This is a genomic window from Rhizobium herbae (assembly GCF_017873135.1).
In the GTDB taxonomy this organism is placed as follows: Bacteria; Pseudomonadota; Alphaproteobacteria; order Rhizobiales; family Rhizobiaceae; genus Pararhizobium; species Pararhizobium herbae.
Map to the genome: position 1 here is coordinate 56,130 of NZ_JAGGJV010000010.1, position 56,868 is coordinate 112,997.

The following is a 56,868-nucleotide window of genomic DNA, read 5'->3' on the forward strand; positions in this document are numbered from 1 at the left end:
CGGCCGATCGACAGCATCTGCTGCTCGCCGCCCGAAAGCGTGCCGCCGCGCTGCGCCTGTCGCTCCTTCAGGCGCGGAAACAGCGTGAAGATCTTTTCGACGTCCTCGTTGAAATATTTCAGATTGTCTAGGCTGGCACCCATCTGAAGGTTTTCATAGACGGTCATGCGCGGGAAGATGCGTCGGCCTTCCGGAGACTGGGCGATGCGCAGCCGGGCAATCTCGTGCGTCGGCATATGCGTGATATCCTGGCCATCAAAGGTCACCGAACCGGTGCGCGCCTGCGGGCTGCCGCAGATGGTCATCATCAAGGTCGACTTGCCGGCGCCGTTGGCACCGATCATGCAGACGATTTCGCCCTTGTTGACCTCGACGTCGACGCCGCCAAGCGCCCGGATGTTGCCGTAATATGTTTCAACGGCCTTTACCTGGAGAAGCATGTCGCTCATCAGTGCGCTCCCCCCGTTTCGCCTTCGACTTCGGCAATCACGTCTTCGACCTCATCATCCTCGACACCGAGATAGGCAGCAATCACCTTCGGATCATTCTTCACATGGTCGGGATTACCGTCCGAGATCTTCTGGCCATATTCCAGCACGACGACATGGTCGGAGATTTCCATGACGACGGACATGTCGTGCTCGATCAGCAGGATCGAGGTGCCAGTATCGCTGCGGATGCCACGCAGCAACTCGTTGAGCGCCAGAGATTCGCGCGGGTTGAGACCGGCGGCGGGCTCGTCGAGGCAAAGGAATTCCGGGCCGGTGCACATGGCGCGGGCGATCTCCAGACGGCGCTGGGCGCCATAGGGAAGATCGCCGGCCGGATCGTCGGCGCGGTCGGTGAGGTTTGCCTTGTCGAGCCAGTATTTCGCCTGCTCGATCGACTGCGCCGCAGCCTTCTTGTAGGTCGGAAAGCCGAGAAGACCGAGCACGGTATAACCCGAAGCCATCATCAGCTTGTTGTGCTGGGCGACAAGCAGGTTTTCCAGCACCGTCAAGCCGGAAAAGAGCCGGATGTTCTGGAAGGTACGGGCAACCTTGGCGTCGCGGTTGACCTCGAAATCCGACATGCGCTCAAGGAGAAACTCCTTGCCCGCCTTCTGCCGCATCGTGATCATGCCCATCGTCGGCTTGTAGAAGCCGGTGATGCAGTTGAAGACCGTGGTCTTGCCAGCGCCGTTCGGACCGATGAGCGCGGTGATGTCACCACGATACGCTTCGAACGACAGGTCGTTGATGGCCATCAGTCCGCCGAATCGCATCGACAGGTGATCGACTTTGAGAATGGGATCTTTCGTCATCATATTCGTTCCGGCCATGATCAACCGTGACCTTCCTTGGTGAAGCTGCCGGAGACACTCTTGCGTTCGCGCAGGAATGCCGTTGGTTCGCGCGAGCCGACGAAGCCACGTGGCTTCCAGACCATCACGACGATCATGGCGATACCAAAGAGAAGCATGCGGTAGAGTTCCGGCGTGAAATCCTCCCCGAAGATTTGCTTCAGAAGGCTCATTTCGCGCAGCAACTCCGTTCCACCGATCATCACGGCGGCAGCCACGGCGATGCCGACGAGCGAGCCCATGCCGCCGAGAACGACGATGGCAAGGATGATGGCCGATTCCAGGAAGACGAAGGATTCAGGCGAGACGAACCCTTGGCGAACAGCGAAGAATGAGCCCGCGAACCCGCCGAACATGGCACCGATGGAAAAGGCGGTCAGCTTCGTCGTCACCGTGTTGATGCCGAGCGAGCGGCAGGCAATCTCGTCCTCGCGCAAGGCTTCCCAGGCGCGGCCGATCGGCATGCGGCGCAGGCGGATGCTGACGAACGCCGTCAGCAGCGCCAGGGCCAGGATAAGATAGAACAGGAAAATCTTGTAATAGGCCGACGACATCGGCAGGCCCATCAGGGCTGCGAAACCATCCTTCGACGCATCGAACTTGATGCCGAACAGGGTGGCCTTGGGAATGCCGGAAACCCCGAACGTACCTTTGGTGACTTCAGTCCAGTTTATCAGAACCAGACGGATGATTTCGCCGAAGGCCAGCGTCACGATGGCAAGATAGTCGCCTTTGAGCCTCAGCACCGGGAAACCGAGGATCATGCCCCAGAAAGCGGCCAGAATGCCCGCGAGCGGCAGCAGGATCCAGAAGGACAGCCCGAAATAGCTCGACAGCAACGCGTAGGAATAGGCCCCGACGGCGTAGAAGGCAACGTAACCAAGATCGAGCAGGCCGGCGAGACCGACGACGATGTTCAAGCCCCAGGCCAGCATCACATAGATGAGAATCTGGACACCGAAATTATCGACCCACTTCAGTGAACCCTGCACCCCCGTCAGCGCCAGGATGACCGGCGGATAGAGGATCAGCGCAATGATCGCCAGCATGCTGAAATTCGCAACGATATAGGCGCGAAAGTAGAAGAATACCGATGCCAGCGTATAGACGACGGCAGCGCCGCGGATCAGCGAGAGATAAGCACCGGCCGTCGGCGAAATAGACGCCGAGATCGTACCCCCGAAGATCATCAGCCCCAGCCCGATAACGGCCGCGGCGATAAATACGGGCAGCTTGAAGAATCGGGTCGCTACGCTGTCAGGCAGAAGCCCAGTGACGAGGTTGGTGACTTTCTGGCGCTCCATGAACGGCCGAATATAGGCCACCATGGCAAACCGGCCGACCGCGGCAACGGCGACGAAAATCGCAAGAAGTCCCCAGCGCTGAACTAGAATGAGTTCGTTCAGGATGTTCTGGTCGGTTTTAAGCCCTACGAACAGAACGAAGAGACCGAGGGAGATGAGGCCGGCGTAAAAACCTTCACGCAAGGCCCGCGCCGTCAGGTTGCTGTCGGCGCTTACGGGTGTGGACGTGGTGTTTGCCATGAAATTATACCTTCTCGACTTCCGGCCGACCCAGGATACCGGACGGCTTGAAGATCAGCACGACGGCGAGGATCGAGAATGTCGCGACATCCTTGTAGTCGATGGTGAAGTAGGCAGACCAAAGCGATTCGATGAGACCGATCATGATGCCACCCAGAACAGCGCCCGGCAGCGAGCCGATACCGCCGAGAACAGCAGCCGTGAACGCCTTGACGCCCGGGGTGAAGCCGTCGGTAAAGACGATGACACCATAATACATCAGGTACATGGTACCGGCGACGGCAGCGAGCGCCGCGCCCATGACAAAGGTGATCGAAATCGTCTTGTCGACGTCAATACCGAGAAGCGCCGCCATCTTGCGGTCCTGCTCGGTGGCGCGCTGGGCGCGGCCGAGCGGCGTGTGATTGACGATATACCAGAAGATCGTCAACAGCACCGCCGTAACCAACACGATGATGATCTGCTTCAGCGAGATCGAGATACCAAAAACTTCGTAGACCGACGACACCATGGATGGGATCGGCTTGTTGCGCGGGCCTTGCGTTACCTGAATGAAGTTCGAAAGCGCAATCGACATACCGATCGCAGTGATCAGTGGCGCCAGACGGAACGAACCGCGCAGCGGCCGGTACGCCATTTTTTCGATCACCCAGTTCCACAATCCGGTCATCAGCATTGCCACGATGATCATCACGAACAGCGCGAGAGCAATGGGTATGCCGCCAAATACGGACAGCAGCAACAGATAGACGATCAGAGCTGAAAAACCGCCAAGCATGAAAATATCGCCGTGGGCGAAGTTCACCATGCCGATAATGCCGTAAACCATTGTGTAACCAATGGCGATCAAACCGTAAATCGAGCCAAGAGTCAGCCCGTTGACGAGCTGCTGGACAAAATACTCCATCTATATCCCCCGGGTCTGATCCTATTAGGTCAGACCTCTTGTTTTAGAAGCTCTTTCCGAGCCTTTTCGATAGGGGATTCCATAATGCTTTCGAAACAAAAGTGAAGCGTAAAATGATGGTTTCCTGAAATTCTTTGCCAATTTGGTGATATTGACGCTTTAACAGCCAGAAAATCAAAAAAATGGCGGTTTGCAGCACTATTTTAGGCACAAAACCGTGAATCCTACGGCTGGCGGCCGGCATAGCGCTTGCTGAAGCATATTCGCCACCAGCCAGCGCTATGCGATGGTCACCAAACCTGTCAGGATCGCATGCGCGACCCGTTGGCGTCGAAAAGCGGCTGGACCTGCAGGCGAGCGGTCAGCATTTCGCCGAGCAGTTCGACCTGCCATCCTTCCGTCTCGTCGGCAATCTCCTTTGGCACGTAACCGATGGCAACCGAGACGCCCGACGCATGAGCATAACCGCCCGAGGTGACCCAGCCGCGCACTTCGCCGTTGAGATAGATCGGCTCATCGCCGATGACATCCGCGTCCCTGGCGTCGATGATAAAGGTGCGCAGGCGCAACGTTCCGCCCTCTGCCTTCTCCTTCGTGGCAGCCGCCTTGCCGATAAACTCGGCGTCCTTCTTCAGGGCGACAAAACGCCCGAGCCCGGCTTCGAACGGACCATAGAGCGGCCGGTACTCGCGCGACCAGCTGCCGAAGGATTTTTCGACGCGCAGGGCGTTGAGCGCCCGCAGGCCGAACGGTTTGATGGAAAATTCGGCGCCGACCTCCATGATCAGGTCGTAGAGATAACGCTGATATTCCGGTTTCATCCAGATTTCGTAGCCGAGGTCGCCGGTATAGCTGACGCGACCGACGATGGCCGGGGCCATACCGAGATCCATACGGCGGATATCCATAAATGGGAAGGCAGCATCCGACATGTCGAGATGGGTAAGCCTGGAGATCAGCGCGCGGGAATTCGGACCCGCAATCGACAGGCCGACCAGCTGCAGGTTCAGCGCCTTCAACGTCACGGAACCATCCTTCGGCAGATGGCTCTCGAACCAGCGCATGTGATAGTCCTCGGCAATACCGGAGCCGATCAGCAGGAAATCGCCTTCGCCGAGCTTCGCCAGCGTGAAGTCGCCGATCAGCTTGCCGTCGTCCTTGAGCATCGGGGCCAGAGACATGCGCCCGGTCGCGGGGATGCGGCAGGTCAGCATCCGGTCGAGCCAGGCTTCCGCGCCTTTGCCGGTGATCGTGTATTTGGCAAAGCCGGAGGTTTCCATCAGGCCGACACTGTCGCGCACGGCCTTTGCCTCGGCACCGACGACATCGAAATCGTTGGAGCGGCGCCAGGAGAATTTATCCTCCTCGCCCTGTGGCGCAAACCAGAGTGGCGCTTCGAGACCGTAGGAGGCACCGAAGACGGCGCCGGCCTCCTTCAGCTTGTCGTAGATTGGAGTGGTCAGGAAAGGCCGTGCGCCCGGCAGTTCTTCGTTCGGATAGCGGATCGAGAAGCGGCGGGAATAGTTTTCGCGCACCTTGGCGTTGGTGAAGCCGAGAGTCGCAAAGTCGCCGTAACGCGAGACGTCCATGGCAAAGACGTCAAAGCCCGGATCGCCGTAGATGATCCAGTTGGCGAGTGCCAGCCCGACGCCGCCGCCCTGGCTGAAACCGGCCATGACGGCGCAGGCCGACCAGTAGTTGGTGAGGCCGCGCACCGGCCCGACCAGCGGATTGCCATCCGGCGAGAAGGTGAAGGGGCCGTTGATGATCTTCTTGATACCGGCATTGTTGAAGGCCGGGAAATGGCGGAAGCCAACCTCGAGCTCGGGCGTGATGCGCTCGATGTCCTCGGCCAGCAGTTCATGGCCGAAATCCCAGGGCGTGGTGACCGGCGACCATGGACGGCAGGCCTTTTCATAGGTGCCCATCAGCATGCCGTTGCGTTCCTGGCGCAGATAGATCTCGCCGTCGAAATCGACGCAGTGCATCAGCTCCTTGCCGCGCGTCTGGTTGAACTCGATGACTTCAGGCATGTCCTCGGTGATAAGGTACATATGCTCCATGGCAAGAACGGGAAGTTCCAGCCCGGTCATGCGGCCGACTTCGCGCGCCCAGAGACCGGCGGCATTGACGATATGCTCGGCGATGATCTCGCCCTTGTTGGTGATGACGCGCCAGGAGCCGTTTTCCAGCTGCACGAGGTCCTCGACCTTGGTGTGCAGATAGATGTCTGCGCCGTTCTTCTTGGCGGACTTGGCATAGGCATGCGTGGTGCCATAGGGATCGAGATGGCCTTCCACCGGATCGAACACCGCACCGACGAACTGGGTCGGATCGAGCAGCGGCATCAGTTCATGCGCTTCCTTGGGGCTGAGCAGTTCGGCTTCCAGCCCCATGTAGCGGCCCTTGGCGAGGATCGACTTCATCCAGTCGAACCTTTCCTTGGTCGCGGCCAGCATCATGCCCGAGGTCATGTGCATGCCGATATCCTGGCCGGAATAGTCCTGGATTTCCTTGTAGAGTTCGACCGTGTATTTCTGCAGCTTGGCGACGTTCGGGTCGCCGTTGATCGTGTGCATGCCGCCGGCGGCGTGCCAGGTCGAGCCGGAGGTGAGTTCCGAGCGTTCGAGGAGAACGACATCGGTCCAGCCGAATTTCGTCAGGTGATAGAGGATCGAACAACCGACGACGCCGCCGCCGATGACGACGACCCTGGTGTGGCTTTTCATGGATATTCTCCGGTTTCCGGCGGGCTCACGGAAAAGCGTCCCCGGTCAGTTGAGCGAAATCTTGGCTGTCGAAACCGTAGTGGGAAAGTCGACGCGGATAAAGACATCCCTGCGAACAGGTCTTGCCCATTCCCGTCATCCGCTGCTTCAGCCGCGCCGTAAAAGCGGCATGCAATGACGCTTTTACCCTTGCGCCGAAAAATCGGCCGAAAGGTCGAACTCCCGTCCCATCAGGCGCAGGTCGTCAAACAGCGACTCGGCGAAGCTGCGCATGACGATCAGCTCGAATTCGTTCTCGCCGGTGCGGGCGAGATTGATGCTGATATGTCCACAGAGAACGTTCGACGACGTGCCTATTTCGAAAACTGCGGGATGCAGATCGATACCAATACCCTTTGCGAGGATTCGCCGGACATTGGGACCGGAAAGCCTGAGAACAACCCGGCCATCGCTCTGGTCGAAAACAGAGGCGGTCTCGGCAAGCAGCAGCGAAAGATTGCGGCAAAGACCCTCCGGCGTGTCCGATTGCGAGACCGCCAGCCATTCGCCAGGGGCGACGAACCGCAACGACATATCGCCCGCCACCGCAAGGCCCGCGGCCACGGCAGCGTCCTCGCCATCCATCGCCATCACGGTGGCAATCGCAGTTCCGCGCGGAACGTCCATATGATCGACGGCGCGGATGCCTGGCTCAAGCGGGAGGCGGTTTTCAAGAGGGTGGCGGGAAATGTACGGCATTGTCATGTCTCGGCCTCAGACGTTCAGTTTGGCATTGCCGGGATCGACGAAGACCGGGTTGCAGACCTCCGCCACGACATCGGCACCGGCGAGCTTGTCCCAGACGACGATACGCTCGCCGTACCGCTCGCGGCCGGACTTGAGGAAGGCAAGCGCGATATCGTGACCAAGTGTCGGCGAAAAGCAGGCGGAGCTGACATAACCCTGGTCATTGAGCGTCGAAGGTTTGGCACCCTCGCGCAACAAATGCGCACCAGCGCGGATATGCTGGTCGGCCTCCACCGGTTTCAGTCCCACCATCTGCATGCGATCGGCGGCGGTCAGGCCGTAGCGGGTGGACAACCGCTTGCCGATAAAGTCGGGTTTCTGCGCCGATACCATGCGTCCGAAACCGGCGTCGTCCGGCGTCACGCGGCCGTCGAATTCGGCATGGGTGACATGCCCTTTTTCCATGCGCAGCACGTTCAGCGCTTCCAGGCCATAGGCGCAAATCCCGTGCGCCCTGCCCTCCTCCATGATCGCATCCGCGACCGCCTCGCCGGAGCCTGCGGGAACCGCCAACTCGTAAGCCAGTTCGCCGGAAAAGGAGATCCGGAACAGCCGCGCCTTCAGGCCGCCTTTCAGCGCGACGATACCAGCAGCAAGAAAGGGAAATGCCGCATCCGAAATGTCGTCTTCCACCAACGCCTGGACGACAAGGCGGGCTTTCGGCCCGGCGATCGCCATCTGCGCCCATTGATCGGTCGAGGAACAGAAGCGAACCCTGAGGTCCGGCCAGAGCACCTGCGCGCAATATTCCATATGGGACATCACGCCGCCGGCCAGCGCCGTGGTGGTGGTCATGAAGAAATGCTCGCTCGACAGCCGGCTGGTGGTGCCGTCGTCATAGACCATGCCGTCCTCGCGCAGCATCAACCCATAACGCGCCTTGCCGACCGGCAATTTCAGAAAAGCATTGCAGTAGATGCGATTAAGGAACTCGGCCGCGTCCGGTCCGAAAATCTCGATCTTGCCGAGCGTCGAGACATCGCAGAGACCGACATTTTCGCGAACATTGCGAACTTCGCGGTCCGTGCTTTCACGCCATGTCTTTTCGCCGCTCCGGGCGAAATAGGCAGGACGATACCAGAGCCCGGAATCGACGAAGACGGCGCCGTTCTTTTGCGCCCAGCCGTGGAGAGGCGATTTGCGCACCGGAGCCGCATGCTCATCGCGGGACGTGCCGGCGAGAGCGCCGAGCGTGACCGGCGTATAGAACGGCCGGAAGGTCGTCGTTCCCACATCGGCGGGGCTGATACCCTGCATGGCGGCCAGAAGGCCCGTCGCGTTGATGCCGGAAAGCTTGCCCTGGTCCGTTGCCATGCCGTTTGTCGTATAGCGCTTGGCATGCTCGACATGGCCGAAGCCTTCGCGCAGCGCGAGCCCGATATCCCTGACGTGAACGTCATTCTGGAAATCGATGAAGGCCTTGGCCTTGGCGCCCGGGGAATACCAAAGCGCGGTGAACGAGGGGTCGATGTCCTCCTCCACGACCGGCATCGCCTCAGCAGGCGCCGAAAAACCGAGATCGGCAGCGATGGCGGCAGCCTTTTGCGCACCATCCGCCAGACAGCCAACCAGAGTGTATCGTCCGGCCGCCGAGCCCGCAACGACCAGCCCGTTGCCGACGTCGGGCGCGAGGAAGGTCTGCAACTCCGGTGACCACACCGCCTTTGCACCGCGCTGGCAGGCGAGATGAATGACCGGATTCCAGCCGCCGGACATGCCGATCGCATCGCAGGCGATGGTCTCTTCGAAGCCCGAGCGTTCGACGACGATGCCGGAAACGCGTTGACGACCCTGCGTATCAATGACCGAACCCGATTGGATGAGACGAACACCGGCAGGAGCGACATCCGCAACGTCGGAGCGGCTATCAATGATGGCGGCGATCTCTACGCCCTGAGCAGCAAGATCGTGTGCGGCCTGATAACCGGCACTGCCATTGGAAAAGATCGCAACAGACCTGCCCGCCGCCACACCAAATCGGTTGGCATAGGTGCGCATGGCGCCGGCCATCATCACGCCGGGCTTGTCGTTGCCGCCGAATACCAGAGGCCGCTCTTCGGCTCCGGTTGCCAGCAGCGCCCGCTTGGCAGCGATACGCCAGAGCCGTTCCACCGGAAGCTTCGCCTGCGGCATGGCCACATGCTTCTGCACCCGTTCGACCGCGCCAAAAACATTGTCGTCATACCAGCCGAAAACGGTGGTGCGCGGCATGATGGTGACGTTCGGCAGCGACCGGAGCTCGGCGAGCGATGCCTCGGCGAAAGCTTGAGCGGATACGCCATCGATGCGCGTAGTTTCAGCCAGCAGCGAACCGCCAAGCCTGAAATCCTCGTCAGCGAGGATGACGCGAAGTCCGGCCCGTCCGGCAACGAGCGCCGCCATCAAGCCCGTCGGACCGGAGCCAACAACCAGCAGATCGCAATGCGCCCAGCATTTCTCGTAAGCTTCCGGATCACGCTCCAGTACCACGCGCCCGAGCCCGGCCGCCCTGCGGATGATCGGCTCGTAGACCTTTTCCCAGAAGGCAGCCGGCCACATGAAGGTCTTGTAGTAGAAACCGGCACCGAGGAAGGGCGACAACAGGCCGTTCACCGCGCCAAAATCGTATTTCAGCGACGGCCAGCGGTTCTGGCTGCGGGCATCGAGCCCGGCATAAAGTTCGGCAACCGTCGCCTTGGTGTTCGGGTCTGTGCTTGCACCCTTGCCGATCGTGACCAGCGCATTCGGCTCGGAGGCACCGGCGGTGACAATACCGCGCGGCCGGTGATACTTGAAGCTGCGGCCGACCAGAAGCCTATCATTGGCAAGAAGGGCTGAGGCCAGCGTATCGCCGGAAAGGCCCGTCAATGTCTTCCCGTCGAACTTGAAATCGAGGTTGGCGCCGCGATCGACAAGACCACCCGATGTGAGACGATAGGCGGTCATCGGCCAGCCTCCCGCGCCGTGGCCGCACCATCCGTTACAGAGAAGACTTCATGAGTGAATGTGTCGCGCTCGACGACCAGCCAGCGCCGACAGCCCGCCACATGCTGCCAATGCTCGCGGTAGCGCCCGCGCGGGTTGGAGCGAATGTGGACATAGTCGTGCCAGGCCTCGTCAGACGCCTCCGGATCAGGACGCACCAGCGACGCATCGCCCCTGATCGAAAACTCTTCCTTTGGCCGGACGCCGCAATGCGGGCAGTGAATGAGGCTCGCCATTCTAAGGTCTCAATGCAGGTTGGGCTGTGGACCAGCGCCATGTTCGTCGATTGGATAGCCGCGTTCGAAACGGTCGAGGCGCAGGAAACGGGCAACGGGATGGGTCTCGTTCTTGGCGATCAGATGCGCGAAGCACCAGCCCGACGCCGGCGTCGCCTTGAAGCCGCCGTAGCACCAGCCACAGTTGAGATAAAGATTGTCGATCGGCGTCTGGCTGATGATCGGCGAGCCATCCATGCTCATGTCCATGACGCCGCCCCAGGAGCGCAGGACCCGTACGCGTGACAGGCCGGGGATCATCGTCACCCCCTCCTCCATCACATGCTCGACCGTCGCCAGATTGCCGCGCTGGGCGTAGGAATTGTAGCCGTCGATCTCGGCGCCAAAGACAAGGCCGCCCTTGTCCGACTGCGAGATGTAGAAGTGCCCGGCACCATAGGTGATGACGTGGTCGATGGCTGGCTTCAGCCCCTCGGTGACGAAAGCCTGCAGCACATGGCTCTCGATCGGCAGCTTCAGGCCGGCCATCTCGCCGACGCGCGAGGTATTGCCGGCCGCAGCCAGGCCCAGTTTGCCGCAGCCAATGAAACCCTTCGATGTCTCGACACCAGTCACCACGCCGTGCTCGCGGCGGATGCCTGTCACTTCGCAATTCTGGATGAGATCGACGCCAAGCCGGTCGGCGGCACGGGCATAGCCCCAGGCAACCGCATCGTGACGCGCCGTGCCGCCGCGCTTCTGCAAGAGGCCGCCCATGATCGGGAAGCGGGCATGGGCGAAATTGAGGAATGGCAGCATCTTCTTTAATGCCGCGCGATCCAGCAGTTCGGCCGGAACGCCCTCCATCCACATGGCATTGCCGCGGCGGATATAGGCGTCGCGCTGGCCGTCATTGTGGTAGAGATTGATGACGCCGCGCTGCGACAGCATGGCATTGTAGTTGAGATCCTGCTCCATGCCTTCCCAGAGCTTCATCGAAAACTCGTAGAACGGCTCGTTGCCGGGCAGCATGTAGTTGGAACGCACGATCGTCGTGTTGCGCCCGACATTGCCAGAGCCGAGATAGTTTTTCTCCAGCACCGCGATGTTCTTGAGGCCGAATTCCCTGGCGAGATAGTAGGCCGTCGCCAAACCATGCCCGCCGCCGCCGACGATGATCACATCGTAGAAGGGCTTGGGCTCCGGCTGCCGCCAGGCCGGCTTCCAGTTGACGTTGCCCGAAAGCGCGTTCTTGACGATCGAGAATGCCGAATAGCGCATGCCAGTCCCAATTCACCCTACCAATAGTGCAACGCACATTTGCATATGCTGTGATCGGCGCAAAGACCACCGTGGCAAAGACGGATCGAATGCGTCGTGCCGCACTGTCGCAGATTTATCCGAACGGAACGCGGGACACAGTGCCAAATGCGGCACAGTCGGAAAAATTTGACGCGCAAATATTGAAAAGACCGGTAAGGAATGTGGATGTATAGTCATTGTACCGGATGATCGCGTTCAACGTCTCCGGGAAAAATTTGAACGCCATGGCCGAAGACGGCAGGAAGGCGCAGGAAGCAAGATGCTGGACGTTCTGGAAGCGGCGGCCGTGGCTGCGGGGAAAGCGATCCTCGACGTCTATCATGCCGGACCGGAGGTCAGCTACAAGGCCGACTGTTCCCCTGTGACCGATGCAGACGAGAGCGCCGAAAAAATCATTCTCGATCGACTGGCAGCAGCGTTTCCCGATATCCCCGTGGTCGCCGAGGAAGCCGTCGCCGCCGGCCACATCCCCGATATAGAAGGTAAGTCGTTCTTCCTTGTCGATCCGCTCGACGGCACCAAGGAATTTGTCGGCCGCAATGATGACTTTACGGTCAACATCGCGCTGATCGAAAACGGAGAACCGATCGTCGGCGTCGTCTACGCGCCGGCAATCGGCATTCTCTATGCCGCCACGCGTAGCAAGGCGAAGAAGTCCGTGGTTTCAGGTCAGCGCGATATCGGCCCGCCGACCATCATCGGCTGCCGCAGCCGCGGCGACCGGCTGGTGGCACTGGCCAGCCGGTCCCACAACAGCCAGGAAACCATCGCCTATCTCGCCGAACACGGCATTACCGACTACGAATCCATCGGTTCTTCGCTGAAATTCTGTCTTCTCGCCGAAGGGCTCGCCGATATCTATCCACGCCTCAGTCGGACGATGGAATGGGATACCGCCGCCGGAGATGCCATCCTGCGGGCAGCCGGTGGCGAGACCCTCACCATGAATGGCGATCCGCTCGCCTATGGCAAGCGCAACCAGACGTCCGATGTCGACTTTGCCAATCCCTATTTCGTGTCGCGCGGCAAGGATTAGCAAATCCGGACCATCGTGCAGGTCGGGGAGTGACGGGCAAGCTCAGCCGGAATTTCTCTTTGCCGACAAGACCAAAGCCAGTTCGTAATCCCCTGCTCCGACCATACGGGTAACCTTCTCCTCACCACAAGGGAGAACTGCCGATGAGCGAGACGACCGTCAACCTGGAACTGCCCTATATCCTGCCCTCGCAGGCGCAGAAGCACGTCACTCACAATGAAGCGCTGCAACGCCTCGACGCACTGACACAACTGACGATCACCGCATCGCTGTCAACGCCGCCATCCGACCCGCAGGAAGGGACCTGCTACGACGTCGCGGCATCTCCCACGGGCGCATGGGCGGGAAAGAGTGGCAAGCTCGCCTTCAGGCAGGATGGCGACTGGATTTTCATTGCCCCGAAGGAAGGCTGGCGCGGGTGGTTTCTCGCCGAGGACAGGATGAAGATTCACGACGGCAGTGCCTGGGTTTTCTATGACGCGGTCGGTACGCCAGCACATCTCGGTATCAACATCGCCGCCGACAACACCAACCGGCTCGCCGTTGCAGCAGTCGCCACGTTGCTGACGCATGACGGGCACGGGCATCAGGTCAAGGTCAACAAGGCAACGATGGGCGATACGGCGAGCCTCCTGTTCCAGACGGGATGGTCCGGCCGGGCGGAAATGGGGCTCACCAGCTCGGATGATTTCACCGTCAAGGTCAGTCCGGACGGAACAGCCTGGACATCGGCGCTGAGCATCACCGGCCAGGGTCAGGTGCGCATGCCGCAACGGCCTCTTGTGCGCGCCACCCGCGGCGGCGGGGTGCTGACACCGGCATCCGGCTCGCAGACCGGTTTTTCCACATTGAGTATCAACCAGGGCGGTTTCAGTCTCGGCCCCGCCGTCGCAGGCGGCGGCAACCGGCTGGTGGTGCCGGTCGCGGCTCCCTACCTCGTCTGCCTCGGCGTCGAAGCCAATCCCTCCGGTGCATTTTCCGTCGCCGTCAAGGTCAACGGCACGACGACCATCGCCAGCGTCAACGATAACGACGCGGCTTCCGCGTCCTATGGAAATTGCGCCATAGGCATGGCACTTCTGAACGCCGGAGATTGGCTGGTGCTGGAACATACCGGCACCGCGCCGCTCGATTTCGGTTATGACAAGACGGAGCTGACGGTGGTGATGCTGTGAAAAACAGCCCCCTTAAAACGCCCGTCTTCCTAAACCGGCACGGCATCTTCCGTGGTCGTAGCCGGCGATCCCTCCAGTTCGGCACCTTCTGTCTTTTCCGGCGGCTTGATACGGAACCAGGCGAGATAGAGCGCCGGCAGGAAGAGCAGCGTCAGCACCGTGCCGACGATGATGCCGCCCATCATGGCGTAGGCCATCGGCCCCCAGAAGATTTCCCGCGCAATCGGGATCAGTGCCAGACTTGCGGCCGCAGCCGTCAGCATGATGGGTCGCATACGATGCTCGGTCGCCTCCCTGACCGCATCCCAGGGGTGGACGCCCTCCTTGCGCAGGTCCTCGATCTGCACGACGAGAATGACCGAGTTTCGGATCAGGATGCCGATCAGCGCCAGGATGCCGAGAATGGCGACGAACCCCATCGGCGCATTGCTGGAGAGAAGCGCAATCACCACGCCGATCAGAGCCAGCGGAGCGACCGCAAAGACCAGGAAAAGCCGCGAAAAGCTCTGAAGCTGGATCATCAGGATCGTCGCCATGACAAACAGCATGAGCGGTATGACGGCGGCGATCGGCGCCTGGCTCTTGGCGCTCTCCTCGACGCTGCCGCCGACGACGACCTTGTAGCCGACGGGCAGCTTGGACGAATAGGCCGACACATCCTTTTCAAGCTGGGCGACGATCGTCGCCGGCTGGGTTGCATCGCGAATGCCGGCCTTGACGATCAGCGTCGGCATGCGCTCGCGGCGCCAGACGACCGGCTGCTCCATCTCGTAGCGGAAATTGGCGACTGCGGCGAGCGGCACCGAATTGCCGTTGGTTCCGGGAAGCTGCAGGTCGCGCAGGGTCTCGATCGACTGCCGCTCGGATGCCTTGGCGCGGGCGACCACGTTGATGAGGTAGATATCGTCGCGAACCTGCGTGACCGTGGTACCGCCGACGATGCCGTTCAGCGCCGAGGCGATATCCTGCGAGGTCACCCCGAGCTGGCGTGCCTTGTCCTGCAGCACGTCCACCTTGATGACACGGGCGGGCTCGTTCCAGTCATAGACGATATCGCCGAGCAGCGGATTCTTGCCGACGATGTTGCCGAGGCCGAGGGCAAGCTTGCGGACCTCGCCAATATCCGGTCCGCTGACGCGATACTGCACGGGGCGGCCGACCGGCGGGCCGATGTCGAGCAGCTTCACATAGGCATCCGTGCCGACGAAGGTCTTCTTCAGATAGGCTTGCAGATCGACCTTCAGCGCATCGCGCACCGCAAGGCTCTTCGTCACGATCACCATCTGGCCGAAGGCCGTATTCGGCGGCTGCACGTCGAAGGACAGGACGAAACGCTGCGCACCTTGGCCGACATAGGTCGACCAGCGTTCGATATCCGGATTGCCCGCAAGCTTCTCCTTCTCGAACTTCGCCATCTGGGCATTGGTTTCGGTGATCGACGCATTCTGCGGCAACGACCAGTCTACGATCAGCTCGAGACGGTCGGACGAGGGGAAGAACTGCTGCTGCACGAACTGCATGCTGTAGACAGAACCTGCGAACACCAGCACGGTGACGATGATCGTCAGCCATTTCCAGCGCATGCAAAGGCCGAGCAAGCCGCCGAAGGCGCGACCGATACGGCCTTTTTCGCCATGGTGCTGCTTCATCGTCTTGGGGAGAATCGTCACGCCCAGCAAGGGCGCGAAGATCACGGCCACGACCCAGGACACCAGCAGCGAAACGGCGATGACCACGAACAGCGTGAACGTGAACTCGCCGGCAGCACTGTTGTTGAGGCCAACGGGAATGAAGCTTGCAACAGTCACGAGCGTGCCGGTCAGCATCGGAAAGGCCGTGTGCGTATAGACATACGTCGCCGATTTTCGCAACGAATCGCCCATTTCGAGCCGGGCGACCATCATTTCCACCGCGATCATGGCATCATCGACCAAAAGGCCAAGCGCGATGATCAGCGCGCCGAGCGATATGCGCTGCAACGATATGCCGTAGTAGGACATGAACACGAAAGTAATGGCCAACGTCAGCGGGATGGACAGGGCCACCACCAGACCGGCGCGCATGCCAAGGCTGATGAAGCTGACGACGAGAACGATGATAACCGCCTCGGCCAAAGCCTTGGTGAAGCCGGAAACGGCCTCTTCGACGATCAGCGGCTGATCGGACACCAGATGAATATCGACACCGACCGGCAGTTCCGACTGGACGACCTTGATTTCCTCTTCCAGCGCTTTGCCGAATTCCAGCAGGTTGGCGCCCTGTTTCATTCCGATCGCAAGGCCAATGGCCGCCTGCCCATTATAGCGGAAGAGCGCCGTCGGCGGATCGGTGTAACCGCGGGTGATGGTGGCAATGTCGCTCAATCGGAAGAACCGGTTGTTGACCTGTAGATTGACCGCACGCAAGCTGTCTTCGGAGGTGAACTGGCCGTTGACCCGAATACTCACACGTTCGCCGTCGGCCTGTATTACGCCGGATGGTTCGATGGCATTCTGCGCCTGCAATGTCGCCACCACGTCATTCTGGTTCACGCCCAGAGCCGCAAGCTGGCGGGTGGAGAATTCCAGGTAGATGACTTCATCCTGGGCGCCGACGAGATCCACCTTGCCGACATTGGGAACAGTGAGAACATCGCGGCGGGCGTTCTCGACATAGTCGCGCAATTGGCGCTGATTGAAGCCATCCGCGGTAAACGCATAGATATTGCCGAATACGTCGCCGAACCGATCGTTGAAGGCCGGATCTTGCACGCCGGCAGGAAATTGGCCCCTGATATCGCCGATATAGTTGCGGACGGTCAGCCAGATCGAAGCGACATCGCGCGCCTTGGTGGTGTCCTTCAGGTTGACGAAAACGATCGTCTGCCCGGGTGTCGTGATACTGCGCGTATAGTCGAGCGATTCCAGTTCCTCGAGCTTGCGCTCGATACGCTCCGTCACCTGGCGCGTGGTCTCCTCGACGGAGGCGCCTGGCCACTGGGCCGAGATGGTCATCGTCTTGATGGTGAAGTTCGGATCCTCTTCTCGCCCCAAGCTGAGATAGGAGAAGAAACCAAGCAGGCCGAAGACGATCATGAAATACCAGACCATGGACGCGTGATTGAGCGCCCAGTCTGAAAGGTTGAATTTTTTCATGACCGTTCCCCGTCTTCGAATTTCACTTTCTCGCCGTCCTTGAGGCTATGTACGCCGGCGGTGACGACACGCATGCCCGGATCGACACCCGACGAGATAAGAATATTTCCGCCTGCTTCGGCGCCGGTGACCACTTCGCGGGCCTTGACGGTTCCGTCACCCTCGTCCACCACCCAGACGAAGGACTTGCCGTCGCGCGAAAGGATGGCCGTTGCTGGCAGAACCATCTGCTCGACGGCGGCTTCTTTCAGCAAGGCGGTGATCGTGGTTCCCAGCCGGAAGCTTTCCGGCGGGTTTTCAAGAGCAATCTTGACGCGGCGCGTCCGCGTCGCCGCATCCGCGGCCGGCGCGATCTCGCGCACCTTGCCGACCACCGTCATCGCAGGATTGATCTGGAGGGAAACCAGAAACGGCGTTCCCACCGGCAGAAGCGCGTTGCCGTCCGGAATGTCCACCACGGCGTCCCTGTCGTCCGGTCGGGCGACGGTCACGACGGAAGCACCGGCTGCAACAACCTGGCCAACCTCGGCTCCGGTTTCCGTGACGATGCCATCGAACGCCGCCGTGATCTGCGTATAGGAGAGCTGCTCCGTCGCCTTGGATAGCGTCGCGCGGGACTGCACGACCGAAGCCTGCGCGGCCGCCGTCGATTGCTCGGCGCTTTCCACCGCTGCCTGTGTTTCAGTACCAGCCTTGAGCAAGGCCCTGGTCCGCTGCTCGACGGAAACGGCATTGGCCAGCGTCGCTTCCTTATTGGCAAGATCGGCACGGGCAGAGCCAACGGCCAGTTCAAGAGCGGTGGGGTCGAGGGCCGCCAGCAATTGCCCTCGGCTCACGGTGTCCCCGGTATCGACATCCCGGGCTACGAGGAGACCGGTCACGCGCGGGCCGAATACGGTCTGAACCTTTGGCTGTACTGTACCTGCAAAGCTGGATCCGGGAAGCGGCCGAAGGACAGCAATTTGCGAAAGCACTGGGCGAATAACCGGAGCAGCCTGTTCTTCTTTCTCTTGGCAGCCTGCGAGCATCAGAAGCGTAAACGGTGCGAAAAGCAACGCGAGGGATACCCTGTTCATTCAGCCTGCTCCTTGGCGATATCGACCACCTGGCCGGGGCGCAGCATCTTTGACCCGTCAATCACCACGGTGTCACCCTTGGAGATGCCGTCGGAAATCAGCACGCGACCCGTCTCGTAGTATGCCACGGTCACGGGTTTCAGATTGACCGTGCTGTCGTTGCGATCGACTACCCACACTGCGGGCTTGCCGCCGACTGCGGAAAGCGAGGTCCATGGCAGCATCACCAGCTTCGTCGGCTGCGAACTCGCAAATCCGGTTACCGACGCACCGAGCGTCATGCGGTCTGGGGTCTTGTCCATGGCGATCTTGACCCGTACGGTTCCGGTCGTCGTATCGATCGTCGGCGACACCTCGCTGATTGACCCCTCGGTTTTGACAGAGGGATCGCTGACAAGCGCGAGCCCAATTTTCGGCTCCGAAGGCTTTTCGAAAAGCAGCGATTCGTAGACGTCGAAGATCGCGTCGCGCGGGCCGTCCCTGGCAACCGTGAACATGGTCTGCGCCGCCTGGACCACTTGGCCGGCTTCCGCATTGCGCACGGTGACGATGCCGTCGGCATCGGCGCGAAGCTCGGTATAGGACAGCGAATCACGCGACGTGCCGAGTTCTGCTTTGGCGGAATCGAGCGATGCCGTGGCGGTCCGCAGCGAGGTCTCGGCCAGATCGAAGGTCTCCTGCGTGGTCGAGTTCTTCGCCAAAAGCGCTTTCTGACGTTCGAATGCCGAGGTGGCCTGCCTGACCTGCGCTTCCGCTGCGCGAACAGCGGCCTCGGACGCCTCTACATCCGCCTTTTGCTCACTGGGATCGATGCGGGCCAGAACCTCACCAACCGTCACATGCGACCCGACGTCGGCATACCATTCCGTTATCTGACCGCTGACACGAAACGAAAGATTGGTCTGGACATGCGCGACGACCTCGCCGGTCAGCGTCACCGTCTGACGATAATCGACAAAGTCTGCGCTCTGCGTGCGAACGGCTGTTTTCGGCTTTTCCGGTGGCTTCGTCTCGCCCTGACACGATGACAGAAACAATATTGCGATTGATGCTGCGCACCACCCGCCAACACGATATTTTCGTTTTCCGTTCATACGAGGCCGCTCGCTCCGATACTCATAGCAAACCATTTATTGTGGCCCCTCAATATACACAGCCCACACCAATTACAAGCCGGTTGAGCAGGCGAAAAACATCCGTTCTGAGAATGGGCGCGCGCCCCTGTCCCTTCCTGCCCAAACAGGAATATATCAGAAACTATGCAGATTTATTGTGCACGCAAAGGGAAAGGCACCGGTTGAGCGGTTCACCAGACGGCAAGGATCACAGGGCTCCGAAGGGAAGGTTTGTTGACGGTGAACTATGGCCGAACAGCACCCGCGGTGGCGAGCAGACCGGCCATCGCGCTTTCATTGAAAGGTTTGGTGATGCGCGGAATTCCGCGCAGCGCGACGGGAAAGATCGAGTTGTCGCCATATCCGGTCACGAAGCCGAAGGGTATCTGACGCATAGCGAGACTGCTCGCGAAATCGAAACTCGTCTGATTGCCCAGATTGACGTCCAGAACAGCGAAATCGAAAGACTGCGCTTCGGTCAAGGCACCGGCCTCCGCCAGGTTGCCGGCAATCTCGACATGTTCGATGCCAAGGGAGCGCAGAATATCCTCTGCTTCCATGGCAATGATGAAATTGTCTTCCAGCACTAGCACGCGCCTGATCGAAGCTGGGATTTCCGTGAGCGCCACCAGTATGGGTCCTGTCTGCAAGTCGGCCGGCGGTATTTGAATCGCGCCCCGTCAATCCGATTAGTATGACAAGAAAAGGACGGCAGCATTTAAAAAAGACATATCCCGGGCCGATATTGAGCCGGCGATATCAGGTCCCGGCGGTTAGATGAACGGGCGGTTCTTGTCATGATACCCCTCCCAGCCCGATATCTTCATCAGACCTTCATCGTCCAGAATGTCGCAACCCCGATCGGCCCAGCGGATCAGCTTGCGCTCCCCCAGTTTTTTCAAGGTCTTGTTGGTGTGAACGATCGAAAGCCCGAGCGTATCAGCCACATGCTGCTGGGTGATCGGAATGGAGACCCGCGCGCCCTTGAACAGGTTGCTTGCCTTGGCCCGCTGATAGAGGAAAGCCAGGAGATAGGCCGCCCGTTCGAGTGCCGAACGGCGCCCTATGCTCAAGAGGTTTTCATCAAGGATGCGCTCCTCCTGCGCGGCGATCCAGGTCAGATCATACGCAAGGTCGGGATAGTTGCGATAGAGCGTACCGAGCTTGTCGCGCTCGAAGACACACAGCGTCACGGGAGAAAGCGCCTCGACCGAATGCTGCATCTCGCCCATCAGGCTGCCCTGCAGCCCGATAAGATCGCCCGGCATCATGTAGTTCAGGATCTGCCGGCGGCCGTCGTCCAGCATCTTGTAGCGAAAACCCCAGCCGGAAAGCACCGTGAAGAGGTGCGCGCTGTGCGACCCTTCCACCAGTATCGTGGTTCCCGCATCGACCGCCAGCTCGCCCGTCTTGAAGTTTGAAACGAAATCCAGTTCATCCGGCTTGAACTCGCGGAAATGGGGAAGCGCACGCAGGGGACATTGTTCGCAGGGCGTCTGTCGGTTGTTCCGGGTCTTTGGCGCGGCCATTTTGTTCCTCGATGGGGTGGATGCCTGGACGGGAAAGCAGGTCTTTGATTTTTCTGAAAAATTAGAGCCCGTTGTTCTTCCGGCAAGGGGCTGTGCAAAGCACCGGTGGACTTCTCCGCGCAGCACGCCTAGTTTTCCGTTCCAGATCATGCCCTTGAGATTGAGACGGAACAGCAATGAATCATCCAGCCTTTGCCAGTAACCATGTCGCCGTCGTGACCGGAGCCGCGTCCGGCATCGGCCTTGCCGCAGCCAAGCGGTTCGTCGGCCTCGGCATGAACGTCGTTCTCGCCGATCTGCCGGGCGAGCGGCTGGACAAGGCTGCACGCGAAACGGCGGCAATATCTCCGCACGGCCCCGACAGCGTTGCTGCCGTCCCCACGGATGTTTCGAGCATCGATTCGCTCACCGCGCTTGAAAAGGCGGCGGTCGAACGTTTCGGCCGGGTGCACGTGCTGATGAACAATGCCGGCATCCCCGGCAGTTCGATGTTCGGTTCGCAGGATGCGTGGGAAAAGGTCTTCGCGGTCAACCTCTGGGGCGTCATCAACGGGTCGCGCATCTTTGCGCCAGCCATGATCGCCCACGGTCAGACCGGCCTCATCATCAACACCGGCTCCAAGCAGGGCATCACCACGCCGCCGGGCGATTCCGCCTACAATGTCACGAAGGCCGGCGTCAAAGCCTTTACCGAAGCCCTGCAGCACGAACTGCGCAACACGCCTGACTGCGCCATATCCGCGCATCTGCTGATCCCCGGCTTCGTCTATACGGGACTGACAGCCAACGGCAGCACGGAAAAGCCGGAGGCTGCCTGGACGTCGCAGGAGACTGTCGATTTCATGATGCAGAGCCTCGAAGGCGGAGATTTCTACATTCTCTGCCCGGATAACGACGTTGCACGTCCGACCGATGAGAAACGTATCCTCTGGGCCGCCGGCGATATCGTCGAGAACCGCCCGCCGCTGTCGCGCTGGCATCCCGACTACGCCGATACCTTCAAGGCGTTCCTCGCAAAAGAGCGCCCGAGAATCAGCTGACGCGGCTGCGGCGGGTGTCTGCTGGAGCGTTCAGGCGGTGGACGATGTGTTCACGCAGAAGCGCTGGCGCAGCACTCTGTTTGCTGCTTCTCTGTGGCCAAATCAACGGGTTTCATCATATGACGAGCGGCATTCACCACATCACCCTGATCACCCGCAAGGTGCAGGCCAATATCGATTTTTATGCCGGCTTCCTGGGGCTCCGCCTTGTCAAGCGCACCGCAGGCTTCGAGGATGCGGCGCAGCTTCACCTGCTCTACGGCGATGAGACCGGATCGCCGGGGTCGCTGGTGACGTTTCTCGTCTGGGAGGACGGCGCTCCGGGCCGTGTCGGCCATGGCCAGCCGAGCGAAATCGCCTTTGCCATCGCGCCGGACAGCATCGGCTTCTGGCTGACCCGCGCCCTTCGGTACAATGTGGCTGCAACCGGACCCACGCACGAATTCGGCGAGCCGGTGATCCGCCTGAAGGATCCGGATGGCGTCATCGTCAAGCTTGTGGGCACGCAGGCCGTTGCCGCTCCTGCCGTTCATGTCACGCCCGACATCCCGCAGGCAGACGCGATCCGGCGGTTGCGCGGTGCGACGATCCTGACAGCCAAGCCCGATGGCACCGCTGCATTCGTGACCCGGCATTTCGGTTATGCGGAAACGGACAGGACGGAGGCGATCCGTCGCCTGACCTCAGCCTCCGGCGATGTCGTCGACGTGCGCGATGCCGCCGGTTTCTGGACCGCAGCGCCTGGCACCGGCACCATCGATCACATCGCGTTTCGCGCAACCGGCACCTCGGCCGTAAACGACGTCCGCATGCAACTGGAGGCGGAAGACGTAGGTGAAATCTCCGCCCACGACCGCAAATATTTCTACTCGCTCTATGTCCGCGAACCGGGCGGCACGCTGTTCGAACTGGCCACCGATGGGCCGGGCATGACGGTGGACGAGAGCCTCGAAACCCTCGGGACGAAACTCTTCGTCCCCGAGCATTTCGGCGGCGATCTGGAAGCCAATCTCGTCATGCTGCCGCAATTTTCGCTTCCCGGCGAGGAGCGTTTTACCGAGCGCGACCTGCCCTTCGTTCATCGCCTGAACCAGCCGAAAAACCCGGACGGCCGCACCATCGTCCTCTTGCACGGCAGCGGCGCCAACGAGACCAGTCTTTTGCCGCTCGGCCGCCAGATCGCTCCGAATTCATTGCTCCTCAGTCTGCGCGGCCGCAGCACCGAGGAAGGTTTCCCGCGTTTCTTCCGCCGGATCACGCCGTTTACCTTCGACCAGAAGGATATCGCCTCCGAAGTCGAAGCCTTCGTCGCGATGATCGAAGGCGCCATTCCCGCCTATGGCATCGACCGCGAAAAGATGGTTTTCGTCGGTTACTCGAACGGTGCCAACATGCTGATCGCCACCATGCTGCTCCATCCGGGATTGATCAGGAATGCCGCGCTGCTGCGCATGATGAATCCGCTGGACACAATACCGGAAACGGATCTTTCCGGCACCAATATCCTGATGGTGACGGGAAAGACGGATGCCTACTCCCGCTACGCATCGCCGCTCGATTCCATTTTCCGCAAGGCAGGCGCGACGCTCGAAACCGTAACGCTGGATGCAGGGCACGAGATCGGCGGCATGGATGCCCAAGCCATCCGGGAATGGTTGAAGGCGACGGCTCCCTGAAAAATACTAAGCCGTGAACCCATAAACGCGAACGGCTATCTGATTTTTGCGATGACGTGCCGTCGATTCCAGATCGTCACCGACAGGCTAGCCGTTTAGGGCGACTTCCAGGGGAAAACGGATGGTCTATTTCTTTTGATTGCCAGCAAAAGCGGCCGTCAAGCCAAGGCCGATATACACGAAACCACTGACCCAGCGTTCAGCCTTCAGATACACGGGACTGCGCTTCAGCCACTTGCCGGCGGTGCCGGCGGCAAGTGCGTAGGAGCTGTCCGTCAGAACGCCAATCGCTGTGTAGACAAGCCCGAGAAAAGCGATCTGCATTGCCACATGGCCACGGTTGACCTCAACGAACTGCGGCAAGAAAGCCAGAAAGAACAGCGCTGTCTTCGGATTGAGGAGGTTAACGATAAAGCCCTCCCGAAAGAGACGCATGCGGCTTCGCGTCGGTAAACCGCCCTCGACGTTGGGAATGTCCGAGGGGCCGAAAAGCTTCTTGAGGCCGAGCCAGATCAGGTAGGCCGCGCCCGCATACTTCACTGCGCTGAAGGCGAGCGCGGACGATGCCAGGAGCGCCGACAATCCCACAGCGGCGGCGACAACATGAACAAGCGTGGCCGTATGGATGCCAAGGATCGAGACGAGCCCGGCAGAGCGACCCTGCTCGACCGAGCGCGCGAAGATGTAAAGAACTGCCGGTCCCGGCACGAGAAGCAGCACCAGTGTGGCGCTGACGAACAGGCTGAGATTCGTTGCGCTGGGAATTACCAAATCCATGATTGTCTTGCTCCCTTTTCTATTGCACGAACAATAGCATTGGGCTGCCTCCAATGCGAGATCGTCTTCTGCTTTTATGCTTTCACAGCGCGCCGATTTCTGGTTCAGGGCTCACCATGAGGATCGTTATGGCCCACGCACCACCTGCTATAATCGCTTCGCGCGATGGCGGAAGGCAGGCGTGTGGGTCGGATGATAGATGCTATTGCCGCCGCCCATGATGGCGACATCCAGATGATCGACAGCACCTCCGCTCGCGCGCACCAGCAGGCTGCGACGGCAAAAAGGGGGATCGAGATCATTGTCTCGGCCGCTCCCGAGGCGGGCTCACGACCAAAATTCATGCGGTCGTGGACGGGCAAGCAGCCGACGATCTGCTCGACCATGTTGGAGCTGGAACAATCGTGCTGGTGGACAAGGTCTACGATGCTGATCGCATCCGGGCATCTCTCCGCGGGAAGGGCGCGTTTGCCAATATCCCGCCCAAGGCCAACCGACGGTCGAAATCATATTTCAGCACATGGCTGTACCGTGAGCGAAACCTCATCGAACGTTTCTTCTAAGCTGAAGCACTTCCGCAGGGTTGCCACCCGATACGACAAGATAGCCGAGAACTTTCTCGCGATGGTCCAACTTGCCTCGATCCGCCTGTGGCTCCAAGTTTATGAGGCTACGGCCTAAGCCGTTTTTGCGGCAACATAGACCGCGAAAGCTTCGACGAAGGCCTTCAACCGCGCTTTGGCTTCCTCGTCGATCAGATTGCCGTCCTTGTCGAACAGCGAGCCTGCCTTCGGCAGCATCAGCCGCTTGCCCGACCAGAGGTCGGCGCCGAGCGTGCGCAGGACGGAGAGCCAGGCATTCTGGCTGAGCAAGGTGCCGAACGGCCCCGGCGACGTGCCGGCGATGGCAAACGCCCGGCCGGCAAAGACATTCGGCGCGCCGGTCATCGACGAACTCACCCAATCGATAGCGTTCTTGAAAACGCCGGGCATGGAATTGTTGTATTCCGGCGTGAACAGGATGACGCCATCGGCAGTGGCGATCTGGTCTTTCAACACCTGCACCGCCTCCGGCACACCTTCCTTTTCCACGTCCGCGTTGTAGAGCGGAATGCCCTCTATGGTGCCGATCGTGAAGGCCACGCCTTGTGGCGCCATTGGAATCGCCGCGTGCAGCAGGGCCTTGTTGAACGAGGCCTTTCTCAGACTTCCGGAGATGCCGATCAATTTTGTCATGCAGGAGATTCCTTTTTTGCTTTGCCCGAAGCATGCTGCGAAACGCGGAAAAGTACAGACAAAAAAGCCGGAAGTTTTGCTCCCGGCCTTTTGTTTCTGCGCTTAGACCAGCGGCTTTAGCCGGGCCTCGATCTGGACGCGCTTATGCTCAAGGAACGGCGGCAGCGACAGGCCTTCGCCGAGCGTTTCCATCGGCTCGTCGACGGCAAAGCCAGGGCCGTCGGTGGCGATCTCGAACAGGATGCCGTTCGGCTCGCGGAAATAGAGCGAGCGGAAATAGAAACGCTCGACCTCGCCGCTCGACGGCAGGCGGAACCCTTCCAGACGTTCGGTCCATGCGTGCAGCGCGGCTTCGTCCGGCGCGCGGAAGGCGATATGGTGCACGGCGCCGGCACCTTGCCGTGCGGCTGGAAGACCGGGCTGAACCGCGACGTGCAGTTCGGCAGCCGGACCGCCCTCGCCCATCGCAAAGACGTGTACCTCGCCATTGCCATCGGGCGACGGATACTGGCGCTGCTTCGTCATGTTCATCACCTGCTCCAGCACCAATTGCGTATTGGTGATATCCGGAACGCTCATGGTGATGGGTCCAAGACCCTTGATCTGGTGTTCGGCCGGAACAGGGCTGCGATCCCACGGATGTGACGGCACAAGCCCGCCATCATCGATCAGCTGGAAACGCTGGCCCTCGCCGTCCTCGAAATCAAGCGACAGGCGGCCGTCGATCTCGATAACATCGCCCGACGCAATGCTCAATTCGCCAAACCGGGCCTTCCACCATTCGACGCTTTCCGGACTGCCGACGCGAAGGCCGGTGCGCGAAACACTGTGCGTGCCGCGCGCTTCCCGGTTGACGGGCCAGTCGAAGAAGGTCAGGTCCGTGCCGGGCGTTGCCTCGCCGTCGGCATAGAACAGGTGATAGGCGGTGGTGTCGTCCTGGTTCACGGTTTTCTTGACCAGCCGCATGCCGAGCGTCTGCGTGTAGAAACGCAGGTTTTCCCTGGCGTTCGCGGTAATCGCGGTCAGGTGATGAATCCCTGTCAGTTGCAAGCTCATAGCTGCCTCCATTGGTGAATGTGAGGCGAATATCGGTTGAATGGCTTGTTTAATAAAGAGGCGCGTTACGGACAGAATGTTCACTAAAGATGAACGACGATCCCTATCGCCTGAAATCCACCGTTACCCGCGCCACCGGAAAGATGTATTTCCACACACTCGCCGTATTCGCGATAGTCCTGCCATCGTCGGCGAGAACCATCTTGTCGAAGAAACGCACAATGTTCTTCCCCGGACCGGGGTCGAGATCGACCAGGTAGTTGAACCGCGCCGTGTTGCCGTCCACACGCAGCGTTGTCGTGCCGACGACATCCTCCCGCGTTCCTGAATATGTTGCCGGACCGGTGCGCACGAACCGCCACGTCTTGCGGTCCCTTTCCCCGCCGGAATAGACAAAGTCCTCACGCACCGTCAGCGTGTCTCCGCGCACCCTCCCGGTCAGGACTACATCGAATTGCCGTTTCACCCCGTTGATCGCGGAAAACGATCCCGTCGCAGTGGTTTTTCCGCGGAAGAACGTCTCCATCATGGTATCCGCTGCCGAAGCAGGTGGTGCCGGAGACAGCAGGCCCAGAACGGCCAGCGAAAACAGGATGCGTGTCATGTGTCTCTCCTACGTTGCAAAGGAGAGTACGGGGAGAGCGGCTGGATGGTTTTTGCGAGCCAGCGGCAAAAGCAGGCTTTCACCGGATCGTGATGACGATCAGGACGGGCGCCGAAGGTCGCTCAAATAGGTGTTTTCGCTTTTCGAGACATTGAAAGCGACGGGATCGATCGCCGCGATCATCAGCGCATCACCGTGAGTAGGCGCACTTGCCAGAAGACTGCCGTCGGGCGCGGCGATGCGCGACGATCCGGCAAAGGTGAAGCGCTCGTCGGCGCCGCAATGATTGATATAGGCGACAAAGACCTGATTCTCGAAGGCCCGCGTCTGGATCATGTGGTCGGCGATGAACGTGCCGGAATAGCCAGCCGGAAGCGCGGTCGGCACCAGCACGGCATCGGCGCTGGCCAAAGCCAGGCGCCGGACGTTTTCCGGGAATTCGACATCGTAGCAGATCAGCATGCCGCATCTGACGCCGCGATGCGTAAACAGAACTGTGCCTGGCTCGGCAGGGGCAAACAGCCCCCGCTCGTAATCGCCGTAAAGGTTGGACTTGCGATAGACGACAGGGGTGGTGGAACCATCGACATAGGCGGCGCTGTTGAAGATCATGCTTTCCGCCCTTTCGGCAAAGCCGGCAATGATCGCGACGCCCGTCTCCTCCGAGATAGCCTGCAGCCGCTGCAACAGAGGCCCGTTCGCCGGCTCGGCAAGATCGCGGATGATATCGCCGGCACCGTAGCCGGTGAGGCCGAGTTCCGGGGTAATCAAGAGGCTTGCGCCCCTGGCTGCCGCGTCCTTCGCCGCCTGCCCGATGCGTGCGAGATTGGCGGCGACGTCGCCGCTTTCCGATTTCATCTGCAGGGCGGCGAGCGTGATCATGTGTCGTCCGATGACATGGCGCCGAGCAGTTTCGGCAGATCGCCGAACCGCGCGACAAGGGAGAAGATGACCGCAGCTGTCGCCACGAACAGGATCGTCACCGAGGCCATGGTCGGCGTGTAGCCGTAGCGAAGCGCATTGAAGATCTTGATCGGCAGCGTTTCCATGGTGAAGCCGACGGTCATGTAGGCGACGATATACTCGTTGAGCGACAGGACGAAGGCAAAAGCATAGCCCGAAACGATATAGGGCAGGATCAGCGGCAACACGACGGTGCGGAAAATCGTCTTGTCATCGGCGCCCATCGTTGCCGCGGCTTCCACCAGCGAACGGTCGATCGCCGTGAAGCCGAGCGACAAGGTCACCAGCGGCAGCGTCACGAAGAAGATCGCGTGGCTGACGACTGCGGTCCATGGCTGGCCGTAAAAACCGGTGGTCGCCCAGAAAGTGAGCAGCCCGAGCGCGGTGATAACAGGCGGCAGCGTGAATGGCGCAATGCCGAGAAGCTGGAAGATGTTTGCCCAGGGCGCGATCCGCCGCCACAGGAACCAGGCGAGCGGAAGGGCGATGGCGACGGCCAGCGCTGCCGACAGGATCGCCAGCGTCAGCGAGGCAAGCAGCGCGTTTCGCCATTCCGGATTGAGGAAGATTTCGCCGTACCAGGACAGCGAAAAACCCTTGGGCGGAAAGGCGAGCGTCTGCTTGGCGTTGACCGACACGCCGGCAACGACGATCATCGGAAGCGCCAGAAACAGGCCGATCAGGAAGAAATAGACTTTGCTCAGCGCGCCGGTCATGCGGCTTCTCCCTTGCGTCCGGCAATCACGGTCAACGCCACAAGTCCGAGTGTCACCAGCACGAGGAACACCGCCATGGCAGCCGCAAACGGCATGTTGGACTGATAGATCGCCTGGTCGGTGATCAGCACCGACAGCGTCCAGTGCTGCGGCCTGCCGAGAAGCTGCGGCAGGAGATAGGAGCCGAGCGCGAAGATGAACACCATGATCAGCGTCGCGGTGATGGTATTCCGCAGTGCTGGAACGACGACGGTGAAAAATGCCTTGATCGGCGAGGCGCCCAGCGTGCGCGCAGCTTCCGTCAGTGTCGGATCGAGCCGCACCAGCGCCGGATAAAGCACCAGCACCGTATAGGGAAACGCCTGGTAGACCATGCCCGTCAGCACCGCGCCAAAGCTCGGCAGCAGCGCCTTGGCCTCGCTCATGATACCCGCCATGACCAGAAGATTGGTGATCCCGGCCGTGCGCGAAAACAGTGTCGACCAGGCAAAACCGATGATAACCTCAGACAGCGACAGCACCGACAAAAGCGCCACCAGCCAAGCGATCTGCACTTTTCGCGCCATGCGGGTCAGAAGATAGGTGAAGGGGACTGCCAGCACGATGCAGCAGATGGCGACAGTGACCGCCAGCATCAGCGAGAAGCCGAGTACATTGGCGAAGAACAGGCTGAGGAAGCGCTGGTAATTCGACAATTCGAAGGCCGGCACATAGAAGCCGCCCTGCTGACGCTGGAAGAACGAGACGGCGATCATCGTCGCGAAAGGAACCACAAAGAAGACGATCAGCATCATCGCGGGAAAGAACAACGGCGCATAGTCGCCGATTTTTTGCGGGGCTTCGCGTCTCATTTGGCCAGCACCACGCAAACATCGGGCAGAAGTACCACGCCGACCGGCTGACCGACGGTGACTTCCGGCCGGGCGCGCGGCGTCGAGACAGCGACGATCTGGCGGCCGGCAATATCGACAAAGGTTTCGATCGTGCCGCCGAGATCGCGCACGAAGGTCACGGTGCCGGACAGCGCGCCATCGCCGGGCGCCGTCAGATGGATGTCCTCCGGCCGGATCGACAATGTTGCCTTCCTGGTATCCGCACCAAGCGAAACGCCGGAGACTGGCTGACCGAGCACAGTGACATGACCGGTGCTGTCGGCTTCGGCCTCCAGCAGGTTGGTCGAACCGATGAAATCGGCAACGAACGTATCGGCCGGACGCCGATAGATTTCGATCGGCGACGCGGCCTGACGGATTTCGCCGCCCTTCATGACAACGACGGTATCGGCCATGGTCATCGCCTCGCGCTGGTCATGGGTCACCACGATCGTGGTGATGCCGAGCTGCTGCTGCAACTGGCGCAATTCCACCTGCATCGCCTCGCGCAGCTTGGCGTCGAGCGCCGAAAGCGGCTCGTCGAGCAGGAAAAGCTTGGGCGAAATCGCCAGCGCGCGGGCAATCGCGACGCGCTGGCGCTGGCCGCCCGACAATTTCGACACCGGCCGGTCGGAATAACCGCTGAGATGGATCATCGCCAGAAGCTCGTCGACACGCTTCTTCTGGTCTTCCTTCGGCGCACCGCGAATGCGCAAGGGGTAGGCGATGTTCTCTCCGACCGTCAGATGCGGAAACAGCGCCAGCGACTGGAACACCATGCCGAGGTTGCGTTTGTGGGTGGGAACATGGGTGATGTCCTCGCCATCAAGGTTGATCGCACCGCCGGTCGGCAGATCGAGGCCGGCGATCATGCGCAACAGCGTGGTCTTGCCGCAACCGGACGGTCCGAGCATGCAGACGAACGTGCCATGCGGCACCGTCAGCTCGACATTGTTGACCGCGGTGAAAGTCCCGAATTCCTTCGTGACGTTGTTGAGGGCGAGGCCTGACATCGTGTTCCTGTCTTTTCGCATCATGCGGAAATCTATCTTCAGTTACCGCGCAGGACACAAGACGGTCGTGGCGGTCTTTACCTCCCCCTTGAGGGGGGAGGTCGCAGCGTAGCTGCGGGTGGGTGATCCATTGTTTGGGACAAAAGGTCACCCCACCCCGGCACTGCGTACCGACCCTCCCCCTCAAGGGGAGGGTAAATATCAACCGACGATCAGCTCGGTCCACTTCTGGTTCAGCCAATCCGACTTCGTCTGGTAGAGATCGTAGCGTGGAATGATCGGGTCGATATCGGACGAAACCGCGGCGAATTCCGCATCCGTCAGGTCGGTCAGCTCGCGCTTGACGGTCGGCGAGGTGCCGACCTTGCGCGACAGGATCGCCTGGATCGACGGCTGGCTCATATAGTCGATGAACACATGGGCTTCCTCGACCTTGGTCGAGGCGCGCGACAGGGCCCAGCAACCCGAATCCTGGATGCCGCCTTCCTTAGGGAAAGTCGAGCGGACGGGGTTGCCGTCGGCAGCGGCAAGGCCGGTGACGTCGTGGTAATATTGGCCCATCGGGATTTCGCCCGACTTCAGCGCCTGTTCGAACTGCGCCTCGTCACGATACCAGAGACGGACGTTCGGCTTGACTTCGGCCAGCTTGTCGAACGCTTTCTGGATGCCCTCTTCCGTATCCAGTGCATTGGTGCCGCCGAGATAGGTCTTCGCCGTCACTTCCAGAAGGAATGAGTTGGAGACCAGCGCCAGCAAGCCAAGCTTGTCGGTATTTGCCGGATCCCACAGCGCTTCCCAGGAGGTCGGCGCTTCCTTGAAGACGTCCGTATTGGTCACCAGCGTGATGTACCAGGAAACGGCACCGATACCGGCAACACGACCGTCGGGGTACTTGTTGACGAAACGGTCGATGAGGTTGGACGCGTTCGGGATCTTCGCGACATCGAGCGGTGCCCAGAGATCGGTCGCCTGGCCCTTCAGCATCGACACCTGCGACATCATCGAGACGTCGGCCGGCGCCTGGCCTGCCTTGGCGGCCTGGTCGAGCTGAACAAGCCACGCTTCGCCGGTCGGCTCGGCAACCGCTTCGATCGCGATACCCGTCGCTTTGGTGAAGTCCGGGAAGATGTTCTTGTCGAACGAATCCTTGAAGTAGCCGCCATAGACGCCGACCTTCAGCGACTTGTCCTGCGCGCGCAGGATCGACGGCATGGCCAGCATCGATACACCGGCAAGGCCAGCGCCCAGCACGGCGCGGCGGCCGACACCCTTGTTCAGAAGTTCAGTCATCGTCGTTCTCCTTTTTCTACGCCGGAGGCTTTTGCAACTCCCGGTCTGTTCTCAATTTTTCTCCCGGACTGCAAGCCCGGATTGTATTTTGATCAGTGTTTCAGAGCGCGAAGCTCCAGCATTTTGGCGTATCGCGTCAGCGGAAAACACAGCGCGAAATAGATAAGGGCAACAAAGCCATAGACCTTGAACGGCTCGAAGGTGGCATTGTTGATGGCATTAGAAGTCCTGACCAGTTCCTCGAAGCCGATGATCGACGTGAGCGCCGTACTCTTGATCAATTGCACCAGAAAACCGACTGTCGGCGCCCGCGTCATCGCAAAGGCCTGCGGCAGGATGATCAGCCGCAATTGCTTGAGATAATGCAGCCCGAGACTGCTACCCGCATCCCATTGTCCTAATGGCACCGCCTGCACGCCACCGCGCCAGATTTCCGCCAGAAACGCGCTCGCGCACAGCGTAAGCCCCAGCACGGCAGCCGTCCAGGGTTCGATGCGCAGGCCCAGCAAAGGCAGGCCGAAGAACAACAGGAACAGCTGCATCAGCAGCGGCGTTCCCTGGAACAGGCCGATGTAATATTCGGCAAACCGCCGAACCCAGCGGCGCTTGGAAATACGCATGAACAGGATGAGCAGGCCGACAATGGTGCCGCCGGCAAAGGCGACAGCCGAGAGCAGGATGGTCCACCGCGCAGCCATCAGCAGGTTTCGGACAATATCCCAGAGGGTGAATTCGATCATGACACGCCTCCGGACAGCAGGCGGTTGCCGCCGGCAACCAGCAGCCGGCGCAGGCCGATGCTCATGGCAAGATAGACCAGCGTCACGATGAAATAGGTCTCGAAGGCGCGGAAGGTGCGCGCCTGCAGCATGTCGGCCTCATAGGTCAGTTCGCGCACGGCGATCTGCGAAACGACGGCCGATTCCAGCATCATGATGACGATCTGGCTGGTGAGCGCCGGATAGATAACCTTCAGCGCCTGCGGCAGCACGATCTTGATGAAGACCTGTCGCGGCCGCAAGCCGAGAGCGAGTGCTGCCTCCTTCTGGCCCTTCGGTACAGCATCAAGGCCGGCGCCGACGATCTCGGTGGTATAGGCGGTCATGTTCAAGGTCATTGCCAGAATGGCGGCAACGACCGGATCGAGACGGATGCCGAGGCTGGGCAGGCCGAAATAGATGAAGAACAGCTGCACCAGAAACGGCGTATTGCGGACGAACTCGACATAGGCGGCGATCGCCTGCCGGATCACGGCATGGCGGCTGCGCCGTCCGGCGGCACCGAGAATGCTGAGTACGGTGCCGGCAACAGCCGACACCGCGATCAGGAACATCGTCATGGCTGCGCCGTTTGCGATCAGGAGGATCGCATCGTCCAGCCAGCCGAAGTCGAGCGCATAGCCCAAAGGATCAATCCTTCAGGTTTTCAGGGTTGAGCGGAACCTTCAGCCAGGCTTCCGAACTGGCGTTCAGCTTGCCATCGGCCAGCATCTTGGCAACGGCGTCGTTGATCGCCGTCTTCAGCCGGTCTTCGCCCTTGTTGAGCGCCAGATGCGACGGCGAGGTCATCAGCTGGAACTTCTGCTCCGGCTTCAAGGCTTCCTGACGGGCCAGAACCTGGGCACCGACGTCGTTGCCGACGACCATCAGTTCGGTCTGGCCGGAGATGAAGGCCTGAATCACCGAATTGTAGTTGTCGAAACGCTTGATGTCGGCATCCTTGGGGGCAGCTTCCGTCAGCGATGTGTCTTCGAGCGTACCACGGTTGACGGCAATGCTCTTGCCGGCGAGGTCTTCCTTGCCCTTGACCTCGAGAGCGGCCGGACCGATCACGGCGATGTAGTACGGTGCATAGGCCGCGGCGAAATCGATGACTTCGGCACGCTCCTTGCTGTAGCCGACGCTGACCAGCATATCGACGCGCTTTTCGGTGAGATAGGGAATGCGGTTCTGGCCGGTGATCGGCACCGGAACCAGCTTCACCTTCAGCGCATCGGCGATGTATTGCGCGACGTCGATATCGTAGCCCTTCAGGCTCATGTCGGCGCTGGCCGAGGAGAAGGGCGGGAAATCGGCGAACACGCCGACGTTCAGAACGCCTGCCTTGGTGATGTCGTCGATGGCATCGGCGTTGGCAGCGGATGCGAAGCCGAGAACGGCGCCGCTGAGCATCAGTGCGGCGGTGAAGGCCGTTTTCAGGTTTGAGAGCTTGGTCATTTTATTCCCCTTATGAGTTTTGTTTGTAGGCAGGCACGGCATGGGGTGTGGCGATAGCCCCTCACCCTAACCCTCTCCCCGCAAGCAGGGAGAGGGAACGATCGAATTCGACGCAACATCCTCGAAACATCGAGAAGCGCGAGATGTGTCTACTTGTCCCTTCTCCCCGCTTGCAGGGAGAAGGTGGCCGACAGGCCGGATGAGGGGCTGCGTGCCCCCTCAATCCCGCGTGCCGTTGACGAACGGGCTGAACACCATGAGGCTGAGGATTTCGAACAGGACCTGCGAGCCGACATGGGCGGTGTTGGTCGTGGAATCGTATTGCGGTGCGACTTCGACGACATCGCCGCCGACGAGGTTCAGCCCCTTGAGGCCACGGATCAGCTCCAGCACTTCGCGAGTCGTCAGGCCACCGATCTCAGGCGTGCCGGTGCCCGGTGCAAAGCTCGGATCGACACTGTCGATGTCGAAGGACAGATAGGTCGGGCCGTCGCCGACAATCTTCTTGGCCTTCTCGATGATCGCCGGCATGCCCATGCCGGTGACTTCCTCGGCATGGATGACGGTCATGCCGGACTCGTAGGAAAACTCCCACAGATATTCCGAGGAGCCGCGAATGCCGATCTGGATCGTGCGGGTCGGATCGAGCACGCCGTCGAGTACGGCGTTGCGGAACGGACCGCCATGATGGAACTTGGTCAGGTCATAGGCGCCGCCGGTATCGCAGTGGGCGTCGATATGGATCATGCCGACCGGGCGGTTCTTGCCGACAGCCTTCAGGATCGGATGGCTGATCGAGTGATCGCCGCCGACGGACAAGGGAACAACGCCGGCATCGACGATCTGGTTGATGCGCTTTTCGATATCGTCATGGCTCAGTTCCAATCGGTAGCGGCTCTGGAACGGCACGTCGCCGATATCGGCCACCCGCAGATCATGCACCGGCGCGCAGCCGAGGACATGGTTGTAGGGGCCGATGCGTTCGATCGTGCGCATGGCGCGCGGCCCGAAGCGCGAGCCCGGACGGTTGGTGACGCCGAGATCCATCGGCACGCCGACGATCGCCACCTGCAGATTGCCGAAATCCGGCTCGTTGGCATCGACAGGCATATAGGGAGCCATCAGGAACGTCGGGATGCCGGCATAAGGCGCAAGCCGCGTGCCGTTCTTGGAAAAGATCTTGTCGGCGACCTTGCGGAAGGTCGGGTCGAACATTTCGCCGCCATGGGCTTCGCCGTACTTCGCCTTCAGTTCGCTGAGCTTGCTGTCATCCCATGCCATGTCCGCTTGACCTCGTGTTGGGCCGGGAGGACGTGCGCTTCAGTCGGTTTCCGAGCGTAAAAATGACACTGTTCTGCCGCTAAACCTGAGTCCTCGCGCACGCTTGGCGAAGGCGATCTCAGTTGCATGTTCCCCAGGCTTTTGCCTTTGTTGCCGACATTAGGAAACAAATTGATTGGAAAATCAATTGACATTGTTATAGCGTTTGATGTGAGAAAAACTAACATCGTTTTCCGCGCTTCGGAGCCTCGTTCTTGTCCAGCCGCCTGCCCCCGCTGAACCCCTTGCGCGCCTTCGAGGCAACCGCCCGGCGTGGTTCCGTATCGGCTGCCGCGCGCGAACTCAACGTCACGCATGGCGCGATCAGCCATCAGATCCGAGCGCTGGAACTGTCCTTCAACGCTGCCCTCTTCGAGCGTGGCGGCAAGCGGCTGAAGCTGACGCCCCAGGGCGCACTGCTTCTCCCCGCAGTCACCCATGCCTTCGAAGGCATCGCCGCCGCCACCGCCGCGATGACCCGACCGACCACCAGCGGCGAATTGCGCATCGTCTGCGTGCCGGCCCTTATCTCCTTCTGGATGATCCCGCGCCTGCACCAGTTCACCGAGCAGTTTCCGGACGTACAACTGACTCTGATCGCCTCCAACGACGCGGCCAACCTGTTTTCCGGCGATGTCGATATCTGCCTGCTCTATGGCGACGGCAACTGGCCGGATTGCTGGGCGCGGTTGTGGAGCCGGCTGGAACTGTTTCCCGTCGTCAGCCCCACGCTTCTCAACATGCGGCCTTTGCGCTCGCTGCGCGACCTGCGCGATCACGTCATCCTGCATGGCGACGACGGCCGCGAGTGGAACACCTGGCTTGCCGCCGCCGACGGCATCGACATTCCGCGCGGTCGTCAGCATTTCATGAGCGACGCCCGGCTTTCGACGGAAGCAGCCCTGCACAACCAGGGCGTGGCGCTCGGCGACACCATCACCGCCGGCAGCCTGATCGCCAAGGGCGAACTGATCGCGCCCTTCGACCTGACGGTGCCGGCCAACGACGCCTTCTACGTCGCCTGCCGCAACGAGATCAGGGCAGCGCCGATCGTCAAGGTCTTCATCGACTGGCTGTTTTCAGCCCTTGAAAGCGACCCCATGCCGGAGCTACAGACCTCGGCGCGCACCATCATCCGCGCCCGTGTCCCCAAGATCAGCGCACCGGAACGCCTGCCCGCCAAGGATGGTTTCCAGCCCGTCTCCTCCCCCGCCCGCACCCGGCGTCCCGAAAGAATGCCGAAGCGCCGGGCAAAATCGTGAACCACAGGACAATTCGATGCCGCATTTCAATCCGCTGATCGCCAAGCTCTCGCCGCCGCCGGTGCCGTCCGTTCTTGCCTGGGCAAAGGCCTATGACGGCACGCGCGGGCCGCTGATCGATCTCAGCCAGGCCGTTCCCGGCTATCCCCCGCATCCGGGCATGCTGAAATGGCTGGGTAAAGCCGCCGCTTCACCCGCATTCACCGGCTATGGCGCGATCGAGGGCGAGCAGGTCTTGCGGACCGCCTATGCGACGCATGTCTCCAGTCTCTACAAAGCGCCGGTCGGAGTTAAAAACATCCACATCACCTCCGGCTGCAACCAGGCCTTCATCTGCACGGCAATGGCAATTGCCAAGGCGGGCGATACGATCCTGATGACCAACCCTTTCTATTTCAATCAGGAAACGACGCTAGCAATGCTCGGCATCGGTATCGATCTGGTGCCCTGTGACGCCAGCGACGGTTTTTTGCCCGATATCGACGCCATCGCGTCGGCGCTGAAGCCCGGTGTCCGCGCTCTGGCGCTCGTCACGCCCAACAACCCGACCGGATCGGTGTATCCACCCGCACTGCTTCGCCGGATCTACGATCTCTGCCGCGCCAACCGCACATGGCTGATCCTCGACGAAACCTACCGCGATTTTCTGGCGGAGGACAGCGGTGCGCCGCATGAACTCCTGTCGATCAAGGGCTGGCAGGATAGCCTCATCTGCCTATACAGCTTCTCCAAGTCCTTCTGCATCCCCGGCCATCGCCTTGGCGCCATCACGGCAGGGCCAAAGGTGGTGGAACAGGTCGCGAAAATCATGGACAACCTGCAGATTTGCGCTCCACGCTCGGCCCAGTCGGCGGTTGCCAAGGCATTGCCGGCACTGGACGACTGGCGGGCGGGCAACCGCGTCGAAATCGCCAGACGCGCCGAGGCATTGAAACAGGTGATGAGCAAGTTGAAGGGCTGGAAGCTTCAGGCGATCGGCGCCTATTTCGCCTATATCCGCCATCCCTATCCGGATATCCGCTCCGAATTCGTCGCGGAAAAACTGGCAAAACTCGCCGGCATCGTCTGCCTGCCCGGTGATTATTTCGGCGAGGGCCAGGAAGGCTATCTGCGCTTTGCCTTTGCCAATGCCGACGCGCCGACGATCCTTCGGCTGGAAGAACGGCTATCAAGCTTCAATCTGCCGGGGCTCTGATCAGCCCCTGCGGGCGATCAGGATGCCGGCAAGCACGATGCGGCCCTCCGGCTCAGCTGTAAAATTCCATCATCCGCAGACTTTCGGCCTGCGGATGATGGCTTTCTATCAGAGAACCCGTCGTTTCAAGCCGCATCCGGCCGGTGAACCGTCTTCACTTCAAGAAAATCCTCGAGTCCGAACATGCCGCCTTCGCGGCCGTTGCCGGATTGCTTGTAGCCGCCGAACGGGCTGCCGTAGCGATGCGGCCCGCCATTGATATGCACCATGCCTGCGCGAAGCCTTGAGGCGACACGTTCGGCCCGCTTGGGATCGCCGGTCTGGACATAGGCGGCAAGACCGTAATTGGTGTCATTGGCGATCTCGATTGCTTCCTCTTCCGTCTCGAACGGCATGATGGCCAGCACCGGTCCGAACACCTCTTCGCGGGCGATGCGCATGGTGTTGTTGACATCGGCAAAGATGGTCGGCTTGACGAAATAGCCGGTCTCGAAGCCTGCCGGCTTGCCCGCACCGCCAACAAGAACGCGCGCACCCTCGGCAATGCCAGCCTCGATCAGTGCCTGCACCCGGCCGAACTGGACGTCGCTGACCAGCGGCCCGATATGGCTGCCCTCTTCGGCCGGATTGCCGACCTTGGCCTCCTTACCCACCCGCGTGGCAATCTCGACGGCCTTGTCGTAGACCGATTTCTGCACCAGAAGACGCGTCGGCGCATCGCAGGACTGGCCGGAATTGTTGAAGCATTCCAGCACGCTGCCGGCGACGCGATCTTCAAGGTCTGCATCTTCGAAGACAATGTTCGGCGACTTGCCGCCCAGTTCCAGCGTCACGCGCTTGACCGTTTCGGCCGCATCCTTGCTGACGGCGATGCCGGCGCGGGTCGAGCCGGTAAACGACATCATGTCGACGTCCTTGTGCTTGGAAAGCGCGGCCCCGGCATTCAGGCCATCGCCGTTGACGAGGTTGAACGTTCCTGCCGGGAATCCGGCTTCATGCACCATTTCGGCATAGAGCATCGCATTCAGCGGCGTGAATTCACTCGGCTTCAGAATGCAGGTCGAACCCGTTGCCAGCGCCGGAACGACCTTCAGGGCAATCTGGTTGATCGGCCAGTTCCACGGCGTGATCAGGCCGCAGACGCCGATCGGCTCGCGCAGCATGACGTCGCCGTTTGGCAGGACTTCACGCATATGCAGGCGCTTCAAGGCATCGATGAACCCCTGAAGATGGCCGACGCCGACATCGGCCTGCTGTTCGCGGCTCATGGTCAGCGGTGCACCAAGCTCGAGCGTAATGGTCTGGGCCATCTCCTCATAGCGGCGCTTGTAAACCGCCAACAGCTTTTCCAGAAGCGCCAGACGCTCCTCGGTGCTGGTGCGGCTATAGGTGACGAAAGCCTTCTTGGCGGCGGCGACGGCGCGGTCGATATCGGCTGATGTGCCCATGGAAATCACCGCGACCGGCTTTTCGGTCGCCGGGTTGAGGACCTCGAGATCGTTGGCCACCAGCGGGGCGACCCATTCGCCGTTGATGTAGAATTTGCGTTTGTCGAGCATGCTTCTTGTCCTTCCCGTCAGATCGTCTTCTGTTTTTCGTTCAGCCAATCGATGATCAATTGGCGGTAGCGTTGCCCGCTGAAGCTCGGAAAATGGCCGCCATGCACGATGCGGGCGGGAATTTTCAACAGGCGCTCCATGGAAGCTAGATAGTCGTCGGCGTTGGAATGATAGGTATCCTCGATCAGCGGCCCGTCATAGAGGATATCGCCGGAGAACAGAATTTCGGTCGCCTTCTCGTAAAGCGCAATACCCCCCGGGGAGTGGCCAGGCGTATGGATGACCTCGAACACCCGGTCGCCGAGATCAATCACATCGCCATCTTCGAGGATGCGTGTCGCAGGCGCCTTTTTCACCGCATAGCATTTCGAGCAATAGGGCTCGGGCGGCAGCGCGTCGAAAATGTCGTCGGTGACATAGGGATCGGCCAGTGTGTTTTGCCGCGTTGGGTTGGCCAGCAGATCAGCCTCGGCGGAATGCACGGCACGGCATTCGAATTCGTGATGGCAGCCGATGTGATCGAAATGCGTGTGACTGGCGACGGCGATCAGGTCGCGTTCGGTCACCAGCGGAACGTATTCCCTCAGCGACACGACGCCCATGCCGCTATCGACCAGCATGTCCCGATCGCGGCCGCGCACATGCCAGATGTTGCAGCGATAGAATTCCTGGATGAACGGCTCGGAAATGGCGGTGACATCGTCATCGAGACGTTTCACCTGATACCATTTGTCCGCACCGATGCGTTGCATGTTCAACTCCTGCCGCTTTGCGCTGGCAAGGCTACGATGTCGGCGAGATTGACGGCAAGGGGGAGGATCTGGCCATCCGCCACATCAGCTGATTGCGGCATATGCGCCACGATGCTGAGATCGGGCGCAGACGACGGTTTCAGATGGCAGCGGTAGTGCGTGCCGAAAAAGGCGCTGCCGGTGATGGTTGCATCACCCAGCGACACGACCGGGCCTTCGGCCTCGCCTGCCCGGCGGAAATGTTCCGGGCGGATGCAGAGCGTAACTTTTTGACCGGGGCTGGGTGCTCCAACGGTGAAGCTCTTGAGGGGAAGAGCGATATCGCCGACCGACGTATCGACCAAGGCAGACGCATCAACCCGGTGCTTCACCGTGCCCGGAATGAAATTGACCTCGCCCATGAAGCCGGCCGAAAAGACCGAGCGTGGCCGCATGTAGATGTCGGCAGGCGGTCCGAAATCCTCGATCCGGCCCTGGTTCATCACCACGATCCGGTCGGCGATCGCCATGGCCTCTTCCTGATCGTGGGTCACGTGGACAAAGGTGGTGCCGACCCGCTTCTGGATCGCCTTCAATTCATCCTGCATCTGGCGGCGCAGTTTCAGATCAAGCGCACCGAGCGGTTCGTCGAGCAAGAGCACGTCGGGATCGACAGCAAGCGCCCGGGCAAGAGCAACACGCTGGCGCTGGCCGCCGGAAAGCTCGTGCGGCTTCTTGTCGGCGGACGTTTTCAAACCGACGAGATCGAGGAAGCCGAGCGCCTTTTCGTCCCGCTCGGCCTTTGCCATACCGCGCATGCGCAGACCGAAACCGACATTGTCGCGGAGCTTCATATGCGGAAACAGCGCGTAATCCTGAAACATCGTCGTCGTCGGGCGTTTTGCCGGCGGCACACTGGTCATGTCCTTGCCGCCGATCACAACGCGCCCTTTGGTCGGCGACTGAAAACCACCGAGGATGGAGAGCAGCGTGGTCTTGCCGCAGCCGGAGGGACCGAGCAGGACGATGAACTCGCCGGCCTCGATATCGAGCGAGACATCGTCGAGCGCGGTGAACGCGCCAAAAATCTTGGTGGCATTGTGAACCGAAACCGGAGCGGTCATGATTTTTTCGTCTTTCCGAACAGGGTCAGTTCCAGAACCGCCAGCACGGCGACGGAAACGAGGAAGACCAGCGAGCCGATGGCATTGGTTTTCGGGTTGAGGCCGGAGCGCAGCAGGCTCCAGATTTCGACCGGCAGCGTCACGTCGAAGCGCGACAGGAGAAACGCGATGATGAACTCGTCCCAGCTGAAGGTGACCGACAGGAAGAAGGCGGCGAGGATGGACGGCATCAGCATCGGCGCGGTGACCAGCGCCATCACCTTGAAATCATTGGCGCCGAGATCGCGGGCGGCGCGCTCGATATTGATGTGATGATCACCCATCGAGGAATAAATGATGGCAAAGCAGAGCGGCAGGTTGATCACCACATGACCGATGCCGACCGTCCAGAGCGACAGCTTGATACCGAAGGTGTTGAGCACCGTCAGCAACCCGAGCGCAATGATGAGATAGCTGACCGTCATCGGCGCAATCAGCAGCCCCCGCTGCAAAGCCGACCCCGGCAGCTTGTAGCGGGCCAGCGCATAGGCGGCCAGAAAGCCGAGCAGGCAGGCGATGAGCGAGGAGACGATCGCCACGACAAAGGAATTGGCGAGCGCCGCCATCAGCTTGCGATCGGCAAAGACGGCCTCGTACCATTGCAGCGAAAATCCGTTGAATGGCGGCACCGGCAGGCGACCGTCCTGAAAGGAAAACAGCACCAGCACCGCGACGGGCAGGAAGATGAAACCGTAGATCAGGCCGGCATAGGCGAAGGAAGCAACCTTGGTCAGTACATCGCGCATCTCATGCCCTCTCGATCTTCAGCCAGCGGGCGCAGAGCACGTAGGCAACGGTCACTGCCAGCATCAGGATAATCGACAGCGCCGCCGCCATCGGGAAGTCGGCGCGGCGGCCAAGCTGCAGCATGATGATCTGCGGCAGCACCAGCTCGTTGTTGCCGCCGAGAATCTGCGGCGTGACGTAGTCGCCGATGCAGAGCACGAAGGTCAGGAACGCCCCGGTCATGATGCCGGGCAGCGTCAAGGGCAGGATGACGTGCCAGAAGGTCTGCAAGGCATTGGCACCGAGATCGGCGGCAGCCCGGCGATAGTTCGGCGAGAGCTGGATGAGGTTGGCATAGATGGTCAAGGTCAAAAGCATGACGAAGAAATGCACGAAGCCGATGACGGTGGCGGTGCGGTTGCTGGCGATTTCCAGCGGCTCGCTGATCAGACCGAACGTCATCAGCGTCTGGTTGATGACGCCGTTTCGCGACAGCACCAGCAGCCAGGAATAGGAGCGCACCACATAGGACGTCCAGAACGGCAGCACGGCCATGATCAGCGCCAGGCGCTGGAAGCGCTTCGGCACCCGCTCGGCAATGATCCAGGCCAGCGGATAGGCAAGAAGCACCGACAGCACCGTGACGATCAGGGTGATCTCCAGCGAATTGGTCAGCCCCTTGAACAGCGAATCCTTCTCGAAGAAGGCGAAATAATTGTCGAGATTCCACACCCGGATGATCTGGCCGCTCTGCCGCGACCACAGGCTCATTGCCGCCATGAACAGGAACGGCACGATGAAGAAGGCGACCGTCCACAGCAGTGCCGGCGCGACAAAGCCCCAGGCTTTGCGGCGTTCGGTGTCTTCGAGGGTGATGGTGGACATGCTGACAGCTCCGGTTCTGGAATAGCCCCTCATCCGCCCTGTCGGGCACCTTCTCCCCGCGAACGGGGAGAAGGGAGATGCGGCAACCTCCGTCGTACCCTCTCCCCGCAAGCGGGGAGAGGGTTAGGGTGAGGGGCAATCTTTGCAGGTTTTACTGCTGCATCATGTCCGTCCAGGCGTCCTGCATCTTCTGGTCGAGTTCGGCGCTCGGAATCGGGTAGAGCTGGGTCTTCTTGAGGTATTCGGCCTGATCGTTCCAGCGCAGGGCCGCCTTCTGGGCATCGGTCAGGTGCTCGCCGGCCTTCATGTTGGCCGGCATCGCCCAGTAGCAGGAGGATGTGGCAAGCCGCGCCTGACCTTCGGGGCTGACGATGTACTGGACGAATTTCAGCGCCAGATCCTGCTTCTTCGATGCCTTCATGACGCCGATCGACTGCGCCCAGCGCACGGCGCCCTGATCAGGCACAGTCCAGTCGAGATTGGGCTTTTCGCCGGACAGTGCCGCCGTAATCCACTCGCCGCCGCCGACGAGAATATCGACCTCGCCGGTCGCAAGTGCCGTCTGCGAGGAGACGACGTCGCTCACCTGCTTGGAGACTTTCTTCATCTCCGACAGTTTCTCGGTGATCGCCGGCATGTCCGCGTCGGAGAGCTCGGCGGTCTTCTTGCCGAGGCCGAGCGCGACGAGGCCGATCATCGGCAAGTAATAGTCGTAGAGCGCGATGCGACCCTTGTATTTGTCCGACCAGATGATCGACAGATCCTTCATGTCGGCCGGATCGACCTTGGTCTTGTCGTAGGAAATCGTGTTGTAGCCGAACTTTTCGGTGACGGCATAGGTCTTGCCGTCCTTGGTGTTGTTGGCTTCCATCCGCACTTCGGGAAAGATATCGGCGGTCGGCAACGTGTCGGCGGGAATTTCGGCAAGGAGATCAAGGCCGACGGCACGCTGGACGTCGACCCCGTCGATGACGAGTACGTCCCAGTCGCCCGGCTGCGACTGTTCAAGGATCGACAGTGCCGCGCCGGTGCCCTCGTAGTCCTTGAGGTTGACCTTGACGTCATTGGCCTTCTCGAACGGCTCGACCAGCGCCGGATCGGTATGGTCGCACCAGACCAGCGCATTCAGCTCCTCGGTCGCAAAAGCAGGCGCCGGCACACTGACGGTGGAGACGGCAACGAGCGAGATCGCCGCCACGGAAGAGAAAAATCGACGCGCGAAAGCGCCATTCACGGAAGTGATCATCGCGTTGCCCTCTGGTTTACAGCGCTCATTGCGGCGCCTTCACAAAAAGATTGAATGAGTTCAGTTTTTAAGTCAATGTCAATTTTGAGGACATTCAAAAAAAGGAAAAAGGCGGGATGACGGGGCTTCGCGCAAAACAGAAAGCCGACAGGAATCGGCGCATCCTGCAAGCAGCTACGGACCTTTTCCGGGAGGTCGGCTATGACAGCGCCCGCATCGAGGACATCGCCGAACGGGCAGAAGTCTCCGTCGGAACCTTCTACAATTACTACCAGAACAAGGGCGACATCCTCGTCGCCGCTGTCTCGATGGAAGTCGAGGAAGTGCTGGCTGCCGGCAAGACCATCGTCGACAGCCCGCCCGACACCGTCGGCGAAGCGCTCAAGGCGCTGATCGGCCAATATTACGACCATTCCCTCGTCTATCTCAGCAAGGAAATGTGGCGCACGGCCATGGCGATCTCGATCCAGCAGCCGGAAAGCCCATTCAGCAAGCGTTATACCGAGCTGGACGGCCGCCTGTGCGACCAGGTCTCGACGCTGATCACCAAACTGCAACTGCGTGGTGCCGTCATGCCGGGAATAGACGCCGTTGCCGCCGGGCAGATGTTCTTCAACAACCTCAACATGATGTTCATTGAATTCGTTAAGAACGAGACGATGACACTCGATACGCTGAAGGAGATCGTCGCCCGGCAGAACCGACCGCTCGCAACCCTCATCAGCAGCCCTAAAATACAATAAAAGCGAGACATTCAGGGATGGAACACACGACGAATGCGGTCCTTGCGGCCGCCGATAGCCTGATCGACGCCTTTTCGCGCCACGACCGGGAAAAATATTTCGCCGCCTTCTCGATGGACGCGACATTCATCTTCCACAATCTCGATCGTCCCTTGAGAACCCGGGCGGCCTACGAGGCGGAATGGGCGCTCTGGGAAACACGCGACGGCTTCAAGGTTCTGTCCTGCCGCTCCAGCGACCGCAATCTGCAGATGTTCGGCAGCATGGCGATCTTCACCCACAGCGTCGAAACGAAAGCTGAATTCGGCGGCGAGGCCGTCACCAGCCACGAACGGGAGACGATCGTCTTCGAGAGGCAGCCGGAGGGAGCATGGCTGGCCGTCCACGAGCATCTTTCACGCGCATCATGAATAGAAGAAGCCCTTGAATCGTATCGATTCAAGGGCTTTGACAAGTGTTCGACCTGCGGAATGACCGCTGCGGTCAGGGGTCAGATTGCGCCGAAAATCAGCGCGGAAACGAAAAGGAAGGCCGCAGCCAAGGCGGCCGCCTGCGCTGCCATGGTCCAGGAAAACTGCGTTCCGGAATGAGCGCCAAAGCCTGTGCGATTCTGCATGACTGGTTTCGAACCTTGCATCCTGTCCTCCACTTAAGTTGTTGCAGATGTGCTGCTTGCGGTTTCGTTGTCCTGAATTTCTCCGATATTTCCCATCAAGTTTATAGATATTATTTTCTTTGTTTTGCGCGCTAAAGGAAAAAACCGTCCTCGAAGCATGATCCATCATCCTTGAAGCGCGACCCGCTATCGGAAGAAACGCGGCAGCCGCCTTAATGTTCCTGAGCGTGTTCCCTCTCCCGGACATGGCGGGACCATTGCTCACTGAACCAGGGATTGAGCAGCGAAACCTCCGGCTGCCTGTGCGGCCGGGTCAGCGCCCCGTTGTCCTCCATATGAGTCCAGACTTTGAAGGTCGTGAGTTCATGCTTGCCGAAGGTCTGGATCAGCGGAATATCGGCGGCATCGCGGCCGCGCGCAACGGCGATGCGGCCGATGCGCGGGACATTGTGGCGGGCGTCGAACGTGTACCACCGGTCCTGAAGATAAACCTCGAACCAGGCATTGAAGTCCATCGGCGCAGGGTCGCCCGCAACACCGATGTCGCCCATATAGCCGTTGACGTAACGGGCGGGCATGTTCATGCAGCGGCATAGGGTAACGGCAAGATGGGCGTAATCGCGGCAAACGCCGGCCCTCTCCTCATGCGCCTCCATGGCGGTTCGCAAGGTGGAAGAGTAGCCGTAGCTGAAGGTCAGCCGTTCGTGCACATAATCGCAGATCGCCTGGACGCGGCCCCAACCGGGCTCGATCTCACCAAAATGGCGCCAGGCAAGCGCGCCGAAACGGTCTGTTTCGCAATAGCGGCTGGCTGAAAGGTAGGGCAGGCAGTCGGCGGGCAGCTTTTCGACCGGAACGGCGCCCGCTTGCAGATTGATCGCATCCGGCCGGCCGCTGTCCTTGATGACGGCATCATAGCTCAGATGCAGCCCGCCTTCGGGAACCACCATACGCATGCAGACATTGCCGAACGGATCGGCGACTTCTCCCATTTTCACCGCCGGATCGGAAATCGGCCCACGCTCGCTGATAATATCGGAACGCCTGGCGCGATCGACGGAAAGATAGGTCATCATCGGCGTCGGCTGGCTGCAACTGATGCCGATCTCGTATCCGAACCGTATGAACATGTGCTACCTCCACCACAAGGCAGGAACGGAAATCCTGCATATTTGTTCCGGCTTCAGGTCTGGAAAGTGGGGCCAAACAGGCCTCTGACACAGGGATGCATAGCGTGGGGTCTGACGCGTACAATCGCGTTTGTCTTGGCCATTGAACGAACGTGATCAAAACTGACCAGATCACATTGTCGGCGTCACGATGACCGCCGGTTCCTGCTTTGCCGATCAAGAGGCATGGAATACCGACTTGAGCTACCAATCCTAGTCCGAATTGCCGAACCTGGCAACGTCGTTTGGCGGTGGAGAACGCAAAGGTCTACGCCCTGGAGGGATTCCGACGGATGCGGTGCATCTGTATTTCGGTCAATCCGCGCCCGGGCCGGATGCAAAAACGGCACTCGCACCGCTAACGATCGAAACATGTGCATAAGCCGCCTGCCCCGCCACTACAGCGTCGGCCCGCAGGATCGCCGTCACGATACCTTCGTGCTCGTCGTAGGATTTTGCCAGCCGCCCCGGAATACGGAACTGTGCCCGCCGGAAGGGCGCAAGGCGCGCACGGGTCTGGATGGCAAGGTCGGTGATATGATCGCTATGGGCACCGCGATAGAGACGCGTGTGGAAATCGGTGTTGTGCGCCTCGTACTCTTCTTCGGCGCTGCGATGCACCAGGCGTGCCGACGCCTTGTGTTCGGCTTCCAGCATGCGGCGTTCGTCCACCGTCATCCGTTCGGCCGACAGGCGCGCGCAGATCCCCTCAAGCTCCGCCATCGCCTCGAACATCGAGGCGAGATTTTGTTGCGTCACATTGGTGACAACAGCGCTCTTGTTGGGCTCCCGCCCGACGAGGCCGATCGCGCACAGCTGCCCCAGAGCCTCGCGAACCGGCGTGCGGGAAACTTCAAAACGGTTTGCCAGCGAAATCTCGTCAAGCCGCTCGCCGGGACGCATGGCGCCGGTGATAATCAAATCGGCAATCGCCCTGACCATCTGCTCGACGGTTGTTCCGGACCGGATAATTTCTTTTTTTCTGGCGAGCTTCACGGATCGAATCTGCTTCAAATTTACACTGCATACAGATGCAATGCAGCGCCGCTATTGTCAATGTCGGTTTTAATAAGCTGATTTTACTATATTATTTACGATATAGCGCCCTGCCTTCAAAGCGATTCTTAAACTGAGAGACATCCACATCCTTGACGTTGTCTAAATTTTCCCGCTTGCTTAAAAATAAATCAATCATCAAAAAAATTGCATACAGTTTACGCTAGATAGAATTCGGCCCTAAAATAATTAGGCAAAAACAATACATTAAAGATTGGCATACTCATTGCATACAGTTTCTCGTGACCTTTTACGAACCCGGCACCACGCCGCGAGGAGCCCGCCATGATCAAACTCCTTCCCATGAACCGCCGCAGCTTTCTGCAATCGACCGCCGCCGGCGCCGCCGCCATCGGCCTTTCTCCTTCGCTCTTTTCGACGACAGCCGCAGCCCAGACAGCGCTGACCGTCGGCTTCATCTATGTCGGCCCCAAGGACGACTACGGCTATAACCAGGCCCATGCCGAAGGCGCCGCTGTCATCAAGGCGATGCCGGGCGTCACAGTCGTTGAAGAGGAAAACGTCCCCGAGACGGTCGACGTCCAGAAGACGATGGAATCGATGATCAACCTCGATGGCGCAGGCCTCGTCTTCCCGACATCCTTCGGCTATTTCGACCCCCATATGCTGGCCATGGCCGCAAAATATCCGGACGTCCAGTTCCGCCACTGCGGCGGCCTCTGGAAAGAGGGCGTCAACCCGATGAACACCGGCTCCTATTTCGGCTATATCGGCCAGGGGCAATACCTGAACGGAATCACGGCCGGTTACGCCTCCAAGAGCAAGAAAATCGGCTTCGTCGCCGCCAAGCCGATCCCGCAGGTACTGCAGAACATCAATTCCTTCCTGCTCGGCGCCCGGTCGGTCGATCCGGCCATCACCTGCCAGGTAATCTTTACCGGCGAATGGTCGCTCGCCGTCAAGGAAGCCGAAGCCACCAACGCGCTGATCGACCAGGGCGCCGACGTCATCACCTGCCATGTCGACAGCCCGAAGGTGGTGGTCGAGACGGCTGCCGGACGCGGCGCCTTCGTCTGCGGCTACCATGCCAACCAGAGTCCGCTCGCACCGGAAAAGTACCTGACCGGCGCCGAATGGGCCTGGGGCAACGTCTACACGAAATTCGTCACCGAGGCGCAAGCCGGTACTCCGCTCGGCAACTTCGTCCGCGGCGGACTGAAGGACGGCTTCGTCAAGATGAGCCCGCTCGGACCGGGCGTCTCCGCCGAGGCACGCACCAAATTCGACGCGACGCTGGCCGAAATGATGAAGGGCAGTTTCTCCGTCTTCAAGGGACCGATCAAGGACAACAAGGGCGGCGATGCGGTGACCGCCGGCCAGACGCTCGCCGAGGATGCGATCGAACTGGAAAGCATGGCCTATCTCGTCGAGGGCGTCGTCGGTTCGACATCCTGATCGAAAGGAAGAGCGTCATGACGATCGAGGCGAATATTCCAACACTCCCTCCGCTTTCCGCTCAATCGGGTAACCTGCGCCCCATCCTGGAATGGCTGGCGCGCAGGGCGGAACCGGTGGCGATCTCGCTGGGAGCCATCCTTACCGGCCTGGCGCTCTTTTCCATCTTCATCACGGTGGTCGGAAAATCGCCGATCGACCTTTTCAAGCTGATGTATACCGGCGGCTTCGGCAGCTGGTTTTCCATCCAGAACAGCTTGAGCCGCGCGGCCCCCTTGCTGCTCACCGCCCTCTGTGTCGCCCTGCCCGCCCGGCTCGGCCTCGTCATCATCGGCGGTGAAGGCGCAGTCGTTCTCGGCGGTGTCGCAGCCGCCGCTGCCGCCCTGCCGCTGACGGGCTCGGTCTCGCCCATCATCGTTCTTGTCGTGATGGCGATTGCCGGCATGATCATGGGCGGCATCTGGATCGGTATGGTGGGCGTGCTGCGCCACTATCGCGGCGTCAACGAAACCATCGCGTCCTTGCTGATGGCCTATATTGCCATCGCGCTAATGAACCATTTCATCGAGGGGCCGCTCCGCGATCCCGCCAGCCTCAACAAGCCGTCGACGACACCGCTGCCGGCCGAATATATGCTCGGCAGCATTCCGGGCATGGATGTCAACTGGGGATTGGTGATCGGCATTCTCGCCTGCATCGTCTCGTGGATATTGATCGAGGCCACCAGCTTTGGCTTTGCCGCCCGGATCGCCGGCGGCAATGTCCGCGCCGCACAGATCCAGGGGCTGCCGGTCGGTCGGCTGATCGTCGGCTTCACGGCCTTGGCCGGCAGCTTTGCCGGGCTCGCCGGCATGGTCGAAGTTGCGGCCGTGCAAGGGTCCGCCAATGCCTCGCTTGCCGCCGGATACGGCTATACCGGCATTCTCGTCGCCTTCCTCGCCCGTCACAATCCGCTGGCCATCATCCCCGTCGCCATCCTGCTCGGCGGCATCGATGCCTCGGGCGGCCTGATCCAGCGCCGCATGGGTCTGCCGGATGCGACAGTGCTTGTGCTTCAGGGTACGCTGTTCGTCGTCATCCTGTTCTGCGAGACCTTCTACGGCCGCTTCAAGATCTTCAATCCAGACCTTTGGAAGAGGACAGCATAATGGAAGGCATCGGCATCTGGGGCGTTCCGCTCGCCATCTTCGCAGGCGCCATCCGCGTCTCCACACCCTTCATCTTCGTCAGCCTCGGAGAATCGATCACCGAACGCTCCGGCCGCATCAATCTCGGTCTCGAGGGCACGCTCGTCTTCGGCGCCATGACGGCCTATGCGGTCGCGGTCATGAGCAATTCGCCCTGGCTCGGCGTTCTCGCCGCCATGGCGACCGGCGCCGTCTTCGGCCTGATCCACGGCTTCATCTGCAAGTTCCCCAAGGTCAATGACATCGCCATCGGCATCGCCATGATGCAGTTCGGCCTCGGCCTTGCCTTCTTCCTCGGCAAACCCTTCATCCAGCCCGTCGCGCCGCACCTGCCCTCGATCGCGCTCGGCGGCTGGTCGAGTTCGCCGCAGATTCAGTCGGCACTGAATATCAACGTGCTCTTCATCATCGGCGCGCTTCTGGCGGTCGCCCTGTGGTGGGCCTTCAAGAACACCCGCGTCGGCCTCATCCTGCGCGTGGTCGGCGACAGTTCGGATGCGGCCCGCGCCATGGGTCTCAATCCCGACACCGTGCGGCTGCTGGCAACAGCCGTCGGCGGATCGCTCGCGGCCGTCGGCGGTGCCTATCTGTCGCTGTTCTACCCCGGCTCGTGGAACGAAGGCATCTCGTCGGGTCAAGGCCTGATGGCGGTGGCCCTGGTCATCTTTGCCCGCTGGAACCCGATCGGCTGTTTCCTCGCCGCCCTTCTCTTCGGCGGAGCCGGTGCGCTTGGCCCGGCGCTGCAATCGGTCGGCGTCACGCAAGGCTACTACCTGTTCTACGCCGCCCCTTACGTGCTCACCCTCGTCATCCTCGTTGTCACCTCCTCGCCCACCCGCTCGCTCGCCGGCGCTCCGGGCGCCCTGTCGATCACCAAATAGGAGCTTTCGCCATGAACACCCTTTCCAGCGCAGCGCTCACCGGTGAAAAGCTCAGCTATATCGACGCCGATCCCTATCCATGGCCCTATAATGGCGCGCTCCGCCCGGACAATACGGCCCTTATCATCATCGACATGCAGACGGATTTCTGCGGTCCCGGCGGCTATGTCGATCACATGGGCTACGATCTCTCGCTGGTGCAGGCGCCGATCGAGCCGATCAAGGCCGTACTCGCGGCCATGCGTGCCAAGGGATACCACATCATCCACACCCGCGAAGGCCACCGCCCTGATCTCGCCGACCTGCCCGCCAACAAGCGCTGGCGCTCGCAGCGCATCGGCGCCGGCATCGGCGATGCCGGTCCGTGCGGACGCATCCTGACTCGCGGCGAACCGGGCTGGGACATCATCCCCGAACTCTATCCGATCGAAGGCGAGGTCATCATCGACAAGCCCGGCAAGGGCTCCTTCTGCGCCACCGACCTCGAGCTGATCCTCAACCAGAAGCGTATCGAGAACATCGTTCTCACCGGCATCACCACCGATGTCTGTGTCTCCACCACGATGCGCGAGGCAAACGACCGCGGCTTCGAATGCGTGATGCTCACCGATTGCTGCGGCGCCACCGACTACGGCAACCATCTGGCCGCCATCAACATGGTCAAGATGCAGGGCGGCGTCTTCGGCGCGGTGTCCAACTCCAAGTCGCTGATCGAGGCCCTGCCCTGATGCCATCGCAGCGCGCCGCCCTCTACCGTGTGTCCGCCTCCGGCCCGGCCGATGTCTCCGGCGTCGAGGCGCTGTTCGAAAACGGACTCGATCCGAAAACCGTCGTCGCCGTACTCGGCAAGACGGAAGGTAATGGCTGCGTCAACGATTTCACCCGCGGCTATGCGACCAGCACGTTCGAAACCCTGTTTGCCCGCCATGGCGTCACCGGCGCTTCCATTGTCATGTCCGGCGGCACGGAAGGCGCGTTATCGCCGCACTGGACCATCTTTTGCCGCGATACCGTCGAGGCCAACCCGGAGCGGTCATTGGCCATTGGCGTTTCCCGCACGCCGGATATGGAGCCGGAAAAACTTGGACGACGTGGCCAGATCGAACTGGTGGCGGACGGCGTGCGCGAAGCCATGGCCGATGCCGGGATCGGCAACGCCGACGATGTCCACTTCGTCCAGATCAAATGCCCCCTATTGACGCTCTCGCGCGTGGCCGAAACGGAAGCGCGCGGAGAAACCACCGTCACCCGCGACACGCTGAAATCCATGGGCTTTTCGCGCGGCGCATCCGCGCTCGGCGTCGCCGTGGCGCTGGGCGAAATCGATCTGGAAGAGATTGCCGACAAGGACATCTGCAATCGCCTCGATTTTTACTCAGGGCGTGCATCGACATCGGCCGGCGTCGAGCTTGCCGATCACGAGATCATCGTGCTGGGCATGAGCGACAGTTGGTCCGGTCCGCTCGCCATCGACCATGCCGTGATGAAGGACGCAATAGATACGGCCTCGGTTCGAACAGCCCAACAGCGCCTCGCCGAAGGCAAGCTTGTAGCGGTGCTGGCCAAGGCCGAGCCCGATCCGACGGGGAAGGTTCGCGGACGCCGCCACACCATGCTCGACGATTCCGATATTTCCGCCACCCGCCACGCCCGCGCCTTCGTCGGCGGCGTGCTGGCCGGACTGTTCGGCATGACCGATATCTATGTGTCCGGCGGCGCCGAGCACCAGGGCCCACCCGGCGGTGGACCTGTCGCCATCATCGTGGAAAGGGCAACGAACCCATGAACAGCAACCAACCCGCCCCCCCGAAGACAAACCTTGAAAGGCAACAGCCATGATCGTTCAGGTTCGCGACACGCCGCTTCCGCAGGCCGGCAAGGCCGTCGGTATCCAGACCATCGGCATGACCATGCGCTTCGGCGGTTTTACCGCACTCGACAACGTCTCGATCGACGTTCCGGCCGGCACGTTTCACGCATTGCTGGGCGAGAACGGTGCCGGCAAGTCGACGCTGGTCAAATGCATCATGGGTTTCTATCATCAGACCTCCGGCTCGCTGTCGGTCGATGGCCGGGAAGTTTCCGTCCAGTCCCCCAGGGACGCCGCGACCTATGGGCTGGGCATGGTCTACCAGCAATTCACGCTTGTCCCGTCGCTGACCGGCGCTGAAAACCTGGTCATCAACCGCACCCACGTGCCGGCAATCATCAATTGGGCGAAGGAGCGCAAGGACCTTGCGGCCTTCATGGAGCGCATGCCCTTCAAGATCCCGCTTGACCGGCCGGTAAGCGAACTGGCGGCCGGCGAAAAGCAGAAGCTCGAAATCGTCAAGCAGCTCTATCTCGGCCGCAGCTTCCTCATTCTCGACGAGCCGACCTCTGTGCTGACGCCGGCCGAAGCCGACGAGATGCTCGGCCTCGTGCGCGGGATGACCGAGCGCGGCGAACTCACTGTTTTAATGATCAGCCACAAGTTCCACGAAGTCACGAAATTCACCGATGCCGTCACGGTTCTCAGGCGCGGCAAGATGGCCGGCAGCGGGCTGGTCAAGGACCTCACCACCAAGGACATGGCCGCGATGATGATCGGCGACGTCAAGCTCGCCGAACTCGACACCCGCCTGCCGGTACCCGCCGATGCCAGGCCGATCCTCGTCGTCAGCGACATCAAGGCGCCGGACCGGACCGGCCTGAAGATGATCGATATCGGCAACCTGACGGTCCACGCCGGCGAGATCGTCGGCATTGCCGGCATCTCCGGCAACGGCCAGAAGGAGCTTGCCGAAGTTCTCGCCGGCCAGCGACCGCCGGATGCCGGCAGTATCACCGTCAAGGGCGCGCTCTATGGCGCCACACGCCAGGAAACCCGCATCAACAACGTCCGCTTCATCCCGGAGGAGCCGCTCAACAACGCCTGCGCGCCGAAAATGACGGTCACCGAAAACCTCGCCTTCCGCACCTTCGACGTGAAGAAAGAGGGCGGCGACGCGCTCTGGCTCGACATGAAATCGATGCGCAAGCGCGCGGCGTCGCTGATCTCGGACTTCAAGGTGAAGACGGCGTCGCACTCATCGCCGATAGCTTCTCTCTCCGGCGGCAATGTCCAGCGTGCCGTGCTTGCCCGCGAACTGACGGGCGATGTCGATCTGCTGATCGTCTCCAATCCCTGCTTCGGTCTGGATTTCTCCGCCGTCGCTGAAATCCGCGCCCGCATCATGAAGGCACGCAACGCCGGCACCGCCGTGCTTCTGCTCTCGGAGGACCTGGACGAGCTTCTCGAAATGTCGGACCGCATCATGGTGATGTCGGATGGCAAGCTGGTCTACGAGACGCCGGCCCTGTCGGCCGACATTTCCGTGATCGGCGCGCATATGGCGGGGCATCACTGATGCCAGAAAGACTTACAGCAGAGATCAAGGCCGAACCCTTTGCCTTCCCGCTCAAGCGCGATGCGATTGCACTCATCGTCATCGACATGCAGCGCGATTTCGCCGAGCCAGGCGGCTTCGGCGCAAGCCTCGGCAACGATGTCGGCCGCGTCACGAAGATCGTTCCGGACGTCAAGAAGCTGATCGAAGGGTTTCGCAGCGCCGGCCTCCCCGTCATCCACACGATGGAATGCCACCGCGCCGACCTTTCCGACCTGCCGCCTGCCAAACGCAACCGCGGCAACCCGACACTGAAGATCGGCGACCAGGGGCCGATGGGCCGCGTCCTGATATCAGGCGAACCGGGTACGGCGATCCTCTCCGAACTGGCGCCGATCGACGGCGAAGTGGTGATCGAGAAGCCCGGCAAGGGTGCGTTCTACGCGACGCCGCTCGGCGACATCCTGAAGGCCAGAGGCATCGAGCAACTGGTATTCGCCGGCGTGACGACGGAAGTCTGCGTGCAGACGACCATGCGCGAAGCCAATGACCGGGGCTACGAATGCCTGCTCGCGGAAGAAGCGACGGAGAGCTATTTTCCCGAATTCAAAAGCGCCGCCATCGCCATGATCAAGGCCCAGGGCGCCATCGTCGGCTGGGTCGGATCGGTCGACGACATCATCGAAGGAATAGCCTGATGCCCGAAACGACACGCGAAAGCCTGACATCCGGCGGCTGGAAGACATTGCCGTTCGAACCCTTCCGCGAAGACGTGACGATCCACTGGATCCAGCCGTTCGAAAACGACCAGCCCGGCGTCGCGCTGTTGAAATACGAAGCCGGCGCCTCGGTCCCGCGCCACCTTCATATGGGTCTTGAAACCATCGTGGTGCTGGAGGGCACCCAGTCCGACGAGGCGGGCGACTATGGTCCGGGCAGCCTCGTCGTCAACAGGCAAGGCACCGAGCATTCCGTCTGGAGCGATACCGGCTGCGTCGTGCTGATCCAATGGGATCGCCCGGTGAAGATATTGCAGGAGGAGACGGTATGACCGGTTTCGAAACGGGGGAAACCCACCCCCCCTCTGTCGGCGACGCCGACATCTCCCCCTCAAGGGGGGAGATCACTACAAGCCTCGAAACCCTATAAGGAAAAAGAACAATCTCCCCCCTTGAGGGGGAGATGTCAGGAAGTGACAGAGGGGGGTGAGCCCACCCTATCCTCGGAGGTATCCGAGCCAATCACCCCGGGCGCGCGCCCTAAAGGTTGGCCAGCAGCTCGTTGATGCGGCTTTCGGCATCCGTCAGGGCAGCATCGACCTCCTTCTGGCCGGTGACGGCAGCGCCCATTTCCTCGCCGATAATATCCTGAATGGCGAACTGGCGCTGAACGGCGGATGGCAGCGGCGTGCCGAGCGTGGCAATCGGTGCCAGCGTGTCGCGGTGCGGCAGTGCCTTGAAGGCATCAGAGTCAAGCACGGCCTTGAAGGCCGGCAGATGGCCGGTGCGCGACCATTCGAAATCGTTATCGGCGAAGAACTTCAGGAACTTGCCGATGGCGGCGAGCTGTTCCGGCGTCCGGTCATCCTTGTTGGACACGGCCCAGGTGTGGCCATCGGCATATTGTGCCTTCTTGCCGCCAAAGAGCTGCGGATAGGGATAAACGGCATAGCCGCCCGAGTTCAGTGCCGTGCCTGCGGTTGCCGCGGAGGCATTGTAGTCGCCGACGACCCACGTGCCGTTCAACTGCACGCCGCCCTCGCCTGCCAGGAAAGCCTGGATGGCGGCACCATAATCCATGTTCTTGGTCGTGTAGTCCTTGTCGAAGATCGCCTTGTACAGCTCGAACACCTTCTTGGCTTCAGGCGTGTTCAGCTTCACTTTCGTCGGATCGGCGAAGAAGTCGGAATCCTGCTGGAAGAGATAGGTATAGAGATTGCGGGTGAATAGCGCGGTCTCGTTGGCCAGATTCTGGACGAAATAGGGCTTGCCCGTCTTCTGCTTGAACTGCTC

The 56,868-nt window shown here is 60.6% G+C and carries 53 protein-coding genes and 1 pseudogene (2 of these 54 running past the window's edge); 17 read left to right on the forward strand and 37 right to left on the reverse strand.

The features are described from left to right. The 9 genes from J2Z75_RS23865 to J2Z75_RS23905 form a co-directional block, all read right to left on the reverse strand. On the reverse strand, positions 1-449 hold the 5' portion of the coding sequence (locus tag J2Z75_RS23865; protein WP_209855414.1) for an ABC transporter ATP-binding protein. It extends 277 nt beyond the left edge of the window; 449 of the gene's 726 nt are visible here — the first part of the coding sequence; its start codon is at positions 447-449; its stop codon lies beyond the left edge, outside the window. Continuing rightward, on the reverse strand, positions 449-1,321 hold the full coding sequence (locus J2Z75_RS23870; protein ID WP_407692812.1) for an ABC transporter ATP-binding protein: 873 nt from the start codon (positions 1,319-1,321) through the stop codon (positions 449-451). Before J2Z75_RS23870 ends, J2Z75_RS23865 begins: the two co-directional genes overlap by 1 nt. A gap of 2 nt (positions 1,322-1,323) precedes the next feature. After that, entirely contained in the window at positions 1,324-2,886 is a 1,563-nt protein-coding gene (gene livM / locus J2Z75_RS23875; protein ID WP_209855416.1) for a high-affinity branched-chain amino acid ABC transporter permease LivM, read from the reverse strand. A gap of 4 nt (positions 2,887-2,890) precedes the next feature. Beyond that, positions 2,891-3,793: a branched-chain amino acid ABC transporter permease gene (locus tag J2Z75_RS23880; protein WP_209855418.1), complete on the reverse strand. Its 903-nt coding sequence runs from the start codon at positions 3,791-3,793 to the stop codon at positions 2,891-2,893. 302 nt (positions 3,794-4,095) lie between these two features. Beyond that, positions 4,096-6,522 carry a GcvT family protein gene (locus J2Z75_RS23885; RefSeq protein WP_209855421.1) on the reverse strand — a complete coding sequence of 809 codons (2,427 nt, stop codon included), beginning with the start codon at positions 6,520-6,522 and terminating at the stop codon, positions 4,096-4,098. Between the two features lie 183 nt (positions 6,523-6,705). Continuing rightward, positions 6,706-7,266, reverse strand: a complete 561-nt coding sequence (locus J2Z75_RS23890) for a sarcosine oxidase subunit gamma (protein ID WP_209855423.1) — start codon at positions 7,264-7,266, stop codon at positions 6,706-6,708. Positions 7,267-7,275: 9 nt separating this feature from the next. Next, positions 7,276-10,233, reverse strand: a complete 2,958-nt coding sequence (locus J2Z75_RS23895) for a sarcosine oxidase subunit alpha family protein (RefSeq protein WP_209855425.1) — start codon at positions 10,231-10,233, stop codon at positions 7,276-7,278. Then, positions 10,230-10,508, reverse strand: coding sequence for a sarcosine oxidase subunit delta (locus tag J2Z75_RS23900; RefSeq protein WP_209855426.1), 279 nt, complete (start codon positions 10,506-10,508; stop codon positions 10,230-10,232). The genes J2Z75_RS23895 and J2Z75_RS23900 overlap by 4 nt, the downstream gene beginning before the upstream one ends. 9 nt (positions 10,509-10,517) lie before the next feature. Further along, entirely contained in the window at positions 10,518-11,768 is a 1,251-nt protein-coding gene (locus J2Z75_RS23905; RefSeq protein ID WP_209855427.1) for a sarcosine oxidase subunit beta family protein, read from the reverse strand. Positions 11,769-12,069: 301 nt separating this feature from the next. Between J2Z75_RS23905 and cysQ the strand changes: the two genes are divergently transcribed. Then, positions 12,070-12,846 (forward strand): 3'(2'),5'-bisphosphate nucleotidase CysQ, encoded by a 777-nt coding sequence (cysQ, locus tag J2Z75_RS23910; RefSeq protein ID WP_209855428.1) that lies wholly within the window; start codon positions 12,070-12,072, stop codon positions 12,844-12,846. Positions 12,847-12,989: 143 nt separating this feature from the next. Continuing rightward, positions 12,990-14,021: a DUF2793 domain-containing protein gene (locus tag J2Z75_RS23915; RefSeq protein ID WP_209855429.1), complete on the forward strand. Its 1,032-nt coding sequence runs from the start codon at positions 12,990-12,992 to the stop codon at positions 14,019-14,021. A 29-nt stretch (positions 14,022-14,050) separates the two neighbouring features. Here J2Z75_RS23915 and J2Z75_RS23920 read toward each other — a convergent pair whose 3' ends face one another. The 5 genes from J2Z75_RS23920 to J2Z75_RS23940 all read right to left on the reverse strand — a co-directional run bounded on the left by J2Z75_RS23920 (position 14,051) and on the right by J2Z75_RS23940 (position 20,875). Next, positions 14,051-17,155, reverse strand: a complete 3,105-nt coding sequence (locus J2Z75_RS23920) for an efflux RND transporter permease subunit (protein ID WP_209855431.1) — start codon at positions 17,153-17,155, stop codon at positions 14,051-14,053. Further along, positions 17,152-18,231: an efflux RND transporter periplasmic adaptor subunit gene (locus tag J2Z75_RS23925; protein ID WP_209855435.1), complete on the reverse strand. Its 1,080-nt coding sequence runs from the start codon at positions 18,229-18,231 to the stop codon at positions 17,152-17,154. The genes J2Z75_RS23920 and J2Z75_RS23925 overlap by 4 nt, the downstream gene beginning before the upstream one ends. After that, positions 18,228-19,268: an efflux RND transporter periplasmic adaptor subunit gene (locus J2Z75_RS23930; protein WP_234937531.1), complete on the reverse strand. Its 1,041-nt coding sequence runs from the start codon at positions 19,266-19,268 to the stop codon at positions 18,228-18,230. The genes J2Z75_RS23925 and J2Z75_RS23930 overlap by 4 nt, the downstream gene beginning before the upstream one ends. 323 nt (positions 19,269-19,591) lie before the next feature. After that, positions 19,592-19,975: a response regulator gene (locus J2Z75_RS23935; RefSeq protein ID WP_327791288.1), complete on the reverse strand. Its 384-nt coding sequence runs from the start codon at positions 19,973-19,975 to the stop codon at positions 19,592-19,594. A gap of 144 nt (positions 19,976-20,119) precedes the next feature. Next, positions 20,120-20,875 carry a Crp/Fnr family transcriptional regulator gene (locus J2Z75_RS23940; RefSeq protein WP_209855438.1) on the reverse strand — a complete coding sequence of 252 codons (756 nt, stop codon included), beginning with the start codon at positions 20,873-20,875 and terminating at the stop codon, positions 20,120-20,122. 176 nt (positions 20,876-21,051) lie between these two features. On the opposite strand from J2Z75_RS23940, the gene J2Z75_RS23945 reads away from it, so the two are divergent. After that, a complete protein-coding gene (locus J2Z75_RS23945) occupies positions 21,052-21,915 on the forward strand; it encodes an SDR family NAD(P)-dependent oxidoreductase (protein ID WP_209855440.1) in 864 nt (287 codons plus the stop codon). 119 nt (positions 21,916-22,034) lie between these two features. Beyond that, complete coding sequence (locus J2Z75_RS23950; protein WP_209855442.1) at positions 22,035-23,591, forward strand: VOC family protein; 1,557 nt, start codon at positions 22,035-22,037, stop codon at positions 23,589-23,591. 126 nt (positions 23,592-23,717) lie between these two features. On the opposite strand, the gene J2Z75_RS23955 is transcribed toward J2Z75_RS23950, so the two are convergent. Next, the gene (locus J2Z75_RS23955) at positions 23,718-24,368 is read right to left on the reverse strand and encodes a LysE family translocator (protein WP_209855445.1); all 651 of its coding nucleotides are present in this window, start codon (positions 24,366-24,368) and stop codon (positions 23,718-23,720) included. A 121-nt stretch (positions 24,369-24,489) separates the two neighbouring features. Here J2Z75_RS23955 and J2Z75_RS23960 point away from each other — a divergent pair. After that, positions 24,490-25,049: pseudogene (locus J2Z75_RS23960) on the forward strand (transposase); the annotation flags it as partial. On the opposite strand, the gene J2Z75_RS23965 reads toward J2Z75_RS23960, so the two are convergent. The 12 genes from J2Z75_RS23965 to speB form a co-directional block, all read right to left on the reverse strand. Then, positions 25,046-25,603 (reverse strand): NADPH-dependent FMN reductase, encoded by a 558-nt coding sequence (locus tag J2Z75_RS23965; RefSeq protein ID WP_209855448.1) that lies wholly within the window; start codon positions 25,601-25,603, stop codon positions 25,046-25,048. The pseudogene J2Z75_RS23960 and the gene J2Z75_RS23965 sit on opposite strands and share 4 nt — an antisense overlap. Before the next feature lie 102 nt (positions 25,604-25,705). Beyond that, a complete protein-coding gene (locus J2Z75_RS23970; protein WP_209855449.1) occupies positions 25,706-26,659 on the reverse strand; it encodes a ring-cleaving dioxygenase in 954 nt (317 codons plus the stop codon). Between the two features lie 103 nt (positions 26,660-26,762). Then, a complete protein-coding gene (locus J2Z75_RS23975) occupies positions 26,763-27,263 on the reverse strand; it encodes a DUF3833 family protein (protein ID WP_209855451.1) in 501 nt (166 codons plus the stop codon). A gap of 99 nt (positions 27,264-27,362) precedes the next feature. After that, positions 27,363-28,145, reverse strand: a complete 783-nt coding sequence (locus J2Z75_RS23980) for a carbon-nitrogen hydrolase family protein (RefSeq protein ID WP_209855454.1) — start codon at positions 28,143-28,145, stop codon at positions 27,363-27,365. After that, positions 28,142-28,942 (reverse strand): ABC transporter permease, encoded by an 801-nt coding sequence (locus J2Z75_RS23985; protein ID WP_209855456.1) that lies wholly within the window; start codon positions 28,940-28,942, stop codon positions 28,142-28,144. Before J2Z75_RS23985 ends, J2Z75_RS23980 begins: the two co-directional genes overlap by 4 nt. After that, complete coding sequence (locus tag J2Z75_RS23990) at positions 28,939-29,793, reverse strand: ABC transporter permease (protein WP_209855458.1); 855 nt, start codon at positions 29,791-29,793, stop codon at positions 28,939-28,941. Before J2Z75_RS23990 ends, J2Z75_RS23985 begins: the two co-directional genes overlap by 4 nt. Then, the gene (locus tag J2Z75_RS23995) at positions 29,790-30,827 is read right to left on the reverse strand and encodes an ABC transporter ATP-binding protein (protein WP_209855459.1); all 1,038 of its coding nucleotides are present in this window, start codon (positions 30,825-30,827) and stop codon (positions 29,790-29,792) included. Before J2Z75_RS23995 ends, J2Z75_RS23990 begins: the two co-directional genes overlap by 4 nt. Before the next feature lie 201 nt (positions 30,828-31,028). Beyond that, positions 31,029-32,117 (reverse strand): ABC transporter substrate-binding protein, encoded by a 1,089-nt coding sequence (locus J2Z75_RS24000; RefSeq protein WP_209855461.1) that lies wholly within the window; start codon positions 32,115-32,117, stop codon positions 31,029-31,031. A 92-nt stretch (positions 32,118-32,209) separates the two neighbouring features. Then, positions 32,210-32,857, reverse strand: a complete 648-nt coding sequence (locus J2Z75_RS24005; RefSeq protein WP_209855463.1) for an amino acid ABC transporter permease — start codon at positions 32,855-32,857, stop codon at positions 32,210-32,212. Next, positions 32,854-33,522 carry an amino acid ABC transporter permease gene (locus J2Z75_RS24010; protein ID WP_209855465.1) on the reverse strand — a complete coding sequence of 223 codons (669 nt, stop codon included), beginning with the start codon at positions 33,520-33,522 and terminating at the stop codon, positions 32,854-32,856. The genes J2Z75_RS24005 and J2Z75_RS24010 overlap by 4 nt, the downstream gene beginning before the upstream one ends. A 4-nt stretch (positions 33,523-33,526) precedes the next feature. Then, positions 33,527-34,333, reverse strand: coding sequence for a transporter substrate-binding domain-containing protein (locus tag J2Z75_RS24015; protein ID WP_209855467.1), 807 nt, complete (start codon positions 34,331-34,333; stop codon positions 33,527-33,529). A 219-nt stretch (positions 34,334-34,552) separates the two neighbouring features. Further along, positions 34,553-35,614: an agmatinase gene (gene speB, locus J2Z75_RS24020; RefSeq protein WP_209855469.1), complete on the reverse strand. Its 1,062-nt coding sequence runs from the start codon at positions 35,612-35,614 to the stop codon at positions 34,553-34,555. Positions 35,615-35,868: 254 nt separating this feature from the next. Between speB and J2Z75_RS24025 the strand changes: the two genes are divergently transcribed. Both J2Z75_RS24025 and J2Z75_RS24030 read left to right on the forward strand, forming a co-directional pair. Next, entirely contained in the window at positions 35,869-36,915 is a 1,047-nt protein-coding gene (locus tag J2Z75_RS24025; protein WP_209855471.1) for a LysR substrate-binding domain-containing protein, read from the forward strand. 16 nt (positions 36,916-36,931) lie between these two features. Then, positions 36,932-38,110 (forward strand): aminotransferase, encoded by a 1,179-nt coding sequence (locus tag J2Z75_RS24030; RefSeq protein WP_209855473.1) that lies wholly within the window; start codon positions 36,932-36,934, stop codon positions 38,108-38,110. Positions 38,111-38,235: 125 nt separating this feature from the next. On the opposite strand, the gene J2Z75_RS24035 is transcribed toward J2Z75_RS24030, so the two are convergent. The 6 genes from J2Z75_RS24035 to J2Z75_RS24060 all read right to left on the reverse strand — a co-directional run bounded on the left by J2Z75_RS24035 (position 38,236) and on the right by J2Z75_RS24060 (position 44,420). After that, positions 38,236-39,669 carry an aldehyde dehydrogenase family protein gene (locus J2Z75_RS24035; protein ID WP_209855475.1) on the reverse strand — a complete coding sequence of 478 codons (1,434 nt, stop codon included), beginning with the start codon at positions 39,667-39,669 and terminating at the stop codon, positions 38,236-38,238. A 17-nt stretch (positions 39,670-39,686) separates the two neighbouring features. Next, the gene (locus tag J2Z75_RS24040; RefSeq protein WP_209855477.1) at positions 39,687-40,421 is read right to left on the reverse strand and encodes an MBL fold metallo-hydrolase; all 735 of its coding nucleotides are present in this window, start codon (positions 40,419-40,421) and stop codon (positions 39,687-39,689) included. A 2-nt stretch (positions 40,422-40,423) separates the two neighbouring features. Beyond that, positions 40,424-41,524 carry an ABC transporter ATP-binding protein gene (locus J2Z75_RS29735; protein ID WP_209855479.1) on the reverse strand — a complete coding sequence of 367 codons (1,101 nt, stop codon included), beginning with the start codon at positions 41,522-41,524 and terminating at the stop codon, positions 40,424-40,426. After that, positions 41,521-42,309, reverse strand: coding sequence for an ABC transporter permease (locus tag J2Z75_RS24050; RefSeq protein ID WP_209855480.1), 789 nt, complete (start codon positions 42,307-42,309; stop codon positions 41,521-41,523). Before J2Z75_RS24050 ends, J2Z75_RS29735 begins: the two co-directional genes overlap by 4 nt. A gap of 1 nt (position 42,310) precedes the next feature. Continuing rightward, entirely contained in the window at positions 42,311-43,174 is an 864-nt protein-coding gene (locus J2Z75_RS24055; protein ID WP_209855482.1) for an ABC transporter permease, read from the reverse strand. Between the two features lie 151 nt (positions 43,175-43,325). Next, positions 43,326-44,420 carry an ABC transporter substrate-binding protein gene (locus J2Z75_RS24060; protein ID WP_209855484.1) on the reverse strand — a complete coding sequence of 365 codons (1,095 nt, stop codon included), beginning with the start codon at positions 44,418-44,420 and terminating at the stop codon, positions 43,326-43,328. Between the two features lie 116 nt (positions 44,421-44,536). Between J2Z75_RS24060 and J2Z75_RS24065 the strand changes: the two genes are divergently transcribed. Continuing rightward, on the forward strand, positions 44,537-45,163 hold the full coding sequence (locus tag J2Z75_RS24065; RefSeq protein WP_209855485.1) for a TetR/AcrR family transcriptional regulator: 627 nt from the start codon (positions 44,537-44,539) through the stop codon (positions 45,161-45,163). 17 nt (positions 45,164-45,180) lie between these two features. Then, positions 45,181-45,573 carry a YybH family protein gene (locus tag J2Z75_RS24070; RefSeq protein WP_209855487.1) on the forward strand — a complete coding sequence of 131 codons (393 nt, stop codon included), beginning with the start codon at positions 45,181-45,183 and terminating at the stop codon, positions 45,571-45,573. 80 nt (positions 45,574-45,653) lie between these two features. Here the strand turns inward: J2Z75_RS24070 and J2Z75_RS29560 are convergent, their stop codons facing one another. From J2Z75_RS29560 to J2Z75_RS24080, 3 genes are all read right to left on the reverse strand, one after another. Further along, positions 45,654-45,779: a hypothetical protein gene (locus tag J2Z75_RS29560; protein ID WP_268842094.1), complete on the reverse strand. Its 126-nt coding sequence runs from the start codon at positions 45,777-45,779 to the stop codon at positions 45,654-45,656. Positions 45,780-45,991: 212 nt separating this feature from the next. Further along, positions 45,992-46,909 (reverse strand): transglutaminase-like domain-containing protein, encoded by a 918-nt coding sequence (locus J2Z75_RS24075; RefSeq protein ID WP_209855489.1) that lies wholly within the window; start codon positions 46,907-46,909, stop codon positions 45,992-45,994. A gap of 354 nt (positions 46,910-47,263) precedes the next feature. Beyond that, positions 47,264-47,890 (reverse strand): GntR family transcriptional regulator, encoded by a 627-nt coding sequence (locus tag J2Z75_RS24080; protein ID WP_234937546.1) that lies wholly within the window; start codon positions 47,888-47,890, stop codon positions 47,264-47,266. A 399-nt stretch (positions 47,891-48,289) separates the two neighbouring features. On the opposite strand from J2Z75_RS24080, the gene J2Z75_RS24085 reads away from it, so the two are divergent. The 8 genes from J2Z75_RS24085 to J2Z75_RS24120 are packed head-to-tail and all read left to right on the forward strand — an operon-like array spanning position 48,290 to position 55,907. Further along, positions 48,290-49,420, forward strand: a complete 1,131-nt coding sequence (locus tag J2Z75_RS24085; protein WP_209855493.1) for a BMP family ABC transporter substrate-binding protein — start codon at positions 48,290-48,292, stop codon at positions 49,418-49,420. 17 nt (positions 49,421-49,437) lie between these two features. Further along, entirely contained in the window at positions 49,438-50,568 is a 1,131-nt protein-coding gene (locus J2Z75_RS24090) for an ABC transporter permease (RefSeq protein WP_209855496.1), read from the forward strand. Further along, positions 50,568-51,488, forward strand: a complete 921-nt coding sequence (locus J2Z75_RS24095; protein ID WP_209855503.1) for an ABC transporter permease — start codon at positions 50,568-50,570, stop codon at positions 51,486-51,488. The genes J2Z75_RS24090 and J2Z75_RS24095 overlap by 1 nt, the downstream gene beginning before the upstream one ends. Positions 51,489-51,499: 11 nt before the next feature. Beyond that, positions 51,500-52,216, forward strand: coding sequence for a biuret amidohydrolase (gene biuH, locus J2Z75_RS24100; protein WP_209855505.1), 717 nt, complete (start codon positions 51,500-51,502; stop codon positions 52,214-52,216). Next, positions 52,216-53,274 carry a cyanuric acid amidohydrolase gene (atzD, locus tag J2Z75_RS24105; protein WP_209855507.1) on the forward strand — a complete coding sequence of 353 codons (1,059 nt, stop codon included), beginning with the start codon at positions 52,216-52,218 and terminating at the stop codon, positions 53,272-53,274. The genes biuH and atzD overlap by 1 nt, the downstream gene beginning before the upstream one ends. A gap of 52 nt (positions 53,275-53,326) precedes the next feature. Continuing rightward, positions 53,327-54,877 carry an ABC transporter ATP-binding protein gene (locus J2Z75_RS24110; RefSeq protein ID WP_209855841.1) on the forward strand — a complete coding sequence of 517 codons (1,551 nt, stop codon included), beginning with the start codon at positions 53,327-53,329 and terminating at the stop codon, positions 54,875-54,877. Further along, positions 54,877-55,554, forward strand: coding sequence for a cysteine hydrolase family protein (locus J2Z75_RS24115; RefSeq protein WP_209855509.1), 678 nt, complete (start codon positions 54,877-54,879; stop codon positions 55,552-55,554). Before J2Z75_RS24110 ends, J2Z75_RS24115 begins: the two co-directional genes overlap by 1 nt. Then, entirely contained in the window at positions 55,554-55,907 is a 354-nt protein-coding gene (locus J2Z75_RS24120; RefSeq protein WP_209855510.1) for a cupin domain-containing protein, read from the forward strand. Before J2Z75_RS24115 ends, J2Z75_RS24120 begins: the two co-directional genes overlap by 1 nt. Before the next feature lie 208 nt (positions 55,908-56,115). On the opposite strand, the gene J2Z75_RS24125 is transcribed toward J2Z75_RS24120, so the two are convergent. Further along, positions 56,116-56,868, reverse strand: the 3' portion of a protein-coding gene (locus J2Z75_RS24125) for an extracellular solute-binding protein (protein ID WP_209855512.1). Its footprint extends 582 nt past the window's final position; 753 of the gene's 1,335 nt are visible here — the last part of the coding sequence; the start codon falls outside the window, past its right edge; the stop codon is at positions 56,116-56,118.

What these genes read in the sequence shown, in the direction of transcription:
- J2Z75_RS24085 (WP_209855493.1), top strand. Translation starts at nt 48,290, where the DNA reads ATGATCAAACTCCTTCCCATGAACCGCCGCAGCTTTCTGCAATCGACC.
- J2Z75_RS24065 (WP_209855485.1), top strand. Translation starts at nt 44,537, where the DNA reads ATGACGGGGCTTCGCGCAAAACAGAAAGCCGACAGGAATCGGCGCATC.
- J2Z75_RS23905 (WP_209855427.1), bottom strand. Translation starts at nt 11,768, where the DNA reads ATGCGCTATTCGGCATTCTCGATCGTCAAGAACGCGCTTTCGGGCAAC.
- J2Z75_RS24060 (WP_209855484.1), bottom strand. Translation starts at nt 44,420, where the DNA reads ATGATCACTTCCGTGAATGGCGCTTTCGCGCGTCGATTTTTCTCTTCC.
- J2Z75_RS24080 (WP_234937546.1), bottom strand. Translation starts at nt 47,890, where the DNA reads ATGGTCAGGGCGATTGCCGATTTGATTATCACCGGCGCCATGCGTCCC.
- J2Z75_RS23920 (WP_209855431.1), bottom strand. Translation starts at nt 17,155, where the DNA reads ATGAAAAAATTCAACCTTTCAGACTGGGCGCTCAATCACGCGTCCATG.
- J2Z75_RS23955 (WP_209855445.1), bottom strand. Translation starts at nt 24,368, where the DNA reads ATGGATTTGGTAATTCCCAGCGCAACGAATCTCAGCCTGTTCGTCAGC.
- J2Z75_RS23985 (WP_209855456.1), bottom strand. Translation starts at nt 28,942, where the DNA reads ATGACCGGCGCGCTGAGCAAAGTCTATTTCTTCCTGATCGGCCTGTTT.
- J2Z75_RS24075 (WP_209855489.1), bottom strand. Translation starts at nt 46,909, where the DNA reads ATGTTCATACGGTTCGGATACGAGATCGGCATCAGTTGCAGCCAGCCG.
- speB (WP_209855469.1), bottom strand. Translation starts at nt 35,614, where the DNA reads ATGGCATGGGATGACAGCAAGCTCAGCGAACTGAAGGCGAAGTACGGC.
- J2Z75_RS23980 (WP_209855454.1), bottom strand. Translation starts at nt 28,145, where the DNA reads ATGATCACGCTCGCCGCCCTGCAGATGAAATCGGAAAGCGGCGACGTC.
- J2Z75_RS23990 (WP_209855458.1), bottom strand. Translation starts at nt 29,793, where the DNA reads ATGAGACGCGAAGCCCCGCAAAAAATCGGCGACTATGCGCCGTTGTTC.
- J2Z75_RS23965 (WP_209855448.1), bottom strand. Translation starts at nt 25,603, where the DNA reads ATGACAAAATTGATCGGCATCTCCGGAAGTCTGAGAAAGGCCTCGTTC.
- J2Z75_RS23970 (WP_209855449.1), bottom strand. Translation starts at nt 26,659, where the DNA reads ATGAGCTTGCAACTGACAGGGATTCATCACCTGACCGCGATTACCGCG.
- J2Z75_RS24115 (WP_209855509.1), top strand. Translation starts at nt 54,877, where the DNA reads ATGCCAGAAAGACTTACAGCAGAGATCAAGGCCGAACCCTTTGCCTTC.
- J2Z75_RS24055 (WP_209855482.1), bottom strand. Translation starts at nt 43,174, where the DNA reads ATGTCCACCATCACCCTCGAAGACACCGAACGCCGCAAAGCCTGGGGC.
- livM (WP_209855416.1), bottom strand. Translation starts at nt 2,886, where the DNA reads ATGGCAAACACCACGTCCACACCCGTAAGCGCCGACAGCAACCTGACG.
- J2Z75_RS23915 (WP_209855429.1), top strand. Translation starts at nt 12,990, where the DNA reads ATGAGCGAGACGACCGTCAACCTGGAACTGCCCTATATCCTGCCCTCG.
- J2Z75_RS23900 (WP_209855426.1), bottom strand. Translation starts at nt 10,508, where the DNA reads ATGGCGAGCCTCATTCACTGCCCGCATTGCGGCGTCCGGCCAAAGGAA.
- J2Z75_RS29735 (WP_209855479.1), bottom strand. Translation starts at nt 41,524, where the DNA reads ATGACCGCTCCGGTTTCGGTTCACAATGCCACCAAGATTTTTGGCGCG.
- J2Z75_RS24095 (WP_209855503.1), top strand. Translation starts at nt 50,568, where the DNA reads ATGGAAGGCATCGGCATCTGGGGCGTTCCGCTCGCCATCTTCGCAGGC.
- J2Z75_RS24015 (WP_209855467.1), bottom strand. Translation starts at nt 34,333, where the DNA reads ATGACCAAGCTCTCAAACCTGAAAACGGCCTTCACCGCCGCACTGATG.
- J2Z75_RS23975 (WP_209855451.1), bottom strand. Translation starts at nt 27,263, where the DNA reads ATGACACGCATCCTGTTTTCGCTGGCCGTTCTGGGCCTGCTGTCTCCG.
- J2Z75_RS29560 (WP_268842094.1), bottom strand. Translation starts at nt 45,779, where the DNA reads ATGCAGAATCGCACAGGCTTTGGCGCTCATTCCGGAACGCAGTTTTCC.
- J2Z75_RS23870 (WP_407692812.1), bottom strand. Translation starts at nt 1,321, where the DNA reads ATGGCCGGAACGAATATGATGACGAAAGATCCCATTCTCAAAGTCGAT.
- J2Z75_RS24070 (WP_209855487.1), top strand. Translation starts at nt 45,181, where the DNA reads ATGGAACACACGACGAATGCGGTCCTTGCGGCCGCCGATAGCCTGATC.
- J2Z75_RS23995 (WP_209855459.1), bottom strand. Translation starts at nt 30,827, where the DNA reads ATGTCAGGCCTCGCCCTCAACAACGTCACGAAGGAATTCGGGACTTTC.
- J2Z75_RS23940 (WP_209855438.1), bottom strand. Translation starts at nt 20,875, where the DNA reads ATGGCCGCGCCAAAGACCCGGAACAACCGACAGACGCCCTGCGAACAA.
- J2Z75_RS24035 (WP_209855475.1), bottom strand. Translation starts at nt 39,669, where the DNA reads ATGCTCGACAAACGCAAATTCTACATCAACGGCGAATGGGTCGCCCCG.
- J2Z75_RS23890 (WP_209855423.1), bottom strand. Translation starts at nt 7,266, where the DNA reads ATGACAATGCCGTACATTTCCCGCCACCCTCTTGAAAACCGCCTCCCG.
- biuH (WP_209855505.1), top strand. Translation starts at nt 51,500, where the DNA reads ATGAACACCCTTTCCAGCGCAGCGCTCACCGGTGAAAAGCTCAGCTAT.
- J2Z75_RS23880 (WP_209855418.1), bottom strand. Translation starts at nt 3,793, where the DNA reads ATGGAGTATTTTGTCCAGCAGCTCGTCAACGGGCTGACTCTTGGCTCG.
- J2Z75_RS24040 (WP_209855477.1), bottom strand. Translation starts at nt 40,421, where the DNA reads ATGCAACGCATCGGTGCGGACAAATGGTATCAGGTGAAACGTCTCGAT.
- J2Z75_RS23945 (WP_209855440.1), top strand. Translation starts at nt 21,052, where the DNA reads ATGAATCATCCAGCCTTTGCCAGTAACCATGTCGCCGTCGTGACCGGA.
- J2Z75_RS24005 (WP_209855463.1), bottom strand. Translation starts at nt 32,857, where the DNA reads ATGATCGAATTCACCCTCTGGGATATTGTCCGAAACCTGCTGATGGCT.
- J2Z75_RS24120 (WP_209855510.1), top strand. Translation starts at nt 55,554, where the DNA reads ATGCCCGAAACGACACGCGAAAGCCTGACATCCGGCGGCTGGAAGACA.
- J2Z75_RS23895 (WP_209855425.1), bottom strand. Translation starts at nt 10,233, where the DNA reads ATGACCGCCTATCGTCTCACATCGGGTGGTCTTGTCGATCGCGGCGCC.
- cysQ (WP_209855428.1), top strand. Translation starts at nt 12,070, where the DNA reads ATGCTGGACGTTCTGGAAGCGGCGGCCGTGGCTGCGGGGAAAGCGATC.
- J2Z75_RS24030 (WP_209855473.1), top strand. Translation starts at nt 36,932, where the DNA reads ATGCCGCATTTCAATCCGCTGATCGCCAAGCTCTCGCCGCCGCCGGTG.
- J2Z75_RS23925 (WP_209855435.1), bottom strand. Translation starts at nt 18,231, where the DNA reads ATGAACAGGGTATCCCTCGCGTTGCTTTTCGCACCGTTTACGCTTCTG.
- J2Z75_RS24050 (WP_209855480.1), bottom strand. Translation starts at nt 42,309, where the DNA reads ATGCGCGATGTACTGACCAAGGTTGCTTCCTTCGCCTATGCCGGCCTG.
- J2Z75_RS24000 (WP_209855461.1), bottom strand. Translation starts at nt 32,117, where the DNA reads ATGACTGAACTTCTGAACAAGGGTGTCGGCCGCCGCGCCGTGCTGGGC.
- J2Z75_RS23885 (WP_209855421.1), bottom strand. Translation starts at nt 6,522, where the DNA reads ATGAAAAGCCACACCAGGGTCGTCGTCATCGGCGGCGGCGTCGTCGGT.
- atzD (WP_209855507.1), top strand. Translation starts at nt 52,216, where the DNA reads ATGCCATCGCAGCGCGCCGCCCTCTACCGTGTGTCCGCCTCCGGCCCG.
- J2Z75_RS24090 (WP_209855496.1), top strand. Translation starts at nt 49,438, where the DNA reads ATGACGATCGAGGCGAATATTCCAACACTCCCTCCGCTTTCCGCTCAA.
- J2Z75_RS23950 (WP_209855442.1), top strand. Translation starts at nt 22,035, where the DNA reads ATGACGAGCGGCATTCACCACATCACCCTGATCACCCGCAAGGTGCAG.